The sequence below is a fragment of the Euryhalocaulis caribicus genome (assembly GCF_000412185.1).
GTDB classification, from domain to species: Bacteria; Pseudomonadota; Alphaproteobacteria; order Caulobacterales; family Maricaulaceae; genus Euryhalocaulis; species Euryhalocaulis caribicus.
Window position 1 is genome coordinate 115,343 of the sequence record NZ_ASJA01000007.1, and the last position, 40,590, is coordinate 155,932.

General features: G+C 62.6%; 38 protein-coding genes and 1 tRNA gene (1 of these 39 running past the window's edge). 26 read left to right on the forward strand and 13 right to left on the reverse strand.

Going from position 1 to position 40,590, the window contains the following annotated elements; translation table 11 throughout:
- From eno to L338_RS07740, 10 genes are all read left to right on the forward strand, one after another.
- Positions 1-1,139: the 3' portion of a phosphopyruvate hydratase gene (gene eno, locus L338_RS07695; protein ID WP_022697792.1), read on the forward strand. It extends 136 nt beyond the left edge of the window; the window shows 1,139 of its 1,275 coding nt (coding positions 137-1,275); its start codon lies beyond the left edge, outside the window; its stop codon occupies positions 1,137-1,139.
- Between the two features lie 125 nt (positions 1,140-1,264).
- The gene (locus L338_RS07700; RefSeq protein ID WP_033310852.1) at positions 1,265-1,576 is read left to right on the forward strand and encodes an FtsB family cell division protein; all 312 of its coding nucleotides are present in this window, start codon (positions 1,265-1,267) and stop codon (positions 1,574-1,576) included.
- A gap of 109 nt (positions 1,577-1,685) precedes the next feature.
- Positions 1,686-2,729: a pyruvate dehydrogenase (acetyl-transferring) E1 component subunit alpha gene (pdhA, locus tag L338_RS07705; protein WP_022697794.1), complete on the forward strand. Its 1,044-nt coding sequence runs from the start codon at positions 1,686-1,688 to the stop codon at positions 2,727-2,729.
- Positions 2,729-3,115, forward strand: coding sequence for a hypothetical protein (locus tag L338_RS07710; protein ID WP_022697795.1), 387 nt, complete (start codon positions 2,729-2,731; stop codon positions 3,113-3,115). The genes pdhA and L338_RS07710 overlap by 1 nt, the downstream gene beginning before the upstream one ends.
- A 29-nt stretch (positions 3,116-3,144) precedes the next feature.
- A complete protein-coding gene (locus tag L338_RS07715; protein WP_022697796.1) occupies positions 3,145-4,620 on the forward strand; it encodes a pyruvate dehydrogenase complex E1 component subunit beta in 1,476 nt (491 codons plus the stop codon).
- Positions 4,621-4,631: 11 nt separating this feature from the next.
- The gene (locus L338_RS07720; RefSeq protein WP_022697797.1) at positions 4,632-6,053 is read left to right on the forward strand and encodes a pyruvate dehydrogenase complex dihydrolipoamide acetyltransferase; all 1,422 of its coding nucleotides are present in this window, start codon (positions 4,632-4,634) and stop codon (positions 6,051-6,053) included.
- A gap of 388 nt (positions 6,054-6,441) precedes the next feature.
- On the forward strand, positions 6,442-7,629 hold the full coding sequence (locus L338_RS07725) for an alpha/beta fold hydrolase (RefSeq protein ID WP_161624611.1): 1,188 nt from the start codon (positions 6,442-6,444) through the stop codon (positions 7,627-7,629).
- Positions 7,630-7,643: 14 nt separating this feature from the next.
- Positions 7,644-8,426: an acyl-CoA thioesterase gene (locus tag L338_RS07730; RefSeq protein ID WP_022697799.1), complete on the forward strand. Its 783-nt coding sequence runs from the start codon at positions 7,644-7,646 to the stop codon at positions 8,424-8,426.
- Between the two features lie 57 nt (positions 8,427-8,483).
- Complete coding sequence (locus L338_RS07735; protein ID WP_022697800.1) at positions 8,484-9,080, forward strand: HD domain-containing protein; 597 nt, start codon at positions 8,484-8,486, stop codon at positions 9,078-9,080.
- A gap of 22 nt (positions 9,081-9,102) precedes the next feature.
- A complete protein-coding gene (locus L338_RS07740; RefSeq protein ID WP_022697801.1) occupies positions 9,103-10,071 on the forward strand; it encodes a hypothetical protein in 969 nt (322 codons plus the stop codon).
- A 7-nt stretch (positions 10,072-10,078) separates the two neighbouring features.
- Here L338_RS07740 and L338_RS07745 read toward each other — a convergent pair whose 3' ends face one another.
- Complete coding sequence (locus L338_RS07745; protein WP_022697802.1) at positions 10,079-11,647, reverse strand: AMP-binding protein; 1,569 nt, start codon at positions 11,645-11,647, stop codon at positions 10,079-10,081.
- 200 nt (positions 11,648-11,847) lie between these two features.
- Here L338_RS07745 and L338_RS07750 point away from each other — a divergent pair, with 200 nt between their 5' ends.
- From L338_RS07750 to L338_RS07760, 3 genes are all read left to right on the forward strand, one after another.
- Entirely contained in the window at positions 11,848-12,087 is a 240-nt protein-coding gene (locus tag L338_RS07750) for a GlsB/YeaQ/YmgE family stress response membrane protein (RefSeq protein ID WP_022697803.1), read from the forward strand.
- A gap of 97 nt (positions 12,088-12,184) precedes the next feature.
- A complete protein-coding gene (gene lipA, locus L338_RS07755) occupies positions 12,185-13,159 on the forward strand; it encodes a lipoyl synthase (RefSeq protein WP_022697804.1) in 975 nt (324 codons plus the stop codon).
- Positions 13,160-13,165: 6 nt separating this feature from the next.
- Positions 13,166-13,666: a type II toxin-antitoxin system RatA family toxin gene (locus tag L338_RS07760; protein ID WP_022697805.1), complete on the forward strand. Its 501-nt coding sequence runs from the start codon at positions 13,166-13,168 to the stop codon at positions 13,664-13,666.
- Here L338_RS07760 and L338_RS07765 read toward each other — a convergent pair.
- Together L338_RS07765 and L338_RS07770 are read right to left on the reverse strand one after the other, a co-directional pair.
- Complete coding sequence (locus L338_RS07765) at positions 13,637-14,143, reverse strand: CinA family protein (RefSeq protein WP_022697806.1); 507 nt, start codon at positions 14,141-14,143, stop codon at positions 13,637-13,639. The two genes, L338_RS07760 and L338_RS07765, sit on opposite strands and share 30 nt — an antisense overlap.
- The gene (locus tag L338_RS07770; RefSeq protein ID WP_022697807.1) at positions 14,136-15,305 is read right to left on the reverse strand and encodes a bifunctional 2-C-methyl-D-erythritol 4-phosphate cytidylyltransferase/2-C-methyl-D-erythritol 2,4-cyclodiphosphate synthase; all 1,170 of its coding nucleotides are present in this window, start codon (positions 15,303-15,305) and stop codon (positions 14,136-14,138) included. The genes L338_RS07765 and L338_RS07770 overlap by 8 nt, the downstream gene beginning before the upstream one ends.
- Before the next feature lie 93 nt (positions 15,306-15,398).
- Here L338_RS07770 and dusB point away from each other — a divergent pair, with 93 nt between their 5' ends.
- From dusB to hflX, 8 genes are all read left to right on the forward strand, one after another.
- Positions 15,399-16,415: a tRNA dihydrouridine synthase DusB gene (gene dusB / locus L338_RS07775; protein ID WP_022697808.1), complete on the forward strand. Its 1,017-nt coding sequence runs from the start codon at positions 15,399-15,401 to the stop codon at positions 16,413-16,415.
- Between the two features lie 136 nt (positions 16,416-16,551).
- A complete protein-coding gene (locus L338_RS07780) occupies positions 16,552-18,717 on the forward strand; it encodes a sensor histidine kinase (protein ID WP_033310827.1) in 2,166 nt (721 codons plus the stop codon).
- Between the two features lie 19 nt (positions 18,718-18,736).
- The gene (ntrX, locus tag L338_RS07785) at positions 18,737-20,128 is read left to right on the forward strand and encodes a nitrogen assimilation response regulator NtrX (protein WP_022697810.1); all 1,392 of its coding nucleotides are present in this window, start codon (positions 18,737-18,739) and stop codon (positions 20,126-20,128) included.
- Positions 20,129-20,143: 15 nt separating this feature from the next.
- Positions 20,144-21,514 (forward strand): Trk system potassium transporter TrkA, encoded by a 1,371-nt coding sequence (gene trkA, locus L338_RS07790; protein WP_022697811.1) that lies wholly within the window; start codon positions 20,144-20,146, stop codon positions 21,512-21,514.
- 15 nt (positions 21,515-21,529) lie between these two features.
- The gene (locus tag L338_RS07795) at positions 21,530-22,969 is read left to right on the forward strand and encodes a TrkH family potassium uptake protein (protein ID WP_022697812.1); all 1,440 of its coding nucleotides are present in this window, start codon (positions 21,530-21,532) and stop codon (positions 22,967-22,969) included.
- On the forward strand, positions 22,970-23,824 hold the full coding sequence (locus L338_RS07800; RefSeq protein WP_022697813.1) for a D-amino-acid transaminase: 855 nt from the start codon (positions 22,970-22,972) through the stop codon (positions 23,822-23,824).
- Between the two features lie 83 nt (positions 23,825-23,907).
- A complete protein-coding gene (gene hfq, locus L338_RS07805) occupies positions 23,908-24,165 on the forward strand; it encodes an RNA chaperone Hfq (protein ID WP_022697814.1) in 258 nt (85 codons plus the stop codon).
- 9 nt (positions 24,166-24,174) lie between these two features.
- Complete coding sequence (hflX, locus tag L338_RS07810) at positions 24,175-25,482, forward strand: GTPase HflX (RefSeq protein ID WP_022697815.1); 1,308 nt, start codon at positions 24,175-24,177, stop codon at positions 25,480-25,482.
- Here hflX and mazG read toward each other — a convergent pair.
- The 7 genes from mazG to L338_RS07845 form a co-directional block, all read right to left on the reverse strand.
- Positions 25,479-26,282: a nucleoside triphosphate pyrophosphohydrolase gene (mazG, locus tag L338_RS07815; protein ID WP_022697816.1), complete on the reverse strand. Its 804-nt coding sequence runs from the start codon at positions 26,280-26,282 to the stop codon at positions 25,479-25,481. The genes hflX and mazG overlap by 4 nt on opposite strands.
- A gap of 36 nt (positions 26,283-26,318) precedes the next feature.
- Entirely contained in the window at positions 26,319-27,143 is an 825-nt protein-coding gene (locus tag L338_RS07820; RefSeq protein ID WP_022697817.1) for an MBL fold metallo-hydrolase, read from the reverse strand.
- Positions 27,140-27,922, reverse strand: a complete 783-nt coding sequence (locus L338_RS07825) for a TatD family hydrolase (RefSeq protein WP_022697818.1) — start codon at positions 27,920-27,922, stop codon at positions 27,140-27,142. The genes L338_RS07820 and L338_RS07825 overlap by 4 nt, the downstream gene beginning before the upstream one ends.
- 4 nt (positions 27,923-27,926) lie before the next feature.
- Entirely contained in the window at positions 27,927-28,988 is a 1,062-nt protein-coding gene (locus L338_RS07830) for a DNA polymerase III subunit delta' (RefSeq protein WP_022697819.1), read from the reverse strand.
- 23 nt (positions 28,989-29,011) lie between these two features.
- Positions 29,012-29,650, reverse strand: a complete 639-nt coding sequence (gene tmk, locus L338_RS07835) for a dTMP kinase (protein ID WP_022697820.1) — start codon at positions 29,648-29,650, stop codon at positions 29,012-29,014.
- Positions 29,643-30,785, reverse strand: a complete 1,143-nt coding sequence (locus L338_RS07840) for a D-alanyl-D-alanine carboxypeptidase family protein (RefSeq protein ID WP_051122738.1) — start codon at positions 30,783-30,785, stop codon at positions 29,643-29,645. The genes tmk and L338_RS07840 overlap by 8 nt, the downstream gene beginning before the upstream one ends.
- Positions 30,786-30,876: 91 nt before the next feature.
- Complete coding sequence (locus L338_RS07845) at positions 30,877-31,725, reverse strand: septal ring lytic transglycosylase RlpA family protein (RefSeq protein WP_022697822.1); 849 nt, start codon at positions 31,723-31,725, stop codon at positions 30,877-30,879.
- 151 nt (positions 31,726-31,876) lie between these two features.
- On the opposite strand from L338_RS07845, the gene L338_RS07850 reads away from it, so the two are divergent.
- Together L338_RS07850 and L338_RS07855 are read left to right on the forward strand one after the other, a co-directional pair.
- Positions 31,877-31,966, forward strand: a tRNA-Ser gene (locus L338_RS07850).
- Positions 31,967-32,211: 245 nt separating this feature from the next.
- A complete protein-coding gene (locus L338_RS07855; protein ID WP_022697823.1) occupies positions 32,212-32,502 on the forward strand; it encodes a putative quinol monooxygenase in 291 nt (96 codons plus the stop codon).
- Positions 32,503-32,713: 211 nt separating this feature from the next.
- Here L338_RS07855 and L338_RS07860 read toward each other — a convergent pair whose 3' ends face one another.
- The gene (locus L338_RS07860) at positions 32,714-33,904 is read right to left on the reverse strand and encodes an alpha/beta hydrolase (RefSeq protein WP_051122732.1); all 1,191 of its coding nucleotides are present in this window, start codon (positions 33,902-33,904) and stop codon (positions 32,714-32,716) included.
- A gap of 89 nt (positions 33,905-33,993) precedes the next feature.
- Between L338_RS07860 and mddA the strand changes: the two genes are divergently transcribed.
- Together mddA and L338_RS07870 are read left to right on the forward strand one after the other, a co-directional pair.
- A complete protein-coding gene (gene mddA, locus L338_RS07865) occupies positions 33,994-34,740 on the forward strand; it encodes a methanethiol S-methyltransferase (protein ID WP_027068383.1) in 747 nt (248 codons plus the stop codon).
- Positions 34,741-34,879: 139 nt separating this feature from the next.
- On the forward strand, positions 34,880-37,348 hold the full coding sequence (locus tag L338_RS07870; protein WP_022697826.1) for a vitamin K epoxide reductase family protein: 2,469 nt from the start codon (positions 34,880-34,882) through the stop codon (positions 37,346-37,348).
- Positions 37,349-37,359: 11 nt separating this feature from the next.
- On the opposite strand, the gene L338_RS07875 is transcribed toward L338_RS07870, so the two are convergent.
- Together L338_RS07875 and ku are read right to left on the reverse strand one after the other, a co-directional pair.
- Positions 37,360-38,367, reverse strand: a complete 1,008-nt coding sequence (locus L338_RS07875) for a DNA topoisomerase IB (RefSeq protein ID WP_051122733.1) — start codon at positions 38,365-38,367, stop codon at positions 37,360-37,362.
- Between the two features lie 100 nt (positions 38,368-38,467).
- The gene (ku, locus tag L338_RS07880; RefSeq protein ID WP_022697827.1) at positions 38,468-39,304 is read right to left on the reverse strand and encodes a non-homologous end joining protein Ku; all 837 of its coding nucleotides are present in this window, start codon (positions 39,302-39,304) and stop codon (positions 38,468-38,470) included.
- 99 nt (positions 39,305-39,403) lie between these two features.
- Between ku and L338_RS07885 the strand changes: the two genes are divergently transcribed.
- Positions 39,404-40,590: MFS transporter (locus L338_RS07885; protein ID WP_051122734.1), on the forward strand; the 1,187-nt coding region annotated here is incomplete at its 3' end.

Genomic DNA, 40,590 nt, shown 5'->3' on the forward strand with positions numbered 1-40,590 from the left:
ATGAGGCGCATGAGCTGCGCGATGGCGGCGACCGTTACGCCGGCAAGGGTGTCGAGAACGCGGTCGAGAACGTCAATGGCGAAATCTTTGACGCGCTTTCGGGCTTCGATGCGACCGATCAGAGCCGCATCGACCAGGTACTGATCGGGCTGGACGGGACAGAAAACAAGTCCCGTCTGGGCGCAAACGCGATTCTGGCCGTCTCCCTGGCGACCGCCAAGGCGGCTTCCGATTCCATGGGATTGCCGCTGTATCGTTATGTCGGCGGCGTTCAGGCGCGGGTTCTGCCCACGCCGATGATGAACGTGCTCAATGGCGGCGCGCACGCCGACAATCCCATCGACATTCAGGAATTCATGATCATGCCGGTTGGCTTCGACCGGTTCAGCGACGCCCTGCGCGGCGGCGCGGAAGTGTTTCATGCCCTGAAATCCCGTCTGAAGCAGGCGGGCCTGTCCACCAATGTCGGCGATGAGGGCGGCTTCGCCCCCGACATCAAATCGGCCGGCGAGGCGCTGGATCATATTACGGCGGCCATCAAGGACGCCGGCTATGAAATCGGCGAGGAAATGGTCTTCGCCCTGGATTGCGCGTCTTCCGAATATTTCAAGGACGGCAAATATAATCTGGCGGGCGAGGGGCGCACCCTCAGCGCCGATGAACACGCCGCCTATCTGGCCAAGCTGTCCGAGGACTATCCCATCGTCTCCATCGAGGACGGGATGGACGAGGATGACTGGGATGGCTGGAAGGCGCTGACCGATCAGATCGGCGACCGCGTGCAGCTGGTCGGCGACGATCTGTTCGTGACCAACCCGGAACGGCTGGCCGACGGCATCAGCCGCGGCGTCGGCAACGCAATCCTTGTGAAGGTCAACCAGATCGGCACGCTCAGCGAAACGCTGGAAGCGGTCGATATGGCGCATCGCTCCGGCTATGCCGCCGTGATGTCGCACCGTTCTGGCGAGACTGAGGATTCGACGATCGCCGATCTAGCGGTCGCCACGAATTGCGGACAGATCAAGACGGGATCGCTGGCGCGCTCTGATCGCCTGGCGAAATACAACCAGCTTCTGCGCATCGAAGAAGCGCTGGACGACATGGCCGTTTACGCGGGCCGGAACTTCCTCGCCAATTAGGGCGGATTTCTCCGGCTGCGTTTACCAGCCGCTAACCCTGTTTCTTTGCCTTTCGCTAAGGCTTCGCTGTCATTTTCATGCCATCGAGTTCGCGGATCATAATCGCGGATCAGGGGTGAGTGACCGTGAAAGCCATCAGGCGCGCCATACCGACTTTTTTCCTTGCCGGACTGGTAGTCTATTTCGGCTATCATGGCCTGTCCGGCGATCAGGGGGTTCTGGCCTGGGCCGGCTACAAAACCCATATTTCCGAACTTGAAAGCGAACTGAAAGTCGCGCGCGCCGAACGCCGCGAGCTTGAAGACCGCGCCGCGCGGCTGCGTGAAAGCTCGCTTGATCTGGATCTGATTGACGAGCGGGCCCGCGAAATCCTGAATTTCGCAAACCCGGATGACTATGTCGTCCGGCTGGAGGCAGATGCTTCGCATGTGAATTGAATTCACTGCACAGCTTCTGTCAGCCCGCTTTACGTCAGCGTCATTTACTGACTACATCCTCTCGCCGGGCGCGTCAGACGCGCCGCCTTCACCTGTCAGGCGAGAGACCATGGCTGAACGCAAGACCACAAAATCCCCGTCCCGCAGCAAATCGGCTTCCAGCCGGTCTTCAAAGCCGAAGATCGACGCGAAGCAGGATGAATTGCTGCATCTTTACAAAGAGATGCTGCTGATCCGCCGGTTCGAGGAAAAGGCCGGCCAGCTATATGGCATGGGGCTGATCGGCGGCTTCTGTCACCTCTATATCGGGCAGGAAGCCGTCGTGGTCGGCATGCAGGCCAATCTGAAACCGGATGACCGCGTGGTCACCGCCTATCGCTGCCACGGCCATATGCTGGCCACCGGTATGGACCCGAAAGGCGTGATGGCCGAGCTGACCGGGCGCATCGACGGCTATTCCAAGGGCAAGGGCGGCTCGATGCACATGTTCAGCCGGGAAAAGAATTTCTTCGGCGGGCACGGCATTGTCGGCGCGCCGGCGCCGCTGGGCGCGGGCCTGGCCTTCGCGCATCAATATGCCGAGGACAACGGCGTCTGCCTGACCTATTTCGGCGAGGGCGCGGCGAACCAGGGCCAGGTCTATGAGGCCTTCAACATGGCCTCGCTCTGGAAGCTGCCGACCGTCTTCATCATCGAGAATAACCGCTACGCCATGGGCACTTCCGTACAGCGCGCCGCCGCGCACTCGGAAGGCCTGTACGAACGCGGCGCCGCGTTCGACATTCCGGGCGAGCAGGTTGACGGCATGGACGTGCTGAAAGTGCGCGACGCCGGCAAGAAGGCGGTGGAGCACGCCCGGTCCGGCAAAGGCCCCTATATTCTGGAAATCCAGACATACCGCTATCGCGGCCACTCCATGTCCGACCCGGCGAAGTACCGGACGCGGGAGGAGGTTCAGGACATCCGCGAAAAATCCGACCCCATCGACAAGGTCAAAGCCTGGCTGCTGGACGCGGGCTGGGCCGATGAGGACGGGCTGAAAGAGATCGACAAGGAGATCAAGGCGCAGGTCAACGAAGCCGCCGAGTTCGCCAAGGACAGCCCCGAACCCGACCCGTCCGAGTTGTGGACGGACGTGCTGGTGGAGGCGTGATGCGCCGCGCCGTGCTGATACTCGGCCTGACGGCGGGACTGACCGCCCCCGCGGCTGCGGGCGATCTGGATCAGCGCCCGGTGGGTGAGAACCCTGAATATGTGCTGACAGGCTGTGAAGCGCCGAAAGCGCCGAAACAGGGCCGTATCCGGACCGTGGACGAATATAACGAGGCGGTGGACCGCCACGCCTCCTATCTGGAGGCCGTAATGGCGCATCTGGGCTGCATTCAGACGGAGGCGCAGGCCGATTATGACCGTCTCGCCGGCGCCATCCACACGGCCACCACGGCGGAAGTCACCGCCATGCAGGAAGAAATAGACGCCGCCAAATCCGAACTGGATGAGCGGCGCGAGCGTTTTCTTGAAGAAAGCGGCGTTCGCTAGAGACCTCAAAGAGTTGAGACTGTAAGACTATGCCCATTACCGTTACGATGCCGGCGCTTTCGCCCACCATGGAGGAGGGGACTCTCTCCAAATGGCTGGTCAAGGAAGGCGACTCCGTGTCTTCCGGCGACATCATCGCCGAGATCGAGACCGACAAGGCCACGATGGAGGTCGAAGCCGTCGATGAGGGCACTGTCGGCAAGCTGCTGGTCGACGAAGGCTCCGAAAGCGTTCAGGTGAATGCGCCTATCGCCGTTCTTCTGGAAGAGGGCGAGGACGAGAGCGCGCTGGAAGGTTACCAGGCTGGCGGCGCGTCTGATGCGTCGTCTGACAGCGCCTCGGACGCCGCCGCCGATGACGGCCAGGATGACGCTGAAGAGTCGGCAGAGGCACAGCCGGCCAAGTCCAAGACCCCGCCCGAGCCCGAAGGCGAAAAAGACGAATCCCGCGCGCTGGGCGTGCCCGCGTTCCGCGGTCAGCCCGATGCATCCGACCCCACGCCGCCCGATGGCACGGAATGGAAACCGGTCGCCGTGCGGGACGCGCTTCGCGACGCCATGGCCGAGGAGATGCGCCGCGACGAAACCGTGTTCGTGATGGGCGAGGAAGTCGCCGAGTATCAGGGCGCCTACAAGGTGACGCGGGAGCTGCTGCAGGAATTTGGCGCCAAGCGGGTGGTGGATACGCCGATCACCGAACACGGCTTTGCCGGGCTGGGCGTCGGGGCGGCCTTTGGCGGCCTGCGTCCGGTCGTGGAGTTCATGACCTGGAACTTCGCCATGCAGGCCATCGACCACATCATCAATTCGGCGGCCAAGACGCTCTATATGTCGGGCGGCCAGATGGGGTGCCCCATCGTGTTCCGCGGCCCCAACAGCGCCGCCTCCCGCGTCGGCGCCCAGCACAGCCAGGATTATTCCGCCTGGTACGGCATGGTGCCCGGCCTGAAAGTGATCGCGCCCTACGATTCAGCAGACGCCAAGGGGCTTTTGAAGGCCGCCATCCGCGATCCCAACCCGGTCGTGTTCCTCGAACACGAGCTGATCTATGGCGACGAGTTTGACGTTCCCGACTGGGATGACTGGGTGCTGCCCATCGGCAAGGCGCGCATTCGCCGCGAAGGATCGGACGTTACGCTGGTCGCCCATTCCCGGATGGTGAAATTTGCGCTGGAGGCCGCCGAAAGGCTGGCTGAAGAAAATGGCATCGACGCCGAAGTCATCGACCTGCGCACGATCCGCCCGCTGGACACCGAGACGGTCGTCAATTCGGTCAAGAAGACCAATCGGGTGGTTTGCTGTGAGGAAGGCTGGGGCCGGTTCGGCGTCGGCGCTGAAGTCGCCTCTGTCGTGACCGCCGAGGCGTTTGACTATCTCGACGCGCCGCCCGCCCGCGTGCATCAGGCCGATGTGCCGTTGCCCTATGCCGCCAATCTGGAGGCGCTGTCGCTTCCGGGAACCGAAGAAATCATCACGGCCGCCAAGGCCGTCTGCTATCTCGATTAGGGTCTCGAACCATGCCGATTGAAGTCACGATGCCCGCGCTTTCGCCCACCATGGAGGAGGGGACTCTCTCCAAATGGCTGGTCAAGGAAGGCGACTCTGTATCCTCCGGCGACATCATCGCCGAGATCGAGACCGACAAGGCCACGATGGAGGTCGAAGCCGTCGAGGAAGGCACGGTCGGCAAGCTTCTGGTGGAGGCCGGCTCCGAAGGCGTGAAGGTCAACGCGCCTATCGCCCTGCTTCTTGATGAGGGTGAAGACAAGACCGCGCTGGAGGGCTACCAGCCCAGCGGCGCCGATGCCGGTGGCAAGGATGAATCCGGCGGTGAAGATCAGAAATCAGAATCCGAAGACTCGCCCGAGGCGGAATCTCAAGACAAATCCGCGGATGAAGCTTCCTCCGAGCCAAAGAACGGCAAGCCGCCCAAGCCGGCTGCGAAGCCCGGGGACGCGGACAAGGCCCTGTCGTCCGACGAGCGCAAGAAAGTCCAGACCGAAACGGATGGGGGCGAGCGCATCAAGGCAAGCCCCGTGGCGCGCCGCATCGCCCTGCATGAAGGTTTCGACCTGGCCGATGTAAAAGGCACCGGACCGAAGGGCCGGATCGTCAAGGCAGACGCGTTAAAGGCCGCCGAGGAAGGACTGGGCAAGAAAAAGCCCGCCGGGGACAAGACCGCGCCCAAGGCCGCCGCGCCGGACGCAGCGGCCTCCGCCGACGGCCCGCTGGCCAAATACGGCATCGCGCGCGACCGCTACGAACTGGTCAAAGCCGACAATATCCAGAAAATTTCCGCTAAACGCCTGTCGGAATCCTTCCGGGACATCCCGCATTTCCCGTTGACCGTGGATTGCCGGCTGGATGCGCTGCTGGGCTTCCGCAAGGACATAAACGCCAAGGCGCCGGAGGGCGTGAAGGTCTCGGTCAATGACCTGCTGATCAAGGCGTCCGCCCTGGCCCTGAAGCAACAGCCCAAGGCAAACGCCAGCTGGACCGATGAAGGCGTGGCGCTGCACAAGCACGCCGATGTTTCCGTCGCCGTGGCAATTGAGGGCGGCCTGATTACGCCGATCATCTTCGACGCGGACCAGAAGGGCCTGGCTCAGATCTCCGAAGAGATGAAAGACCTCGCCACTCGGGCGCGCGAGCGCAAGCTGAAGCCGGAAGAATATCAGGGCGGCACGTTCAGCCTGTCCAATCTGGGCATGTTTGGCATCAAGAATTTCGCTTCCGTCATCAACCCGCCGCAGGGCATGATCATGTCTGTCGGCGCAGGCGAGGAACGGGCGGTCGTCAACGACGGCGCGCTGGCCAAGGCCACCGTGATGACGGTCACGCTGACCTGTGACCATCGCGTGGTGGATGGCGCGACAGGCGCAAAATGGCTGCAGGCCTTCAAACGCTATATTGAAGACCCCGTCACGATGCTGCTTTAGGCGTCCCGGGTTTAAGAAAACCAGTCCGCTAACAGTCGAGAACGCATCCGGTCTGGATAGCGGACGCATCCCTTTTCTGTCGCCATATTCCGCCGACGGCTAACCCGGACGAGAAAGCATGCCTGATCGAGTTTCCTTCTACCTTGCGGGGGCTGCGGCCCTCTTCCTTTCCGCCTGCGCTACAGGCGCTCCCGTTTCGGGCGCGGCGGACGCCGGGGGCCAGAAGGATCCTCGCTTCGGGGAATGTCCGGAAGAAGACCGGACCGCCCCCGACAGTGTGTGCGCGATATTCGCCGCGCCTCTCCGCCCCGCGGAACCCGGCGGTGAAAAGATCGATATTTTCGTCCGTAAATTTCCGGCCCAAACTGAACGGGTCGGCGAATTCTGGATGTTGTCAGGCGGGCCGGGAGAATCCGGCGCATCCTTCTACACGCGCATTGAGGACTTTCAGGCGCGTTTCCCTGGCTATGACGTGTTCATCCCCGATCATCGCGGAACCGGACGCTCGGCGCGGCTGTGCGAGGGCGAAACAGTTCAGAGCGCCGCGGGATCACAACTCGCCGGTCAGGAATTCGGGCCTTGCTTCGGAGAGGTCTGGCAAAATGCAGAACGCACGAAAGCGTTTTCGATGACGAACGCGGCTCACGATCTTGATCGCCTGATCGCGGAATTTGGCGGCTCCGGCCCCCGCTATGTCTATGGCATTTCCTATGGCACGGGTCTGGCCCTGCGCTTTGGTCAGATGCATCAGGAACGCGTGGACGGGCTTGTGCTGGATTCGCTGGTGTCCGCGCTGGACGATACCGATCACGATCTCAGCCGCCGATCCCACACTGTCGATGCGGTCGGCCGCGAAGTTCTGGCCGAATGCGCTGCCGCGCCCTCCTGCAATGACCGGTTCGCCGATGGCGTCGAAGCCGCCTACGCCAACCTCCTCGAAGATATCGGGGAGGGGAAAATTGCCGCCGAAAGCATTCCGAACGGCGACATAAAACTGACCCTTGGGGCCATGCTGGACCATCCCCAGGCGCGAGCGCTCATCCCTGATCTCATAGACGCGGCCATTGAAGACCCGCATTCTCTCAAGGGCTCTTATTCCGGCAGGGTCGAGCCCCTGTTCGCGCCGCTGCAAGCTATCGGAGAATATGAGGGCGCGGATTTCTCTATCGTCCTAGCCAGCCTTATCGGCGAGTCCGAAACGAACCGCCGGCCGGACATGACGGCTGAACAGGTCGCGGCCGAGGAAGCAGCGCTCTGGTTCACGTCTCCGCTCCCCAGAACGCAAACGCTCGGGAATGTCCCGACTTATGAGCGTGATGAATGGTTCGATAAACCCTATTCCGGATTGCCGCCCGTTCTGGTGGTTCACGGCGCGCTGGACCCGAAAACGCCGCTGGAGGGCGCCCGGCGTCACATAGCGGCAATCGATGAAGGCGCGGACGTCGAGCTGACGATCGTTGAAAGAATGCCCCACGCAATCTGGTTCTTCGGGGCCGATTGCCTTTACACTTCAATCGATGCCTTCATATCGGGCGAGGACGCGCCCGCAACCTGCCGTCCGCAAGAAGCCGATTAGAAGCAGAGCTTTAAATGTCCCAGCCCCTTCAACTCAGAGAGATCCGGCATACCGATCTGGTCTTTCCGCAACAGGCCAATCACCAGGGGAGCTATTTCGGCGGCGCCGCGCTGGCCGAGATGGACAAGATTGCCTTCCTGATCTCCGCCCGTCATGCGCGCCGCCCTTTTGTGACCGCCTCCTGCGACAAGATCGACTTTCGCAAACCGATCTTTGTCGGGGAGCTGGTGGAGCTGACCGGGGAAGTTCGCATGGTCGGCTGGCATTCGCTGATCGTCGATGTCGAGCTGTCGGCCGAGAGCCTGTTCACGGGCGAACGCCGGATCTGCACGCGCGGCAGCTTCACAATGGTGGCGGCGGATCGGAAGGATAATCCGGACCGCCTGCCCAGCGCGCCCGAAGACCGCGCCGATTATTCCCCGTCGCCGCGGGATTCCGCGCGCGTCCTGCAACTGGTCTTCCCGGGCGACACAAACCATCTGGGTCAGCTTTTCGGGGGCAAGGCGGCATCTCTAATGGGTAAGGCGGCCTATATCGCCGCCTCGCGTCGCGCCCGGAAATCGGTCGGCATGGCGGCGTCCGACAAGATCGACTTCATCGCCTCCGTCAAGGAAGGGGAGCTGCTGGACGTGACGGCCCGGGTCGCGTCCATCGGCAATACGTCCATGAAGGTGAAGGTGCGCGCCGAAGCCGAAAACCTGATGACGGGCGACCGGCGTCTCTGTGGCGAGGCGGAATACGTGATGGTCGCCCTGGACGAGGCCGGGAAGCCCACGCCCGTCCCGCCGCTGGACTAGAGTCACACTTGCGCGCCATTGCGACTGGCTTCATTCTTATCACGGGAGGAAGCCATTATGCCTGACGATGCACGCACGCCGCAGCGCGCCAAGTTCCGCGCCATGGAAGAGGGCACGGCGGAAGACTGGTCAGTCATCGCCGGGCATTTCATGCCGTTCGCCGCGAAGGTCGCCGACCGCGTCATCGATCATCTGAAACTTCTGGACGGCGATTATGGCGGATTCCCCGTCGACCGGCTGACCCACTGTCTGCAGACGGCCGCTCGCGCCGAGGCTGACGGTCAGGACGAGGAATATGTCGTCTGCGCCCTGCTGCACGATATCGGCGACACGCTGGGGCCGTATAATCACCCAGACGTCGCCGCTTCGATCATCCAGCCTTTTGTCTCAGAGAGCCATCACTGGATGGTGAAACATCACGGCATTTTTCAGGGCTATTATTTCTTCCATCACCTGGGCATGGACCGCGACATGCGGGACCAGTTCAAGGGTCATGAAAACTATGACCTGACCGAAGAGTTCTGCCGCAAATACGACCAGATGGCGTTCGACCCGGACTATGTCACGCCGGATCTTGCGCACTATGAGCCCGCGCTCCGGTGTGTTCTCGCCGCGCCAAAACAGAGCGTCTACAAAGCCGCTCTGGACGAATAGCGCCAGCGGTCCGTCAGCCGGAATGATGGAAAAACTCGATCGCGATCATGCGCCCGCCACAGCGCAAGCGCCGGCGGAGTGCCCGAATTGCGGGTCGGCGCGCATTGCGAGTTTTTGCGCGGATTGCGGGCAGGATCAGGAAAGCCCGCGCAAGAAATGGCGCGCGCATATCGAGGAAATTGTCAGCACCTATACAGAGCTTGATTCCGCCACTCTGAAGACACTGGGTCTGACCGTCGCCCAGCCCGGGAAGCTGTCAGAGCTGACGCTCCAGAATCGCAGCGGCGATCTGGTGTCGCCGCTGAAGCTGTTTTTGATCGTTATTGTTCTCTATTCGATCTTCTTCGCCTTCTCGCCCATCAAATATGGCCAGCTCTATCTGGCGATGGATCGTGAATGGTACGGGGCGGACATGATCGCTCCCGGCGAGGAACTGCTGTGGACCTATGATGTGCAGGTCTATGCGCCGGCTGTTCAGGACCCCGTTTCGCCGGGGTTCCGCAAGGCGCTCTCGGAGGGCTCCATAAATCTGGAAACGATCGAACCCGGCTGGATCGCCGGCCTGGTGCAAGCGCCCGAGCGCATGGCGCGGGTCAATGACCGGTTCGCGACGTTTCTGATCTATCTGCCGCTGGCCGTGATTCCGGCGCTGATGATACTGAACGGCTTTCTGTTCCGGCGGAGATACTGGCTGTTCGACCATTTCTTCCTGGCGCTGGAGACCGCCACGGGAATGATCCTGATCGTGATGTTCACGGCGTCGGTGACGGCCCTGCTTTACATAGCGGGGATCACGCTGGACGAAGCCACGCCGCTTTTCCTGATCGAAATGCCGCTGATCCTCATCTATCTGGTGCGCTCAGTGAGGCGGTTTTACCGGCTGCGCGGATGGACCGCCTTTGGAAACGCCCTGGCCGTGTACGTGCTGTTTCTGACGTTTCAGCAGATCCTGTTTTACCAGACGATCGCGCTTATGGGCCGCTACGCCTGACGGCTTGTTACGCGGCCTTGGCCAGTTCCGCCTCCGCCAGACGCTGCACCGCGCCGTAATCTGTCTTGCCGGTGCCCAGAACCGGAATTTCATCCACCTGAATGATCTTCCGCGGCGCAGCCAGTTCGGGCACGCCGTGATTCTGGATGAAACCGACGAGATCCGCCCGGTTTGCGTCGGGACTGTCTGTAATCAGGATGATTTGCTCGCCCTTGCGGCCATCCGGCACCGCCGCCGCGGCGTGCATGTTGTCGGGCCACAGGCTGGATGCGCAATTCTCGACCACCGTGAGAGACACCATCTCGCCGCCAATCTTGGCAAACCGCTTCAGACGGCCGCGAATGGTGATATAGCCATCATCGTCGATCACCACGATATCACCGGTATCGTGCCAGCCTTCCTCGGGCGGCTGAATCACACCCGGCGCGTCGGCCAGAATATATCCCTTCATCACGTTCGGCCCGCGCAGATAAAGGCGTCCGCCGCGCGTGATGCCTTCCACCGGCTCCAGCTTGTATTCGCTCCCGGGCAGCAGCGTTCCCACGGTCCCGGGCCGATTATCGGCGGGCGGATTGACCGCCACAACGGGCGAGGCTTCCGTCGCGCCATAGCCCTCCAGAAGCGCTACGGAGAATTTGCGGCGCAGAAGGCTGCGGGTTTCATCGCGCACGCGCTCCGCGCCGCAGACCGCAAAGCGAAGCTTGTCGAGATCGCCTTCCTTGCCGGCGCGCGCGTATTGCGAAACGAACGTGTCTGTTGCCAGCAGGATCGTCGCGTTCGTATCGCGGATGCGCGTGGCGATTTCCTTGGTCTGGAGCGGGGAGGGGTGGAACGCCGCCGTCAGCCCGCCGAACAGCGGCAGGAACGCCCCGCCGGTCAGGCCGAAACAATGGAATGTCGGCAGCGGATTATAGATGATGTCGTCTTCCATCAGCTCCGGCACATGCGCGATAATTTGTTCGACGTTCGCGACCAGATTCTTGTGGCTCAGCGCAACGCCTTTCGGATCGCCTTCCGTGCCGGAAGTGAACAGGATGACGGCTTCTTCGTCGTGATCGGTCTTGGCGCGGATCAGGTCCGGCGCGTAGAGGCCGGCCAGCGCCGCCGCCTTGTCGCGAACGCCCAGATTGTCGCGCACGTCCTCCAGATAGATAATTTCCGCTTCTTGCCCCAAAGCCTCGATCAAGGACTCAAATCCGCCTTTCTCGATGAACTGGTGCGCGGTTACGATGCGCTTGATTTCCCCGGTTTTTAGGGCGGAACGAAGATTGCGCACCCCGGCGGTAAAGTTCAGCATCGCGGGAACACGGCCATAGGCGCTGAGAGCGAAGGTGGCGATCACCGCCCCCGCGCCGGTGGGCAGCATGACGCCCACGCGTTCGCGTTTCTCGGTCAGGCCGGCCAGCGCCGATCCCAGCGCGAAAGTCGCCTTTACCAGATCATCGTAGGAAAGCTTCCGGTCATCGGCGTCGATGATAGCGGTATATTTCCCGCCGGCGCGTTTGCGCGCCCGCAGGAGCGCGCCTGTAATGGTCGTATGGGTCCGCCGCTCATCGTAGCTGTATGGGCGTTTCATGCATCCTCCCGCGCCGACTGTTTCCGTCGGTCATCTCTTTAAATCTTATCACCTTCCGCACCCGCAGGGGCAAGTCGGATGTCATCTTTGTGACTCAACATATGGCGGTCCCGTCACGTTCCAATTGTTGGAACTAACTGGCGTCCGGACCTCTTACAGGTCAGACTGAACGTCATAAGAAACATGAGGGAAGAATCGACATGGAATTTCTGATTTTCATCCTGATCGGCATCTTGGCCGGCTGGATCGCAGAACAGGTCATGAAACGCGATCACGGCATCCTGGTGAATCTGGTCGTCGGCGTCGTCGGCGCGCTATTGGGCGGGTTTATCGCCGGCTTGCTGGGCATCGCCTGGGGCGGAATCATCGGCCAGCTGGTCATCGCCACGCTGGGCGCGATCCTGCTGCTGTTCATTCTTGGACTTATCAAGAAAAACTAGGGCCCTGCGCATTTGCGCATAGCGCCCTGTCTTTCGTGCATACGCCCCGTGGTGATCGCTTGAACCACGGGGCAATGCGCGCCATGTTCGCGTCACTATGGCAGTGATCATCGACAATCTCGACAAGGCGAAAGCCGCGCCGGTTCGCCACCCTGAAAAACAGAAGCGGCCCGACACCCCCGTTCCGCGCAAACCGGACTGGATTCGCGTCCGCGCGCCGGCCGGGAAGGGCGTGGCCGAGACGCGCAAGGCGGTGAAGGAGGAAGGCCTCGTCACCGTGTGCGAGGAGGCGGGCTGTCCGAACCTTGGCGAGTGCTGGTCGCAAAAACATGCGACCTTCATGATTCTGGGCGACACCTGCACGCGCGCCTGCGCCTTCTGCAACGTCAAGACGGGCCTGCCCGGCGCGCTGGACGACGAGGAGCCGGCCAAGATCGGCCGCGCCGTCGTGAAGATGGGCCTCAAACATGTCGTGATCACATCGGTCGACCGCGACGACCTTGATGATGGCGGCGCCGAGCATTTCGAGCGCGTCATCGACGAAATCCGTACGCAGTCTCCCGGCACGACGGTTGAAATCCTGACCCCGGACTTCCTGCGCAAGCCGCACGCTGCCGAGCGCGTGATCGACGCCAAGCCGGACGTGTTCAACCACAATCTGGAAACGGTGCCGCGGCTCTATCTGAAAATCCGGCCCGGCGCGCGCTATTACCACTCCATCCGCCTGCTGGAGAAAGTGAAAGAGCGCGATCCGTCCCAGTTCACCAAGTCGGGCCTGATGGTTGGTCTTGGCGAGACCAAGGAAGAGATCATGCAGGTCATGGACGATCTGCGCAGCGCCGGCGTCGATTTCCTGACAATCGGCCAGTATCTGCAGCCTTCGCGCAAACACGCCGCGATCGACCGTTTCTGGACGCCGCAGGAATTCAAGGCGCTGGAAACCATCGCCCGGTCCAAGGGCTTCCTGATGGTCTCCGCCACGCCGCTGACGCGCTCCAGCTATCACGCGGGCGAGGATTTCGAGAAAATGCGCGCCGCGCGGGAAGCGCAGCTGGCGGCCGGGCGCGCCTGATCTTCCATGCCGATGCATGAGGAAAAACGGCGGATCCGCCACAGCCCGGACGATCTCTATGCGCTGGTCTCGGATGTGAAATCCTACCCGGATTTCGTGCCGTTTGTCGCCGCCATGCGCGTGCGTGAGGATACGGAGAATCCAGACGGAACGCGGTCCATGAAGGCGGAAGCTTCCGTAGGCTACAAGTTCATCCGCGAGCGGTTCGCCACGCAGGTTGAACTGGAGCCGAAGAACCGCGTCATCGATGTCTCTTACCTGTCAGGGCCGTTTGAGGCGCTGGCCAATCACTGGCGCTTCCACGAACTTTCTGACGGTTCGAGCCTGATCGATTTCTGCGTCGAATACGAATTCCGCAACAAGGTCCTGAAAATGTTGTTCGAGGGCGCGCGGGACCGGGCCGCCGGGATGATCCTTGACGCATTCAAACAGGAGGCGGACAGGCGCTACGAAACGGTCGGAAAGGCGGAGCTGGATCTAGCCGCGGAGACGGTCGAGACCGTCTGACAGCATATCCAGAGCCGCTTCGGCGCTCTTAATCCGCACCTCTGCCCGGCCAATCTCGCCAAAGCGCTTCTCAAGCTGGACCGTTTCACGGGCCCGCGCCGCACAGGCAAAATGGACCAGCCCGACCGGCTTGTGCTCCGTTCCGCCATCCGGCCCGGCAATTCCGGTGATCGAAACGGACAGCGCCGCTTCCGGGCTGCGCTCCAATGCGCCTTCGGCCATCGCTTTGGCCACCAGGGGCGACACCGCGCCGTGACGGGCCAGCAGTGAAGGCTCAACGCCCAGCAGGGCCGCTTTCGCTTCATTGCTATAGGTCACCAGGCTCGCCTCCATGACAGCGGACGCGCCGGCGGAATGGGTGAGAAGCGCCCCCAGCAGGCCGCCCGTGCAGCTTTCGGCGCAAATCACGCGCACGCCCTGCGCCTCGGCGCTTTCCAGGAATCGCTGTGTCTTGGCAATCAGGGCCTCGTCAAACATCTCGTCTCTGAACCTCTGCCGTGACGATCGCCTCAGCCGCGACGCCTTCGCCCCGCCCGATAAAGCCCAGCTTTTCAGTCGTCGTCGCCTTGATATTCACCGAACTCAGGGGCAGGCCCAGCAGTTCCGCGACCCGCGCCTGCATCGCAGTCCGGTGGGGGCCGACTTTCGGCGCCTCGCAGATCAGCGTCACATCGCAATGGCTCGGGCGCGCGCCGGCCTCCCGCATCAGGGATAGGCAATGAGTTACAAACGCGGCGGAGTCGGCGTCACGCCACGCCTCGTCGCTGGGTGGAAAATGCTGTCCGATATCGCCGGCGCCAATCGTGCCCAGCATGGCGTCGCAAATCGCGTGCAGACCCGCATCGGCGTCGGAATGGCCTTTCAGTCGCTTGTCGCAATCAATATGCACCCCGCACAGAGTGACGCCGTCCCCTTCGATCAATTGGTGGACGTCGAATCCGTGTCCCGTAGCCACGCGCATTGCAGGCTTTGCGTTCATCAGCGACTCCATCATGGCCAGGTCCTGCGGATCGGTGATCTTGAAATTCATCCGGTCGCCAGGGACGGCGCGCACCTCCATCCCGGCGCGCTGCGCCACGGCGACATCATCGCTGAGGACGGCGTCAGGCGGCAACGCATCATAGGCGTCCATAATTGCCTGATAGGCAAAAGCCTGCGGCGTTTGCATCGCCATCAGGCTCTCCCGGTCCATTTCCTCGCCAAGCAGCCCCTCCGCCTTCCGTTTCAAAGCATCGCGGACGGGCAGGGCGGCCGCGGCGGCGGAGGCTTCGTCCAGGGCGGCGGATAGGTCGTCGATCAGGCGCGGGCTGGCCAAGGGCCGCGCCGCATCATGAATAAAAACCATGTCCGGCGGATTGCCGCGCATCGTTTCCAGCCCCGCGCGCACCGACGCCGTTCGCGTCTCTCCTCCCGGAACGGTCTCGACCGGGGTTTTCAACCCCGCGGCCATCGTTTCGATCTCCCGCGCCCGGTCAGGGTCGCATACAACAACAATCCGCGCGCAGGGCCGGGTCAGGCCGAACAGTTCCAGGCTCCAGCGCAGAACCGGCTTTCCCGCAAGCGGCAGGAATTGCTTGGGCGTCGGATCGCCAAAGCGCGCGCCCTGACCGGCGGCGACGATGATTGCGGCTGCGCTCACGCTATGACGTCTCCTGTGCGGTCAGGGCTGCGCCGGATCTGGCGCGGGTGGTGCAAATTGCATCCTTTCCGGTGTATCCACAAACGCAAGATCATGACTGTCCGCATTGCACATATTGAAACGCCCAACCGCGTTTTTCTGGCCCCCATGTCCGGGGTCAGCGATTTGCCGTTCCGTAAACAGGCGGCCCGGTTCGGCGCGGGACTGGTCGTTTCCGAGATGGTGGCGTGCGAGATGCTAGCCGAAGGCCGCGCCGATGTTCTGCGCCGCGCGGCGGGCGGCGGCCAGATCAATCCCCTTGTGATTCAGTTGATCGGTCGTGAGGCGCACTGGATGGAGGAGGGCGCCCGGCTGGCCGCCGAGGCTGGCGCGGATGTCATCGACATCAATATGGGGTGTCCCTCGCGTCAGGTGACCGGCGCGCTCTCGGGTTCCGCCCTCATGCGCGATCTCGATCACGCCATGAGTCTTGTCGAGGCGACGCTGTCCGGCTCACCGGTTCCGGTGACGCTTAAAATGCGGCTCGGCTGGGACCGGGATTCTCTGAATGCGCCCGAGCTGGCGTGGCGCGCGGAAGCGGCCGGCGTGCAGATGGTGACCGTGCACGGCCGCACGCGGCAGGATTTCTACAAGGGACAGGCTGACTGGCGGGCGGTGCGCGACGTGAAGGACGCCGTATCGATCCCTGTCGTTGTAAATGGCGATATCGCGACGCTGGACGATTGCCGGCAAGCCTTGAGCCAGTCCGGCGCCGACGCCGTCATGGTCGGCCGGGCCGCGACGGGGCGGCCGTGGCTGCCCGCGGCGCTCGCCCAGGCGCTTGAAACCGGCGCCGATGATTTTCAAGCGCCCGGCTGGGAAGCCCGTCTTGGCGGCATGCTCGCCCAATATGAAGATATGCTGGCGCTTTACGGGGAGCCGCTGGCCGTTCGCATGTCGCGCAAGCATGTCGCGGCGTTTATCGACCATGCCTATGAAGACGCGCCGGAAACGTTCCGCGTCGCGATACGCAAGCGAATCTGCAAGTTGAACAGCCCCGCCGCGGTGCTGGAGGCGCTCGCCGCCCTTGATCCGGCGGAAACGGACCAGGGCGCGCTGACTGCAGCCTGACTGGGCACAGGCGACACAGACTGTTGCAGGAAAGCCCCGTTTAATGTTGGATATATGCCACAACGCGGGAGCGCCTGTGGCATTCTCAAGACGTTTTTCTCTACCGCAAGCCGCTTCGCCTCTTCAGGCCGGGGCCATGCTTGCGCTGTTTCTGACCTCGGCGGTGCTGACAGCGCTGACCGCGATCATTGCCTTGTTCGGCGATGCCGGGCCGGCCAGCCCGGTCGTGTTCTGGCTGATCGGGATCAATTTCGCGCTGACCTTTTTCCTCGCCGGGGCGACCCTGTGGCGGATGCGCAGCCTGATTTTCCCGACTCGCATCGGCGAACCCGCGCCCAAGCTTCACCGTCGCTTTGTGATGCTGTTCAGCCTCGCCGCCGTTGTTCCGGCGGTCCTGATCGCTCTGTTTTTCGGCGGATTTCTGACTCGCGGTCTGGAAACCTGGTTCGGCGAGCGGGTCGAGGCGTCCGTCGAAAGCTCCGCCGATACGGCCCGTTTCTATCTCGACCAGATCATTGAACAGACCCAAATCGATATGGCCGCCACGACCGCCGATCTGAATCAGCAGAATGTCCGCGACGCGCTCCAGACCTCGCCGGACGCCTTTCAGGCGTTCCTAGAGGGGCAGGCGCGTCTGCGCGCCTTCACGGCCGCTTATCTTGTCGATTCAAATGGGGACATACTGGCCTCGGCGGAATCGCAGGTGGCGCCGGATTTCCGCGCACCCTCGCAGGAGGATTTCCGCAACGCGCAGGACGACATCCTGATCCGCACCAACGAGGCGGAACGCCAGATCTCGGCCCTTTTTGATCTGGAAGCCTATCCGGACGCCTATCTCTACGCCTTGCCGGACGTGAATAAGTCGCTGTTCGACGCGCTTCTGGGAGCGCAGGCCGCGATCAATGATTTCCGCACCGCGCGCAGCCAGCGCGGAAGGATTCAGCTCTTCTTCCTTCTGATCTACGCGCAGGCGACTTTGCTTGTTCTGGCCGGGGCGGTCTGGCTCGGCCTGGCGTCCGCCGGGCGGGTTGTCACACCGGTCGGCAAGCTGGTCCACGCCGCCGACCAGATCCGCCGCGGGGATTTGACAGCCCGGGTCAATGTCGGCGTGCAACAGGATGAACTGGCGGCTTTGGCGCGTGCTTTCAACAGGATGACGCGGCAACTTCAGGAACAACGTCATGATCTGATCGCCTCCAATGACGAGTCGGACGCCCGCCGCCGCCTGATCGAGGCCGTGCTCAGCGGTGTGAGCGCCGGCGTCATGTCAATTGACGCGCATGGCGTCGTGACTCTCGCGAACAGCTCGGCCAAGGAGCTGCTCGGGCAAGAGAAGGACGGGCTGGTCGGTCGCAAGCTGGCGGAGGTGGCGCCCCAGCTTAATGACCTCGCGGTACGCGCCGGCGAACGCGGCCGGGACATGGCGGAAGCGCAGATCGAGCTGATTTCCGAGGACGGCTCGGTCATCACACTGAACGCCCGCGCGGCCGCCGACACGGCGTCCTCGGGCGGGGTCGTGATCACGTTTGACGATATCTCCCGCCTGATCACGGCCCAGCGCAACGCGGCCTGGCGGGACGTGGCGCGCCGCATCGCCCATGAGATCAAGAACCCGCTTACCCCGATCCAGCTCTCGGCCGAACGCCTGAAACGCCGTTTCCGTCCGGCAGAAGAGGGCAAGGACACAGAGATATTCGACAACTGCACGGACACGATCATCCGTCAGGTCAATGACATTGGCCGCATGGTCAATGAATTTTCGTCCTTTGCGCGCATGCCGACGCCTCACGTCGAGCCGGCCTCGCTGCAGGCTCTGGCCAAGGAGGCGGCGTTCGCGCGCCGCGTCGCCAGTCCCGGCGTCAAGGTCGAGCTGGAGGCGCCGGATGAGGAAATCATGGTGCTGTGTGACGAGCGGCTGGCCTCGCAGGCGCTCGCCAATGTTCTCAAGAACGCGTCCGAGTCCGTGGCCGCGCGGCTGGAGCTGGGCGAGGGGCCCAAGACCGGCTGGCTGGTGGTTCGCCTCTCGAAAGCGGACGGCATGGGCTGCATAGAAGTCGAGGATAACGGCCTCGGCTGGCCGGAAGGCGCGCGGGAGCGCCTGACCGAGCCCTACATGACGACGCGCGAGAAAGGCACCGGGCTCGGCCTCGCGATCGTCAAGCGCGTCATGGAAGACCATTCCGGCGCGCTGGAGCTGGACGAGCCCGAGAGCGGCGGGCGCGGCGCGGTTGTGCGCCTCAATTTCCCGCTGGTCGATTCAAGAACACAAGCGACAACCGCCGGCGAAGCGGCCGCAGTATAAACGAAAGGGCAGGTCAATCATGGCTGCCGACATTCTGGTTGTAGACGACGAACGCGATATCCGGGAGCTCGTTCAGGGCATTCTGGAAGACGAGGGCTATGAGGTCCGCACGGCGGGCGACGCCGATCAGGCGATGGAGCAGGTGCGTTCCCGCAAGCCCGCGCTTGTCATTCTCGATGTCTGGCTTCAGGGCAGCGACCGCGACGGCCTGGATCTGCTGGGCGAGCTGAAATCGCTCGATCCGCTGCTTCCCATCATCATGATCAGCGGCCACGGCACCATCGACACGGCCGTCTCCGCGATCCAGCGCGGCGCCTATGACTTTATTGAAAAGCCTTTTAAAAGCGACCGCTTGATTGTCATTCTTAAACGCGCGCTGGAGGCTAACCGCCTGCAACTGGAAAACGCCGAACTGCGCGAGCAAAGCCGCGGCGAGCACAAGCTCGTCGGCGCCTCACAGGCCATCGGGCAGGTGCGCCAGCTTATCGACAAGGTCGCCCCAACCAACAGCCGGGTGATGATCGAAGGGCCGGCGGGCTCCGGCAAGGAACTCTGTGCCCGCCTGATCCATGCAAAATCTCCGCGCAATGAAGCCCGCTTTGTCGCTATCAACGCCGCCGCCATGGCGCCGGATCGCGTCGAACTGGAATTGTTCGGGGAGGAGGACAATTCCGGCCGTGTCCGCAAGACGGGTCTGTTCGAACTGGCGCACGCCGGCACGCTCTATCTGGACGAAGTCGGCGACATGCCGCTGGAAACCCAGAGCAAGCTTTTGCGGCTTCTGGTCGACCAGCGATTCCACCGCCTGGGCGGCAGTGGCGACGTGCAGGTGAATGTCCGCGTCATTTCGTCGACCTCCAAGGACCTGCGCGCCGAGATACAGGCCGGGCATTTCCGGGAAGATCTCTATCACCGGCTCAACGTGGTCCCGGTGGGGATGCCGCCGCTTGCCGAACGGCGGGAAGACGTGCCGGAACTGGTGGAGTATTTCATTACGCGCCTGTCCGCCGCCTCCGGCCTGCCCAAACGCCTGATCGGCGCGGACGCGATGGCTGCGCTGCAAGCCCATGACTGGCCCGGCAATGTGCGCCAGCTGCGCAATAACGTGGAGCGGTTGTTGATTCTGGCCGGCGGCGAGCCTGGCAGCCCGATCACGCTGGATTCCCTGCCGTCGGGCGTGGCCCCGGAGGGACAATCCGGCGGCGAGGCGGGATCCGAAAAACTCATTTCCCTGCCGTTGAGGGATGCGCGCGAACAGTTTGAGCGCGAATATCTGGTGGCGCAGATTTCGCGGTTCGGCGGAAACATTTCGCGGACCGCGTCATTTATCGGCATGGAGCGGTCGGCATTGCATCGTAAGCTGAAAAGCCTTGGCGTGACGCCGCAGAGCCGCGACCGCCAGAAGAACTAGGGGCAGGGGTCACCGATGAGAGTTGTCGTTTGCGGCGCGGGACGCGTCGGCTACGGGATCGCACGGGAACTGGCGCAGGAGCGCAACACCGTGACGGTCGTGGACGTGTCGGCCGAACTGGTGGACCGCCTCACGACCGATCTGGACGTGCGCGGCGTGGTCGGCCACGGCTCTCACCCGGACGTGCTGGAGCGCGCCGGGGCCAAGGACGCCGACATGATCATCGCCGTCACCTATTCGGACGAAGTGAACATGGTGGCCTGTCAGGTCGCGCATTCACTCTTCTCGACCCCGACAAAAATCGCCCGCGTCCGGTCACAGGCGTATCTCGACAAGGCCTGGCAGGACCTGTTCGCGCGTCAGAACATGCCGATCGACGTGGTGATCTCGCCGGAACTGGAGGTCGCCAACGCTATCCTGCGCCGGCTGGAAACGCCCGGCGCATTCAACACGCTGCCCTTCGCCAATGGCCGGGTTCTGGTTCTGGGCGTCCGCCTGCCGTCTGACTCGCCGCTGGACAACACCACGGTTCGCCAGATTGAGGAGTTGTTCCCGGATCTCAAGGCGCTGGTCGCCGGGGTCGTGCGCGATGGCCGCCTGTTCACGCCCAAGCCCGATGACGTGCTGGTATCGGGCGATGATCTCTACATTGTCACGGATCGCGATCACGCCCCCCGCACCCTGGATATTTTTGGGCGCGATGTGGCCCGCGCCCGCCGCGTCATTCTGGTGGGCGGCGGCAATATCGGCGTCTTCGTCGCGGGAGAACTGGAAGCGCGCGGCGTTCGCGCAAAGATCATCGAGTCCGACAAGGGCGCGGCGGAAATGGCCGCCAATGCGCTGGACCGCACCGTCGTTCTGCATGGCGACGGGCTCGACCGCGACATGTTGCACGAGGCGGGCGTGGAAAACGCCGAAGTCGCGATCAGCCTGACCAATGACGACAAGGTCAATGTTCTTTCCTCCGTCATCTCCAAGCGGGAAGGGGCGGAGCGCACGCTCTGCCTGATCAATGACCGCACCTATGAACCGCTGAAGGAATCGCTCGGCGTCGACGTGTTCATCGACCCCCGCACGATCACAGTTTCGACCATTCTTCAGCATGTCCGCAGGGGCCGGATCACCGAGCTTTATTCGGTGGAAGATGGCGGCGGTGAAATCCTCGAAGGCGTGGCGCTGGAAACATCGCCCCTGGTCGGAAAAACCATTGGCGAGCTGGATCTGCCCGATGGCGTCGTGATCGGGGCCGTGGTCCGCAAGGACAAGGTGCTGCTGGGACGCGAGGATGTCAGCATCAAGAAAGACGACCGCGTCATCGTGTTTTCCGAACGCGGCCAGATTTCCGCGGTCGAGCGCATGTTCCGCGTCAGCGCCGCATTCTTCTAATGGCGCGGCGGCTCCATGGCATTCGCTAGCGTTTTCAGGGGACTGGGCGGCATTCTTGTCGTCCTGGCCGCACTGGCTTTCATCGCGGCGCTATTCGGCGCGGCCGTGAATGAACGCCCGCAGGCCCTGACCCTGTCGGCCACCGGATTGCTGTCGCTCTTTCTGGGCATTTCCGGCTTTCTTCTCGGCCGCAACCTGCAAACCAATACCGGCCCGCGCGAAGGCGTGGCGATGCTGCTTCTGGGCTGGACCATTGCGCCGGCAATCGCTGCGTTCGGCTTTCTGGGGCAGGGCGCCATCATCCATTTCGACGACGCCTTTTTCGAAGCGATGTCGGCGGCCACCACCACGGGCGCCAGCCTCATCGATCCGGACACCGCGCCGAGATCCATCATTCTGTGGCGCGGGCTTCTGGAATGGGGCGGCGGCTATCTGTCGATCCTGATGATTCTGGTTATCCTTGTGGCGCTGAACCTGACCGGGCCGGGCGTTCACCGCTCCACGCTGTTCACCCTGGACAAGGAAGGGCTGTTCAAGCGCTTCTCCCACATCACGCGCGTTGCCGGCGTCATCTACGGCATTGTGACGCTGGTCACTTTCATTGGCCTGGCGGTTTCCGGCTCGACCCTGTTTGACGCCGTCTGCCTGGCTCTGTCCGCGCCCGCAACCGGCGGCGGCGCGCCACGCGGCGCGGCGCTTCCGGACTATGTCTCGGGGGCGGGGCTGATGGTTCTGGGGCTCGCCCTGTTCGCCGGCTCCCTGAATTACGCGCTGCTCTGGGAGGCTTACCGCGACAATGTCATGCGCAGGGACATATTGCGCGACCCCGAAACGCGCGCGCTTTCGGGCGGCATCCTTTTGATTTTTGTCCTGCTCGTTTTCATGTCCAGCGGCCTCAGCTTCGGCCGGCTCTCCATCGCCTTTCACGACGCCGCCGCTCTGATCTCGACATCGGGCCGCTTCGCGGATCTGGAGGCCATGCGGGCCTTACCGCCGACGCTCCTGATGGCGGCGGTCCTGATCGGGGGATCCGCGCTTTCGACCGCCGGCGGGGTGAAAATCATCCGGGTCCTGCTTCTGGTCCGTCACGCGCGGGCGGAGCTTCGCAAGCTCTCCCATCCGTCCAGCATCCAGCTGGTTCATTTCCGCGACCGGGTTGTTCCGGACCGCACCTTCGTCAGCCTCTGGATCTATTTTCTCGGCTATACGGCGGTTCTGGGCGTGCTGATCGTCGGGATCGCGACGATGGGCGAGCCGCTGGACATCGCGCTCCCGGCGGCGGTCGCCACGCTTTCCAACGCAGGGCCGCTGCTCTACGCGACGGCCGCCGAGAACGCCGATTTCAACCAGTTTACCCGCGGCGCGCGCGCCGTTATGTCGGCGGGAATGGCCCTTGGGCGCATGGAGGTTCTCGCCGCTTTGGCCGCCCTCGCGCCCGGACTCTGGAGACGCTAGATGCCGCGTATCGCCTATGTCGACGGCGCGTTCACGCCGCACCGGGACGCCTGTGTGGGAATTGAGGACCGTGGCCTGCAATTCGCCGATTCCGTTTATGAGGTCTGGGGCGTCCGCAATGGCCGCCTGATGGACTCGCCCGGCCATCTGGATCGCCTGTTCCGCTCTCTGGGCGAGCTGCGCATCGCGTTCCCAGTCACGCGTGAAGCGCTGATGATTGCGCTGGAAGAGCTGCGCCGGAGAAACCGCATCAGAAACGGGCTGCTCTACCTGCAGGTTACGCGCGGCGTCGCGCCCAGGGACCACGGTTTCCCGGTACAGGCCACGCCCACCGTGATCGCAACAGCCAAGCATATTCCGCAGCACAAGGCGGACGCCCGCGCAAAGGCCGGGGTTTCGGTCGTCACCGCGCCCGATATCCGCTGGGGACGCTGTGATATCAAAACGACCGGGCTGACGGCCAATATTCTGGCCAAGCAGCACGCGCGGGAGCAGGGGGCTTTCGAGGTCTGGATGCTGGATGCCGACGGCTATGTCACCGAAGGCTCGTCTTCCAACGCCTGGATCGTCGCTTCCGGGGGTGTACTGGTTACGCGCCCGGTGACCGATAATATTCTGGCGGGCGTCACGCGCGCGGCCATCCTGCGCATTGCCAGCGAGCTTGGCCTGACCGTGGAAGAGCGCGCTTTCACGCCGCAAGAGGCCATGGACGCCAAGGAGGCGTTTATGACCAGCGCCTCATCCTTCGTCATGCCCGTAATTTCCATTGACGGCGCGCAGATTAGCGCCGGCCGGCCGGGTGAAACCAGTGTTGCGCTGCGACAAGGTTACGAAAAACTGGCTCTAAACGCCTAATTCGCTCCGGAAACGGTTGCCGTTCTTCGCAAGCCGCTTTACCAATCAAAAGCTTGCAGGGCGAGGGGATTCAAGCTGAGACGATGACGACCGACAAGAAACAGGGTTTACAGGACGCTTTTTTGAATGCGGTGCGCAAATCGCGCACGCCGTTGACGATATTCCTTGTAAACGGCGTAAAGCTGCAAGGCGTCGTCACATGGTTTGACAATTTCTGCGTTTTGCTTCGCCGCGATGGACAATCCCAACTGGTGTACAAACACGCCATCTCGACCATTATGCCGGCCCAGCCGGTCCAGATGTTCGAAGCGGAAACCGCGCCGGAGAGCGATGAGGGCTGATAGCCTTACATGACCGATCGTATTGGGGATCGCGCGCTTCTGGTTCTCCCGGTTTTTCCTGAGGACATTCCTGCAGAGACACGTTCGCGGCTCGAAGAGACCGCAGGCCTGGCCGAGGCGCTGGAGCTGGATCTCGTTTCCGCGTTCGAGGCGCCATTGCGCAAACCTTCCGCGGCGACCCTTCTGGGCCGCGGAAAAGTGGACGAAATCGGCGACATGGCCGAGGACGAGAATGTCGGCCTGGTCATCGTCGACGCTCATCTCTCGCCGGGTCAGCAACGCACCCTGGAACGGGCCTGGAAGGCCAAGGTCATCGACCGCACCTGTCTGATTCTGGAAATATTCGGTCTGCGGGCCAGAACCCGCGAAGGCTCGCTGCAGGTTGAGCTGGCGCGTCTGGCCTATGAGCGTTCCCGTCTTGTGCGAACCTGGACTCACCTTGAACGCCAGCGGGGCGGGCAGGGCTTTATCGCTGGTCCGGGTGAAACCCAGATCGAGACTGACCGCCGCCTGCTTTCCGAGCGCATCACCAAGCTTCGAAAGGAGCTGGAGGAGGTACGCCGCACGCGTGGCCTTCATCGCGATTCCCGCCGCCGCAGCGCCTATCCCGTTGTCTCGCTGGTTGGCTACACGAATGCCGGAAAATCCACGCTTTTCAATTATCTGACGGGGGAATCTGTGCTGGCGAAAGATATGCCTTTCGCAACGCTGGATACCACGCTCCGGGTGGTGGACCTGCCGCATGGCCGCCGCATCATCCTGTCCGACACGGTGGGTTTCATCACGGACCTGCCGCCTGACCTCGTCGCGGCGTTCCGCGCCACGCTTGAAGAAATCAAGGAGGCGGACCTCCTGATCCATGTCCGCGACATTTCCTCGCCGCACACCGACGAACAGGCCGAGGACGTGATGGAGGTTCTTGAGACGCTGGAAGCCGGGGCGGAGTCCGGGCAGGCCATCATGGAAGCCTGGAACAAGGCCGACCTGCTGGACGAAGAGGATCAGCGTTTCATCAAGGCCCGCGCCGCCGGGGCCGAGATTCCCTCCGTGCCGATCAGTGCGGAAAAGCGCGAGAATATAGATGCTCTGCTTGAGCTGATTGAAGAAATGCTGGCCCGGCAGGCGCATGAGATCGAAATCGTCGCCGGCCCGCATGACTCGGCGGCTCGCGCCTGGCTGTTCCAGCATGGCGAAGTGCTGGATGAAGGGGTAACGGGAGAGGGCGGAATAACGCGGCTGACCGCGCGGCTGGATCCGGCGGCGGCTGGCCAGTTCCGGCAAAAATTCCCGGATCTTGAAATCACGCGTCTGAACTAGGCTTTCTTGGCCTCGTTCCAGAGCGCGTCCATTTCGTCCAGCGTCGCATCATCGGGCGTGCGGCCCTGATCGGCCAGCGCCCGTTCTATATAGTGAAACCGCCGTTCAAACTTGGCGTTGGCCTGCCGGAGCGCATGTTCCGGGTCGACTTTCAGTTTACGCGCCAGATTGCTGTATACAAACAGCAAATCGCCCAGCTCTTCCTCAATTTTGGCGGGGTCTTCCAGCTCTATGACCGCTTCGCTCAGCTCGGCCATTTCCTCGTGGATCTTGTCCATGACCTGCCGCGTTTCGGGCCAGTCAAAGCCCACGCGCGCGGCGCGCTTCTGAAGTTTCACGGCGCGCAACAGGGCGGGAAGGGCGGCCGGCACGTCGTCCAGCAGGCTGTCATCCTTGCCCTTCGCCGCGCGTTCCTCGGCTTTCTGAGCCTCCCAGGCGCGTGTCTGGGCCGCGGAATCGCGCATGGTGTCGTCGCCGAAAACGTGCGGATGACGCCGCACCATCTTGTCGACGATCGCCTCGACCACGTCAGGGAAGGCGAATTCGCCGGCTTCCTCTGCGATGCGGCTATGGAAAACGACCTGAAGCAGAAGATCGCCGAGTTCTTCCTTGAGGTCCGTCAGATCGCCGCGCTGGATGGCGTCGGCGACTTCATAGGCTTCCTCGATCGTGTACGGCGCGATGGTCTCGTAAGTCTGCTCGACGTCCCACGGGCAGCCGGCCTCCGGATCGCGCAGGCGCGCCATGACGGAAAGAAGGGCGGCAATATCGCCATTTCGGGTTTGCCCATCACCAGACATCAGAATGTCGCATAAGATATATTATGAGAAATAATATCAGTCATCGGACACGCTGATATCCTGTCCAACCTCAATGCTGAGGCCGTCATGGGCCGGAATGACGCCCTCCGGCAGTTCATTGCACAGCGTCCGGTAATCCAGATCGATATGCATATTGGTGAGGATGGCGAGTTCCGGCTTTAGCCGCTCGATCCAGTCCAGCGTCCGCTGCAAATGCGCGTGCGTCGGGTGCGGATCGCGGCGCAGCGCATCGACGACCCAGACGCGCACGCCTTCTAACGCCTCCAGGCTTTCGTCCGGCATGTCCACCAGATCGTTGGAATACGCGACATCGCCAAACCGGAACCCCAGCGAGTCCATATTCCCGTGATCCTGACGCAGCGGCGTGGCGCTGATCCCGCCGCCTGCGCCGTTCAACTGCATCGTCTCGGCAGGCGCCGGCATGTCGCGCGCTTCCAGAATCGGCGGATAAGAGCTTCCGGGCGGCGTCTCGAAACAATAGCCGAAGCGCTGCATCAGCGTTTCCGATGTCGCCGCGTCCATATAGACCGGCACGCGGCGCCTCATGCGATACGCGAAGACCCGCAGATCATCGATGCCATGGGTCTGGTCTGCGTGGTCATGGCTGTACAGCACCGCATCCAGATGCCGCACATTGGCCGCCAGCATTTGCGTCCGCAGGTCTGGCGCCGTGTCGACCAGGACCGAGGTCACGCCATCATTGCCCATCCGCTCGACCAGAAATGAACAGCGGGAGCGCCGGTTTCGCGGCTCGTCCGGGTCGCAAACGCCCCAGTCTCCATCGATCCGCGGCACGCCGCCCGACGACCCGCATCCCAGAATGGTCAGTTTCATCGTCATACGGCTTTTGCTTTGTCGAACAGCTTGAAAAACGCCGCGCCGGATTTCTCCACGGCTTCGTCTTTTGTCCAGCCGCGTATGTCCGCCAGCTTTTCGGCGACAAACGGCAGGAAGGAAGGCTCATTGCGCTTTCCGCGGTGCGGAACCGGCGTAAGATAAGGGCAATCGGTTTCGATCAGGATACGCTCGCCCGGCATGACGTCGTGAATGACGTCGCGCACATCCTTGGCCGAATTGAATGTCGCGATTCCGTTGACCGAGAAAAACGCGCCCAGCGCCGAGGCCCGCCGCGCCAGGTCCGGCCCGCCTGTATAGGAGTGCAGCAGCGCCTTGAAGGCCCCCTTCCCCATTTCGGCCTCGAGAATTTCCGCCATTCTTTCGTCCGCGTCCCGGCAATGAATGACCAGCGGCAGGCCGGTTTCCCGGGCCGCCTCGACATGCGCGAGAAAGCTTTTGATCTGAACAGCTTCCGGGCTGTGATTATAGTATTGGTCCAGGCCGGTTTCGCCGATTGCGACCACTTTGGGGTGGTCCGCCCGGCGGATCAGTTCCTCCGCCGTAATGTCCGGCCATTCCTTGGCGTGGTGCGGGTGCACGCCGACGCTGGCCCAGACATTTTCGCGCGGTTCAGCCAGCGCCAGAACGTCATCGAATTCGTCCAGCCGGCAGCAAATGGCGAGAATGCCCTCAATGCCCGCTTCCCGCGCACGCTCGAACACCGCCTCGCGGTCTTCGTCATAGGCGTCGCCGTGAAGGTTTGCATGGCTGTCGATCAACATGGTTTCAGGCGGCCGCCGCGTCTCTGAGTGTGTAGAGCGCGTTCATCACGCTCTGTTTCGGGTCTAGATAGAGTGATTCCTGCTCGCGCCGCTGTTTCGCCAGCTTTTCCCAGGCATTCAGCCACCCCGCCGTCTGACCCGCAGCGGATGCGGATTCAAACAGGATTTCCCCGCTGACGCCCGACGCCGCGCGCGCCCGTTCCTCGGCAAAGCTGCGCGTCAGCCGGTGAAACAGTTTCAGCTGTTCCTCTTTGCTCTTTGCCGCCAGCGTATCGGAAAGTGCATGCGCCTTTTGCGCGTCCAGCCGCGGCAGTCCGGCGAAGATATCAGAGAGCTGGGCATGCAGACGCGTCGCGTCCATCGCGGCGAGCGAAACCGCGCGCCCGGGCGCGCCAGCAGCCATGCGTGCGATCAGGTCCGCATCCTTGTCCGGTATATCGACCTGGCCGCGCGCCGCCTCGATAGCCCCGTCATCGGGCAGCGCCCGCAGCTCCAGCCGGCGGCAGCGCGACCGGATCGTGGGCAGTAACCGCCCCGGCGCGTGCGAGACCAGCAACAGCAGCCCCCGGTTCGGCGGCTCCTCCAGCGTTTTTAGAAGCGCATTGGACGCGGCGGGGTTCTGTAACTCATCGGCGCTGTCGACAATCACCACGCGCCAGCCCCCTTCCCCGCTCGATTGCGAGAAAAATCGCGGCGCCCGGCGGGCTTCCTCCACCGTGATCACCGTCTTGGCTTTCTTGCCCGAGGAATCCAGCGGCCGGCGAAGCGGCAGCAATCCGCTATGGGACTGCGCCTCAATGCGATGACTGACGGGATCGTCCGGCGAAACGCCCAGAACGCCATACGAATTGTCCGGCGCGCCGCCAAGGACGCGCCGCGCAAAGCGATAGGCCAACGTGGCCTTGCCCACGCCGCGCGGTCCCGAAATCAGCCAAGCGTGATGCATACGTCCCGATTGCAGCGCGGTCAGGATTTCCTGCTCCGCCTTCTCATGGCCGCTCAGCCTATAGGTCTCCCGCGGATGGCGGCATCCGGGCGCGCGGTCGGGTTCCAGCGTGTCATCCATGATGCTTTGAAGCTTGCCCCGCCCTAGCCGATCGTCAAGCGGCTATCCGCCGTTCGCCGGATGGTCTGCTGTACAGCGTCCAGGGGTTGCCCCGCATCAATTAGCGCGCAGCGATCCGGCTCCTCTCTGGCGATCGCCAGAAAAGCCTCGCGGACGGCCTGATGGAAGCTCGCGTCCCGCGCGTCAAAGCGCGTCTTGCCGTCTGCGCGGGCGTCGACGCGCGCTGCGCCTGCGGCTACGTCCAGATCCAGGATAAAGGTCAGATCCGGCTGAAAATCGCCCAGCGCGATCTTCTGCAAATCCGTCATCGCATCCCGCCCCAGATTCCCTGCGCCGCCCTGATAGGCGCGCGTGGAATCGGAAAACCGGTCGCAAACCACCCATTTTCCGGCCCGCAAGGCCGGCTCGATGACGCGGCTCACATGATCGGTGCGCGCGGCAGTCATCAAAAGCGCCTCGGCCATGGGCGGCCAGCGATCGGCGTCCCCGGTCAGCAGAAGTTCGCGGATTATCTCCGCGCCGCGCGTTCCGCCCGGTTCGCGCGTGCGGACAACTTCCAGTCCCTTGCCTTCCAGCCACTCGGCCAGAAGCTGGATCTGCGTCGTCTTCCCGGCGCCCTCGCCGCCCTCAACTGTGATGAATCGTCCGCGCGCCTTATTCATCGCCACGGATGAGAGACACCAGACCGGTCATGGCGCGCCCGAACAGGCCCTTCTGCTCGACGGCGTGAACCGCGACCAGAGGATAGGATCTGGGCGCGGCGTCCGGCGCTTCGATAACCAGACGCGCCACCTCGTCGCCTTCCGCAACCGGCGCGCGGATCGCGCCGTCATAGGTGATATAGGCTTTCATCTGGTCGCGCGCGCGGCGGTGCATCCCCATCGCCACCGGTTCTGCGGTTTTCAAGGTCACGCTGTCGGCCTGCCCCATGAAAACTTCGCCCTGCCCCACTTCCTCGCCGGCCTCGTACAGGTCGAAGATTTTGAAGTCGACAAAGGCCGCCCGCATCATCCGTTCGGCTTCCTGCGCCCGGGCCGATTCCGAATCCAGTCCGTTGAAGACGATTACCCGGCGCTCGCCGTCGCGCACGGCCGACCCGACCAGCCCATAGCCGGACGCCTGCGTATGGCCCGTTTTCAGGCCATCGGCTCCGTCGAAGGAGCTCAAGAGCGGATTGCGGTTGAACTGGCGCACGTCGTTATAGGTGAACTCCCGGTCCGCATAGATCTTGTAGAGGTCCGGATAGGTCGTGATCTGGTGATTGGCCAGCTTGGCCAGATCCAGCGCGCTGATCTCGTGTTCGGGGTCCGGCCAGCCGGTCGCGTTGCGGAACGTGGCGCTGTCCAGCCCCAGCTCGTGCGCGCGCTTGGTCATCACATCGGCAAACGCCTCTTCCGACCCTTCCAGCCCTTCGGCCAGCGCAATGCTCGCATCATTGCCCGACTGGATGATGACGCCGTGCACCAGGTCGATCACCGAGGCCTGCGAATTGGGCGCGAGGAACATGGTGGAGGACCCGGAGGCCGCGCCGCCCTTGCGCCATGCATTCTCTGTGATCGTGAATTGTTCGTCAGGCGCCAAATCGCCGGAGGCCAGACGCTCGAACACAAGCTCGATCGTCATGATCTTGCTCATGGAGGCCGGGGCCATGGGCTCGTTGCAATTCTTGCAGAAAAGAACCGTCCCCGTTTCGGAATCCAGAATGGCGGCGTAATCGGCCGGCGTCTCGAATTCCTGCGCGGCGGCGGGGGATACGGCGGTCAGGCTGGCCAGCAAGGCTGTCAGTAGAACTCGCAAGACGCTCTCCTTGAAATCGCGGCGGTCATGGCGCCCGGCGTGAATCAATCATGCCGGGATTGCGCAAGGAAAGCCGCGATGGAGGAAAAGTTCAATTGCGCCTTACAATGCGGGCGTCGGAAAATCCCGCCCGCGCCACGGCCCAGCGCGCCTCTTCCGCCTCGTCGGAGCCTATGAACGGCCCGACCAGGACACGGTGCAGCTTCCGTCCGGCAATGTTCACAGACTCTATATTGGCCGGTCCGACCTGGGCCAGTGACCGCCGCGCCTTTTCAGCCCGCCGGGTTTCGGCGAACGCCGCGGCCTGCACGAAGAAGGAGGACGGGTTCAGATTGACGCTGCGTTGCGTGGCGTCCGCTTGCGTTCCGACCACGCCGGAACGGTTTTCCAGAGCCGCGGTGTAAAGCCACGGCTTGCCCAGCTCATGAGATTTCGGCCCCAGATACTCGACCCGGACGCGGGCTGTCCCCTGATTGATAAAGCCCAGCTCCTCCGCGGATCGCTTGGAAAGGTCCAGTATCCGGTCGCGCGCAAAGGGTCCGCGATCGTTCACGCGCACCACGGCCTGACGCCCGTTATCCAGATTGGTGACCTTCACATAGCTGGGCAGCGGCAGCGTCGGATGCGCCGCGCTCAGCGAATTCTGGTCAAAAATCTCGCCATTGGCGGTCGGGCGGCCATGGAAGTTCGGGCCGTACCAGGACGCCGTTCCGATCTGGTTGTAATTGTCCTGCCGCGCAGGAACATACCAGCGCCCCTCGATTTTGTAGGGGCGGCCGACTTTCTGGGAATTGATGACTTGCGGCTTGGAGGACAGCTTCCCGCCCGCCGTGTAGGCGTCCGACGGGGTGGTGTCAACGCGCGCGACGGTCTTTTCGGGACCGGAAGAACACGCAGCAACCAACAGCGCCACAGCGGCGAGACCGTGCAGAAGCTTCAAGGCGGAGCCCTTCCTCATTCGCCAGTAAATCTATCACACCGGCATTAAAGGCACAGCGTAAAGTCTCTCTTAACCGCAACAGGCCGCCGCAGATGATTTTCAGTCCGGCAAATTGCGCCCCCGCCGCGAAGTCTCTATTCCCTCTCCCGCCGGAGGAGTGGCTGAGTGGTCAAAAGCGGCGGTCTTGAAAACCGTTGGGCGTTTGCGCGTCCCGGGGGTTCGAATCCCTCCTCCTCCGCCACACCCCAAGAGCGCGAAGAGGGTCTTGGCTTCGCGGAGTTGCGAGCCGGCAATTGTTTTGCGGCCATGCCCGATTGAAGCGTGCTGGTGTTTCAAAGAGGTTTCCGCGTCCGAGTTGAAGTGGACTGCTCGCTTAGGCAAAGTGCAGTAATGATGGTGGATCGACGGAGCTTCATTTTCGCCCTGGCCGGGGCGGTTGGAGCAGCGGCATGCACGCCACTCGCACACGGAGAGGGGCAGTCGAAAATGTACGGTCTGACCGGGAAAATGAAGGCGGTGCCAGGCAAGCGTGGCGAACTATCCACGATTCTCCTGGAAGGCCTTCGGGAAATGCCTGGCAACCTCTCATACGTCGTTGCGCTTGATCCAAATGAACCGGACACGATCTGGATCACAGAGGTTTGGACCGATGCTGCGGCGCATAAGGCGTCGCTGTCCACGCCATCCGTGCAAAAGGCAATTACGAAAGGCCGCCCTCTCATCGCAGGCATGGAAAGAGTAGCGGAAACAGAGCCGTTAGATGGGCACGGACTGTAGCCACGGTTCAAACTGCTCGCCGTAGCTTTGGCGGTCATCAGGGGATGATCAATCGTGGCTTGTCATAATCATAAAACGCCGTGTGGCCGGTCGCGCCAGCAAGCGCTCCAGCATGTTCTGGCGCCCGTTAGTCCTGGCGCGATAACGATGGAATAATTCGCACTTTTATCGTGCCTAGCGGCCATTTCGCTCGGTCCTCAACGGCGGTGCTTTATCCAGTGCAATCTTCCGCGCCATGCCGCAGGGCAAATTCTCTTGTCGCTTCAATGATGGCGCCCTGATTTCCCGCGTAAATCAAGTGATCCGCGCCCGACAGTTCCCGGAGCATGGCGCTCGGAATCCGTCTGGCCATCAGCCGGGCCTCTTCAACATGGACATGCTCATCTTTCTTGCGATGCAGAACCAGCGTTGGGGCCTTGATCGCGGGCAGCTGAGCGATCACGTCAACACCAGTGTTCATTCGGGCCAGAGCCAGGGCGTCGGCGGGGCTGGCGCTGCGGCGCTGATAGGCTGCCCACCAGTTTCGGAATGCTGTGTCTCCTGCCAGGCTCGGGGCGATTTCATTAATTGCAATCGGGCCGCCCCACCCGCGTTCGATTTCATCGTAAAATTTCTGCCGCTCTTTTGCTGTGGGCGCCCATGGGTAGGTGGCTGACCGGACGCGGCGCGCAAAGGCGCCATACAGAACAAGCGCCGAAACACGCTCAGGATATTGAGCGGCGAAACTGATTGCCAATCCGCCGGCTTCGGACATGCCAAAAACCACCGCCCGTCGGGATCCGGCGTCATCCAGCACCGCTCGCACATCGTCCATGCGTTGCTCGATGGTTGGCAGGCCATACGCCCGATCGGACAGACCCGTGCCGCGCTTGTCGAAAAGGATCAGCCGGGAAAAGCTCGCCAGACCGCGTAGGAATTGGGCGACAAGCGGCGACTCCCAGCCATACTCGAGATGGCTCACCCAGCCCGGCGCGTAAATCAGGTCGATCGGCCCCTCGCCTACGACCTGATAGGCAATATGGATGTCACCGCTCATAGCGTAATGCACCTCAGGGCGCGGGGCCGCCTGCTCTGGCATTTTCGCTTCCACTGGCAGATCAAATCGGTAACCGCGCCGGGGGATGTTTACGATCGCATCCTGTCCCGTCTGGCCAAGCGCAGACCGGGCGGAACGCGCCAGTTGCGCCAGAGAATCTTCCGAGGCGATGGTGTCCGGCCACAGGGTTTCCAGCAATTCTTCCTTGCTGAACAATCTTCCGCGTCCATGCAGCAGCAATAGAAGAAATTCATAGGCCTTGGGACGCAACGGAATGTGCCGACCTTGGTATGATAGCTGCGCGCTTCGGCCATCCAGCGTGAATCCGTCGAAACTATATGTCCCCTGCCATGCGGATCGGGCCATTTTTCAGTGTTCTTTCAGGACTCCTGTCCGGCCGCTCTCTAGCCTCGGTATAGAAACGCGAACATATCATACTGAGCATAGGGAAAAACCTGATGCGATTACTGGCGCTTATCTATGGATTGCTGTGCTACGCAATTTTTCTGGGGACGTTCCTCTATGCGATCGGATTTGTCGGCAATCTTTATGTGCCGCGAAGCATAGATATCGGGCCAGACGCCGGTTGGCAGGCGGCCCTGGCGATCAATCTCGTCCTTCTGGGCGTATTCGCCGTCCAGCACAGCCTGATGGCGCGGCCATTTTTCAAACGCTGGTGGACGCGCATCGTACCCGGCGCGATCGAACGCTCCACTTTCGTCTTGTTTGCCAACTTTGCGCTGATCCTTTTGTTCTGGCAGTGGCGGCCCATGCTCTCGACCGTCTGGGCAATCGATCATCCGGCAGGCATTCTCGCCATGCAGCTTCTGTTCTGGGCGGGATGGTTGCTGGTCCTGGTCTCGACTTTCCTGATTAGCCATGCCGAGCTCTTCGGCCTGCGCCAGGTCTGGCTGAATTTCCGCGCGCGGCCCTTTCCCGACCCCGTTTTCAAGACGCCGTTTCTCTATGGCCTTGTCCGGCACCCGATCTATCTCGGGTTCATAATCGCATTCTGGGCGACCCCGGTGATGACTTTCGGCCATCTCCTGTTTGCCGGCGCCACGACGTTATACACGCTCATCGCAATCCAGCTCGAGGAACGGGACCTTATCCGGATGTTCGGCGACTCCTACCGGAACTACAGAAAACGGGTTTCGATGCTGGCGCCTGTTCCGCGGCGGGCCAGGGACAAACAGCCCTGAGTGGTTATCCCGAGACCGTATTGAATATTGAATTGTTCCAGTTTCTGCCTGGCGCGCCGTATGAACCGGCCGCAGGCTGTCCGGAACACAGTCCGCCATATCCCGTTGCATTCAGGACTTGATGTAACGGCTTGAGGCTATGTCGGAACAGGACAGAAAGCCGGTCGTGCTGATTACGGGCGCGGCCGGCGATATCGGATCGGCGGTCGGCGAGGCGCTTGAAGACGACTATCGGGTCGTCGGGCTGGATCTGGTCTGCGGTCAGGCCCGTGGCCGCTGCATCGAATCCGATATCGGCGATTTTGAATCCGTCCGGGCGGCGCTTGAAAAGATCCGCAAAGAATTTGGCGGGAAGATTGCTGCTTTCATCCACCTCGCTGCCTATTTCGACTTCACCGGCGAAGACAACCCGCTTTACGACAAGGTGAATGTCCAGGGCTCGCGGAATCTCATGCGCGCCCTTCAGGATTTCGAGGTCGAACGCGTTCTCTATTCCGGCACGATGCTGGTCCACGCCGCGACCGATCCGGGTAAGCGCATCGACGAAGAGACGCCTCTGGACCCGCAATGGACCTACCCGGTTTCCAAGGCCGAAACGGAAGACGCGATCCGGGAGACGCGCGGCGATATCCCCGTCACCTTTTTCCACTTGGCCGGCCTCTATGATGAGAAGACCGCCGTGCCGACGCTCTCTCACCAGATTGCCCGCATTTATGAGAGGGACCTGAAAAGTCATGTCTTTTCAGGCGACCGGTCCGCCGGGCAGTCTTTCATACACAAGGATGACTTGATTGACTTGTTCCGCCGCGGCGTGGATCGGCGTGGCGACATGCCGGAGGAATGCATCATCCTGGCGGGAGAGCCGGAAGGCGTGGCCTATCAAGCGTTACAGGACGAGATTGGCTGCCTGATCCACGGCCAGGATGAGTGGGAAACGCTGTCCATTCCTCAAACCGCCGCGAAGGCGGGCGCATGGGCGCAGGAAAAATCCGAACCGGTCATTCCGGACGCCATCGACCAGGGCGAGAAACCATTCATCCGGCCTTTCATGATCGACATGGCCGATGACCATTATGCGCTGGATATATCCAAGGCCGAGAGACTTCTGGGGTGGCGGCCGCAGCACGATATCCGTGATGAATTGCCCGCCATGATTGACGCACTGAAGGCGGATCCGGCGGGGTGGTACAAGGCGAACGGCATCCAGACCCCGGACTGGCTGGACGCGATGGACGAACAGGCCGAGGACGCCGAGGCGCCGCGCCGCCGCTATCACGAACGGCGTAAAGCGGAACATGAGCGATTCCGCTGGGCCCACCTGCTTAATGCCGCGCTAGGCGCATGGCTCATCACCTCGCCGCCAACGCTTGGCTATGAATCGGCGGCGCTGGCGTGGAGCGACGCGGCGGCGGGCGCGGTCGTGATGATCTTTTCCCTGCTCGCGACCTCGCAAAGGTTCGAGATCGCGCGCTGGGTTACGGCCGCGGCGGGCTTCTGGCTGCTCTGGGCGCCGCTGATTTTCTGGGCGCCGACGGCTCAGGCCTATCTGAACGAGACGCTTGTAGGCGCATTGATTATAGGGCTTTCGATCTGCACGCGCCCTGTGCCCGGTGTCTCGCCCGCAGCGGCGGAGACAGGCCCGGATATACCGCCTGGATGGGAGTTCTGTCCGTCCACATGGATGCAGCGCCTGCCGATTATCCTTCTGGCGCTGGTCGGCCTGATGATTTCACGCCATCTGACCGCCTATCAGCTTGGCCATATCGAAGAAATCTGGGAGCCGTTCTTCGCCGGCGCCGCCGCTGATCCCAAAAACGGATCGGAAGAAATCACGACATCGTCCGTGTCGGAAGCCTGGCCGGTTCCCGATGCGGGCGTGGGCGCGCTTGTGTATATGCTGGAAATCATCACCGGCATCATGGGAACGAACCGCCGGTGGCGAACCATGCCGTGGCTGGTCATGGCGTTCGGTTTCATGATCGTGCCTCTGGGCGTTGTCTCCATCACCTTCATCATCATCCAGCCCATCGTCATTGGAACATGGTGCACGCTCTGCCTGATCGGGGCGGCGGCGATGCTGATCCAGATCCCCTATTCGCTCGATGAATTGATCGCCACCACGCAATTCCTTGTCCGCCGGGTTCGCAAGGGCCGCCCGCTGCTGCGCATCTTTTTCGTCGGCGATACGGATGACGGCGATGCACAGGAAACAGACAATTTCGACCGAGGCCCTGTTACGCTGATGAAGGACATGTGGTCTGGCGGCGTCGGTCTGCCCTGGAATCTGGTTCTTTCGCTTCTGATCGGGCTGTGGCTGATGTTCACCCGTCTGACGCTTGGCGCGGAAGGAATGATGGCCAACGCTGATCACCTGATTGGTTCTCTGGTGATTACGGCCAGTATTATTGCGTTGGCCGAGTCCGCCCGTCCCGTCCGCTTTATGAACGCTGGTCTGGGCGTGGCGCTCATTCTGACGCCTTTGATTCTAGGCGTTCCGTCCGTTCAGACAATCGCGGGCATTGTCGCAGGACTGGTTCTGATCGCGCTTAGCTTCCGCCGCGGGGCCGTGACACGGACCTATGGAGGTCTGGATCGCTTCCTGGTTTGACCGGATTAAGATCAGCAATCGTCCAGTAAGCGCATCAGGGCGGTTTCCGGCCTTGTCAGCCCCTCACGCACCGGGCCGGTGAACAGGTCCTTGCGGGTAGGCAGTCCGTCCTGACAGGCGGTTTGCACCAGCGGATGCACATAATTGGACCGGCAGACGGCGGGCGTATTGGCCAGGAATTCCGCGGCCGTCTTGATTGCGCCGCGCAGCGCCTTGTCGGTGGGCGGCGCTTCCTCCCGCATGGCGTCCAGGACCAGCGCGCTGGCGCGGAAGGTGCGGAAATCCTTGGCGCTGACAGCGTCTCCGGCCTCGCGGTGCAGATAGTCGTTCACGTCTTCGGCGTTCAGGCAGGACTCGCCGTCTTTCGCCCAGCAGAACAGGTTCGCCCCCCGCGCTTCCCGCAGACGGCTAAGGGCGGACGCCAGCGGCGGATCGTCCAGCGTGCGCTGGATGCGCTTGCTGCTCTTGCCATAGAAGGAAAGCCTGACGGCGCCGTCTGAAATGCGAACGTGCCGGCGCTGGAGCGTCATCGCGCCCCGACCTCCGGTGTCGCGGCAATATTCCTCATAGCCGACGCGCAGGGCCGCACGGTCCAGAAGCGCGATGGCGCAAGCCATGGCAAAGTCGCGGTCCACGGTTCGCCGCCGAAGTTGCGCCTCGACGCTCTCCCGCAATCCGCCCAGCGCGCGGCCCAGCATTTTCAGCCGCATGGCCTTCTCAAGGTCGGCGCTCTGGCTCCACAAATCGTGATAGACATATTGCAGCCGTCCCTTCGCGTCCCGCCCTACCGCCTGGATATGGCTCAGCGGATCGCGCGCCAGCTTTACCTCGGTCCAGGCCGGGGGCACGCGCAGATCTTTCAGACGCGACTTGACCGCGTCGCTCTCGACCGGGGTGCCGGCGGCATCCAGATATTGATAGCCGCGTCCGCGCCGGCGGCGGTTGAGCGGCAGATCGTCAGGCATCGTGTATCGCAGGCCGAAGCGCCGGGCGCGATCCTCGGCGGAAATGGCGGGCATCTGTCTTGTCAGACCTCAGGCAATAACCGGCGGGCCGATATAAAATCCGGTCAGGCCCTGCGGGTTCCGGCTGACTGCTGCAACGCGTGGTTTTCGCGCCCTACCCGGTTTTCCGTTTGGATGATTTCCCGCTGCCGCTCTTTGAGGACTTGCCCTTGGAAACGCTTTTCTTCAGCGCCTCCTTCAGGTCCACCACCTTGCCGTCGTCCTTGGACGCCTTCTTGCCGCCGGACGTCGAGACAGCGCCGGATTTACGCTTTTCCTCGATCAGATCGCGCAACGCCTCGGTATAGCCGGACTGGAAATTTTCGGCCTTGAAGGGTTTGGCCTTGCGGCTGATCAGCTCCTCCGCCAGTTCCTTCATTTCCTTGTCGACCTTGATGTCGGGCACGGCCTCGAAAATCTTGTCGCTCTCGCGCACCTCGTCGGCATAGCGCAGCGTCTCCAGCAGCAGACCCTCGCCGCACGGCCTGATCGCCACGACATAGTCGCGGCCGCGCGAGGCCATCTGCCCCAGACCCACTTTCTGTGTGTCGCGCAGCGCTTCCCGGATCACCGCAAAGCCCTCCGCCGCCACTTCTTCATCCGCGGGGATCACGTAGTAAGGCTTCTCGAAATAGCGGGGATCGATCTCGCAATGATCGACGAACTGGACCAGGTCGATCGTCTCGCGGCTCTCCAGCTTGATCTCGTCCAGCTCTTCCGGCTCCAGAACGACATACTCGTCCTTGCCGATTTTGTAGCCCTTGACGATCTCGTCGGTATCGACAGGTCCGATTCCGGGCACGACTTTCTCGTACCGGATGCGCTTGCCGGAGGGTTTGTGGATCTGGTTCAGGCGTATCTCGTCCGCATGGGCGACGGCCGAAAACAGCTCGACCTTGATCGAGACAAGCGAAAGCCGAAGATGTCCTTTCCAGTATGCGCGCGCAGCCATGCAGCGCTAACGCCGGACCGCGCGGCCCGGTTCCGCGCCTCGCCCTGACAGCTCTCCCTTGTGCTTTGAACGCCCCCCGGCCAACATGCGCGCCAGCACATGGGGAATACCTATATACAACCCTGGCGGTTGCTGACGCGGCGCCGTTTCGCGCCGCTGTTCGCCGCGCAATTCCTCGGCGCGTTCAATGACAATCTGTTCAAGCAGGCGCTGATCATCACCCTGGCTTTCCGCGCCAACGCCAGCGCCTCGACGGACGCCGCGGCGGCCGCGGCCAGCGGCCTCTATATCCTGCCCTTCTTCTTCCTTTCCGCCTTTTCCGGCGATCTTTGCGACCGGCTGGACAAGGCCACCCTCTTCACACGGCTGAAGCTGCTGGAAATCGCGCTGATGACCGGCGCGCTGGCCGGTTTCCTTCTCGGCTCCATCCCGATCCTGCTGGCAACCCTGTTCCTGATGGGCGCGCAATCCTCCTTCTTCGCGCCCCTGAAATTCGGCCTGATAACAGAGCGTCTCGACCGCACCGACATCACTGCCGGGACCGCCATGCTGGGCGGCTCCACCTATGTCGCCATCCTCTCCGGCGTCACGGCGGGCGGATCGCTGGCCGCGCTCGACAGGGGCGGCGTTCTGGCCGCCGGCGCCGGCATCGCCGCCGCCCTGACGGGCTGGCTTTCGGCGCGTCTGATCGACCGTCAGAAACCGGCGGATCCGGCGCGCAAGCCGGACCTGATACTGCCGCGTGGCGTCTGGCGCCTGATCTCCGAAATCCTGCGCGAACCGCGCCTGCGCCGGCTTTCCATCGGAATCATGTGGTTCTGGTCGTTCGGCACGCTGATGCTGATTCTCATGCCGTTCTTCGTGCGCGACGCGCTGGGCGGGGACGAAATCAGCGCCACCTGGCTGGCGGTTCTTTTCGCCATCGGCATCGCCGCCGGGGCGCTGTTCGCCAATGTCGTCAATCGCGGGGAACCGATTTTGCGCGCCACCTTCTTTGGCGCGGCGGGGGTGATTGCCCTGCCCGTGGTCACCGCGCTGCTCGCCGTCGGCCCGCCGCTTTACGGTCAGATATTCACAACGCCCGGCGGCCTCAGCGTCGTCGCGGCCCTGATCGGGCTGGCGGTGACTGGCGGCCTGTTCGTCGTGCCGCTCCAGACCCGGCTGCAGCTTGAAGCGCCGGACGACCGGCGCGGCCGCGTGTTCGGCGCCCTGAACGCGCTGAACGCCATCGGCGCGGCGTTCGCCTCGCTCATCGCGATGGTCGTGCTTGCCAGCGGCATTCCCGC

What these genes read in the sequence shown, in the direction of transcription:
- pdhA (WP_022697794.1), top strand. Translation starts at nt 1,686, where the DNA reads ATGGCTGAACGCAAGACCACAAAATCCCCGTCCCGCAGCAAATCGGCT.
- L338_RS07710 (WP_022697795.1), top strand. Translation starts at nt 2,729, where the DNA reads ATGCGCCGCGCCGTGCTGATACTCGGCCTGACGGCGGGACTGACCGCC.
- L338_RS07715 (WP_022697796.1), top strand. Translation starts at nt 3,145, where the DNA reads ATGCCCATTACCGTTACGATGCCGGCGCTTTCGCCCACCATGGAGGAG.
- L338_RS07720 (WP_022697797.1), top strand. Translation starts at nt 4,632, where the DNA reads ATGCCGATTGAAGTCACGATGCCCGCGCTTTCGCCCACCATGGAGGAG.
- L338_RS07725 (WP_161624611.1), top strand. Translation starts at nt 6,442, where the DNA reads ATGTTGTCAGGCGGGCCGGGAGAATCCGGCGCATCCTTCTACACGCGC.
- L338_RS07730 (WP_022697799.1), top strand. Translation starts at nt 7,644, where the DNA reads ATGTCCCAGCCCCTTCAACTCAGAGAGATCCGGCATACCGATCTGGTC.
- L338_RS07735 (WP_022697800.1), top strand. Translation starts at nt 8,484, where the DNA reads ATGCCTGACGATGCACGCACGCCGCAGCGCGCCAAGTTCCGCGCCATG.
- L338_RS07740 (WP_022697801.1), top strand. Translation starts at nt 9,103, where the DNA reads ATGATGGAAAAACTCGATCGCGATCATGCGCCCGCCACAGCGCAAGCG.
- L338_RS07745 (WP_022697802.1), bottom strand. Translation starts at nt 11,647, where the DNA reads ATGAAACGCCCATACAGCTACGATGAGCGGCGGACCCATACGACCATT.
- L338_RS07750 (WP_022697803.1), top strand. Translation starts at nt 11,848, where the DNA reads ATGGAATTTCTGATTTTCATCCTGATCGGCATCTTGGCCGGCTGGATC.
- lipA (WP_022697804.1), top strand. Translation starts at nt 12,185, where the DNA reads ATGGCAGTGATCATCGACAATCTCGACAAGGCGAAAGCCGCGCCGGTT.
- L338_RS07760 (WP_022697805.1), top strand. Translation starts at nt 13,166, where the DNA reads ATGCCGATGCATGAGGAAAAACGGCGGATCCGCCACAGCCCGGACGAT.
- L338_RS07765 (WP_022697806.1), bottom strand. Translation starts at nt 14,143, where the DNA reads ATGTTTGACGAGGCCCTGATTGCCAAGACACAGCGATTCCTGGAAAGC.
- dusB (WP_022697808.1), top strand. Translation starts at nt 15,399, where the DNA reads ATGACTGTCCGCATTGCACATATTGAAACGCCCAACCGCGTTTTTCTG.
- L338_RS07780 (WP_033310827.1), top strand. Translation starts at nt 16,552, where the DNA reads ATGCTTGCGCTGTTTCTGACCTCGGCGGTGCTGACAGCGCTGACCGCG.
- ntrX (WP_022697810.1), top strand. Translation starts at nt 18,737, where the DNA reads ATGGCTGCCGACATTCTGGTTGTAGACGACGAACGCGATATCCGGGAG.
- trkA (WP_022697811.1), top strand. Translation starts at nt 20,144, where the DNA reads ATGAGAGTTGTCGTTTGCGGCGCGGGACGCGTCGGCTACGGGATCGCA.
- L338_RS07795 (WP_022697812.1), top strand. Translation starts at nt 21,530, where the DNA reads ATGGCATTCGCTAGCGTTTTCAGGGGACTGGGCGGCATTCTTGTCGTC.
- L338_RS07800 (WP_022697813.1), top strand. Translation starts at nt 22,970, where the DNA reads ATGCCGCGTATCGCCTATGTCGACGGCGCGTTCACGCCGCACCGGGAC.
- hfq (WP_022697814.1), top strand. Translation starts at nt 23,908, where the DNA reads ATGACGACCGACAAGAAACAGGGTTTACAGGACGCTTTTTTGAATGCG.
- hflX (WP_022697815.1), top strand. Translation starts at nt 24,175, where the DNA reads ATGACCGATCGTATTGGGGATCGCGCGCTTCTGGTTCTCCCGGTTTTT.
- mazG (WP_022697816.1), bottom strand. Translation starts at nt 26,282, where the DNA reads ATGTCTGGTGATGGGCAAACCCGAAATGGCGATATTGCCGCCCTTCTT.
- L338_RS07820 (WP_022697817.1), bottom strand. Translation starts at nt 27,143, where the DNA reads ATGACGATGAAACTGACCATTCTGGGATGCGGGTCGTCGGGCGGCGTG.
- L338_RS07825 (WP_022697818.1), bottom strand. Translation starts at nt 27,922, where the DNA reads ATGTTGATCGACAGCCATGCAAACCTTCACGGCGACGCCTATGACGAA.
- L338_RS07830 (WP_022697819.1), bottom strand. Translation starts at nt 28,988, where the DNA reads ATGGATGACACGCTGGAACCCGACCGCGCGCCCGGATGCCGCCATCCG.
- tmk (WP_022697820.1), bottom strand. Translation starts at nt 29,650, where the DNA reads ATGAATAAGGCGCGCGGACGATTCATCACAGTTGAGGGCGGCGAGGGC.
- L338_RS07855 (WP_022697823.1), top strand. Translation starts at nt 32,212, where the DNA reads ATGTACGGTCTGACCGGGAAAATGAAGGCGGTGCCAGGCAAGCGTGGC.
- L338_RS07860 (WP_051122732.1), bottom strand. Translation starts at nt 33,904, where the DNA reads ATGGCCCGATCCGCATGGCAGGGGACATATAGTTTCGACGGATTCACG.
- L338_RS07870 (WP_022697826.1), top strand. Translation starts at nt 34,880, where the DNA reads ATGTCGGAACAGGACAGAAAGCCGGTCGTGCTGATTACGGGCGCGGCC.
- L338_RS07875 (WP_051122733.1), bottom strand. Translation starts at nt 38,367, where the DNA reads ATGCCCGCCATTTCCGCCGAGGATCGCGCCCGGCGCTTCGGCCTGCGA.
- ku (WP_022697827.1), bottom strand. Translation starts at nt 39,304, where the DNA reads ATGGCTGCGCGCGCATACTGGAAAGGACATCTTCGGCTTTCGCTTGTC.